General features: G+C 42.4%; 53 protein-coding genes and 2 pseudogenes (1 of these 55 running past the window's edge). 29 read left to right on the top strand and 26 right to left on the bottom strand.

The genetic code is table 11. The features are described 5' to 3' along the window. From benA to pcaD, 9 genes are all read left to right on the top strand, one after another. Window positions 1-426, top strand: the 3' end of a protein-coding gene (gene benA, locus FTV34_RS06765) for a benzoate 1,2-dioxygenase large subunit (RefSeq protein ID WP_005222229.1). The gene continues 963 nt to the left of window position 1, outside the view; the window shows 426 of its 1389 coding nt (coding positions 964-1389); its start codon lies beyond the left edge, outside the window; the stop codon is at window positions 424-426. Beyond that, on the top strand, window positions 423-914 hold the full coding sequence (gene benB / locus FTV34_RS06760; RefSeq protein WP_071320743.1) for a benzoate 1,2-dioxygenase small subunit: 492 nt from the start codon (window positions 423-425) through the stop codon (window positions 912-914). The genes benA and benB overlap by 4 nt, the downstream gene beginning before the upstream one ends. 93 nt (window positions 915-1007) lie before the next feature. Then, window positions 1008-2024 (top strand): benzoate 1,2-dioxygenase electron transfer component BenC, encoded by a 1017-nt coding sequence (gene benC / locus FTV34_RS06755; RefSeq protein WP_180069505.1) that lies wholly within the window; start codon window positions 1008-1010, stop codon window positions 2022-2024. Between the two features lie 17 nt (window positions 2025-2041). After that, window positions 2042-2827, top strand: a complete 786-nt coding sequence (gene benD, locus FTV34_RS06750; protein WP_180069502.1) for a benzoate diol dehydrogenase BenD — start codon at window positions 2042-2044, stop codon at window positions 2825-2827. Between the two features lie 58 nt (window positions 2828-2885). Continuing rightward, window positions 2886-4106 carry a benzoate/H(+) symporter BenE gene (benE, locus tag FTV34_RS06745; protein ID WP_180069499.1) on the top strand — a complete coding sequence of 407 codons (1221 nt, stop codon included), beginning with the start codon at window positions 2886-2888 and terminating at the stop codon, window positions 4104-4106. A 37-nt stretch (window positions 4107-4143) separates the two neighbouring features. Further along, window positions 4144-4815 carry a 3-oxoacid CoA-transferase subunit A gene (locus FTV34_RS06740; protein ID WP_086044785.1) on the top strand — a complete coding sequence of 224 codons (672 nt, stop codon included), beginning with the start codon at window positions 4144-4146 and terminating at the stop codon, window positions 4813-4815. A 21-nt stretch (window positions 4816-4836) separates the two neighbouring features. Continuing rightward, complete coding sequence (locus FTV34_RS06735; protein ID WP_180069496.1) at window positions 4837-5493, top strand: 3-oxoacid CoA-transferase subunit B; 657 nt, start codon at window positions 4837-4839, stop codon at window positions 5491-5493. A 133-nt stretch (window positions 5494-5626) separates the two neighbouring features. Beyond that, window positions 5627-6832 carry a 3-oxoadipyl-CoA thiolase gene (gene pcaF / locus FTV34_RS06730; protein WP_180069493.1) on the top strand — a complete coding sequence of 402 codons (1206 nt, stop codon included), beginning with the start codon at window positions 5627-5629 and terminating at the stop codon, window positions 6830-6832. Window positions 6833-6929: 97 nt separating this feature from the next. After that, window positions 6930-7709 (top strand): 3-oxoadipate enol-lactonase, encoded by a 780-nt coding sequence (gene pcaD / locus FTV34_RS06725; RefSeq protein WP_180069490.1) that lies wholly within the window; start codon window positions 6930-6932, stop codon window positions 7707-7709. Between the two features lie 69 nt (window positions 7710-7778). Here pcaD and FTV34_RS06720 read toward each other — a convergent pair whose 3' ends face one another. Both FTV34_RS06720 and FTV34_RS06715 read right to left on the bottom strand, forming a co-directional pair. After that, window positions 7779-8666 carry a DMT family transporter gene (locus tag FTV34_RS06720; protein WP_180069487.1) on the bottom strand — a complete coding sequence of 296 codons (888 nt, stop codon included), beginning with the start codon at window positions 8664-8666 and terminating at the stop codon, window positions 7779-7781. 233 nt (window positions 8667-8899) lie between these two features. Continuing rightward, window positions 8900-9358 carry a GNAT family N-acetyltransferase gene (locus FTV34_RS06715; protein WP_180069581.1) on the bottom strand — a complete coding sequence of 153 codons (459 nt, stop codon included), beginning with the start codon at window positions 9356-9358 and terminating at the stop codon, window positions 8900-8902. A gap of 457 nt (window positions 9359-9815) precedes the next feature. On the opposite strand from FTV34_RS06715, the gene FTV34_RS06710 reads away from it, so the two are divergent. After that, entirely contained in the window at window positions 9816-10904 is a 1089-nt protein-coding gene (locus tag FTV34_RS06710; RefSeq protein ID WP_180069484.1) for a putative zinc-binding metallopeptidase, read from the top strand. A gap of 73 nt (window positions 10905-10977) precedes the next feature. Here FTV34_RS06710 and FTV34_RS06705 read toward each other — a convergent pair whose 3' ends face one another. The 3 genes from FTV34_RS06705 to FTV34_RS06695 all read right to left on the bottom strand — a co-directional run bounded on the left by FTV34_RS06705 (window position 10978) and on the right by FTV34_RS06695 (window position 15635). Beyond that, the gene (locus tag FTV34_RS06705; RefSeq protein WP_180033696.1) at window positions 10978-12474 is read right to left on the bottom strand and encodes a succinate CoA transferase; all 1497 of its coding nucleotides are present in this window, start codon (window positions 12472-12474) and stop codon (window positions 10978-10980) included. Between the two features lie 125 nt (window positions 12475-12599). Next, the gene (locus tag FTV34_RS06700) at window positions 12600-13775 is read right to left on the bottom strand and encodes a thiolase family protein (RefSeq protein WP_180069578.1); all 1176 of its coding nucleotides are present in this window, start codon (window positions 13773-13775) and stop codon (window positions 12600-12602) included. A 78-nt stretch (window positions 13776-13853) separates the two neighbouring features. Continuing rightward, window positions 13854-15635 carry an acyl-CoA dehydrogenase C-terminal domain-containing protein gene (locus tag FTV34_RS06695; protein ID WP_180069481.1) on the bottom strand — a complete coding sequence of 594 codons (1782 nt, stop codon included), beginning with the start codon at window positions 15633-15635 and terminating at the stop codon, window positions 13854-13856. A 563-nt stretch (window positions 15636-16198) separates the two neighbouring features. Between FTV34_RS06695 and FTV34_RS06690 the strand changes: the two genes are divergently transcribed. Further along, entirely contained in the window at window positions 16199-16807 is a 609-nt protein-coding gene (locus tag FTV34_RS06690) for a TetR/AcrR family transcriptional regulator (protein ID WP_005235816.1), read from the top strand. Window positions 16808-16860: 53 nt separating this feature from the next. On the opposite strand, the gene FTV34_RS06685 is transcribed toward FTV34_RS06690, so the two are convergent. The 4 genes from FTV34_RS06685 to cysK form a co-directional block, all read right to left on the bottom strand. Beyond that, window positions 16861-17058 (bottom strand): heavy-metal-associated domain-containing protein, encoded by a 198-nt coding sequence (locus tag FTV34_RS06685; protein WP_034171014.1) that lies wholly within the window; start codon window positions 17056-17058, stop codon window positions 16861-16863. Window positions 17059-17112: 54 nt separating this feature from the next. Continuing rightward, a complete protein-coding gene (gene cueR / locus FTV34_RS06680) occupies window positions 17113-17547 on the bottom strand; it encodes a Cu(I)-responsive transcriptional regulator (protein WP_104426096.1) in 435 nt (144 codons plus the stop codon). After that, window positions 17547-20237, bottom strand: coding sequence for a heavy metal translocating P-type ATPase (locus FTV34_RS06675; protein ID WP_180069478.1), 2691 nt, complete (start codon window positions 20235-20237; stop codon window positions 17547-17549). Before FTV34_RS06675 ends, cueR begins: the two co-directional genes overlap by 1 nt. A gap of 191 nt (window positions 20238-20428) precedes the next feature. Beyond that, window positions 20429-21427, bottom strand: a complete 999-nt coding sequence (gene cysK, locus FTV34_RS06670) for a cysteine synthase A (protein WP_180069475.1) — start codon at window positions 21425-21427, stop codon at window positions 20429-20431. 291 nt (window positions 21428-21718) lie between these two features. Here cysK and FTV34_RS06665 point away from each other — a divergent pair, with 291 nt between their 5' ends. The 5 genes from FTV34_RS06665 to FTV34_RS06645 all read left to right on the top strand — a co-directional run bounded on the left by FTV34_RS06665 (window position 21719) and on the right by FTV34_RS06645 (window position 26773). Next, the gene (locus tag FTV34_RS06665; RefSeq protein ID WP_179992606.1) at window positions 21719-22039 is read left to right on the top strand and encodes a metalloregulator ArsR/SmtB family transcription factor; all 321 of its coding nucleotides are present in this window, start codon (window positions 21719-21721) and stop codon (window positions 22037-22039) included. A gap of 206 nt (window positions 22040-22245) precedes the next feature. Then, the gene (locus FTV34_RS06660) at window positions 22246-23994 is read left to right on the top strand and encodes a SulP family inorganic anion transporter (RefSeq protein ID WP_175967711.1); all 1749 of its coding nucleotides are present in this window, start codon (window positions 22246-22248) and stop codon (window positions 23992-23994) included. Window positions 23995-24307: 313 nt separating this feature from the next. Next, a complete protein-coding gene (sstT, locus tag FTV34_RS06655) occupies window positions 24308-25504 on the top strand; it encodes a serine/threonine transporter SstT (protein ID WP_004785593.1) in 1197 nt (398 codons plus the stop codon). Between the two features lie 42 nt (window positions 25505-25546). Continuing rightward, window positions 25547-26221, top strand: a complete 675-nt coding sequence (locus FTV34_RS06650) for a YoaK family protein (RefSeq protein ID WP_180002046.1) — start codon at window positions 25547-25549, stop codon at window positions 26219-26221. A gap of 15 nt (window positions 26222-26236) precedes the next feature. Continuing rightward, complete coding sequence (locus FTV34_RS06645) at window positions 26237-26773, top strand: DUF2058 domain-containing protein (RefSeq protein WP_104426088.1); 537 nt, start codon at window positions 26237-26239, stop codon at window positions 26771-26773. A gap of 196 nt (window positions 26774-26969) precedes the next feature. Here the strand turns inward: FTV34_RS06645 and FTV34_RS18080 are convergent. Continuing rightward, window positions 26970-27298: pseudogene (locus FTV34_RS18080) on the bottom strand (hypothetical protein). A gap of 396 nt (window positions 27299-27694) precedes the next feature. Here FTV34_RS18080 and FTV34_RS06640 point away from each other — a divergent pair. From FTV34_RS06640 to FTV34_RS06620, 5 genes are all read left to right on the top strand, one after another. Beyond that, window positions 27695-28954, top strand: a complete 1260-nt coding sequence (locus FTV34_RS06640) for a mechanosensitive ion channel family protein (RefSeq protein WP_125278616.1) — start codon at window positions 27695-27697, stop codon at window positions 28952-28954. Between the two features lie 247 nt (window positions 28955-29201). After that, window positions 29202-31058 (top strand): ABC transporter ATP-binding protein, encoded by a 1857-nt coding sequence (locus FTV34_RS06635; RefSeq protein ID WP_159122912.1) that lies wholly within the window; start codon window positions 29202-29204, stop codon window positions 31056-31058. Between the two features lie 374 nt (window positions 31059-31432). Continuing rightward, window positions 31433-32461 carry an AraC family transcriptional regulator gene (locus FTV34_RS06630; protein WP_104426084.1) on the top strand — a complete coding sequence of 343 codons (1029 nt, stop codon included), beginning with the start codon at window positions 31433-31435 and terminating at the stop codon, window positions 32459-32461. An 82-nt stretch (window positions 32462-32543) separates the two neighbouring features. Further along, window positions 32544-32918 (top strand): glycine cleavage system protein GcvH, encoded by a 375-nt coding sequence (gene gcvH, locus FTV34_RS06625; RefSeq protein WP_104426083.1) that lies wholly within the window; start codon window positions 32544-32546, stop codon window positions 32916-32918. Window positions 32919-33170: 252 nt separating this feature from the next. Next, window positions 33171-34346 carry an MFS transporter gene (locus FTV34_RS06620; protein ID WP_179992609.1) on the top strand — a complete coding sequence of 392 codons (1176 nt, stop codon included), beginning with the start codon at window positions 33171-33173 and terminating at the stop codon, window positions 34344-34346. Between the two features lie 75 nt (window positions 34347-34421). Here the strand turns inward: FTV34_RS06620 and FTV34_RS06615 are convergent, their stop codons facing one another. The 5 genes from FTV34_RS06615 to FTV34_RS06595 form a co-directional block, all read right to left on the bottom strand. After that, window positions 34422-35618 carry a PilT/PilU family type 4a pilus ATPase gene (locus FTV34_RS06615; RefSeq protein WP_125278619.1) on the bottom strand — a complete coding sequence of 399 codons (1197 nt, stop codon included), beginning with the start codon at window positions 35616-35618 and terminating at the stop codon, window positions 34422-34424. 403 nt (window positions 35619-36021) lie between these two features. Beyond that, a complete protein-coding gene (locus FTV34_RS06610) occupies window positions 36022-37200 on the bottom strand; it encodes a PilT/PilU family type 4a pilus ATPase (protein ID WP_180069471.1) in 1179 nt (392 codons plus the stop codon). Window positions 37201-37455: 255 nt separating this feature from the next. Further along, complete coding sequence (locus FTV34_RS06605) at window positions 37456-38505, bottom strand: 3-deoxy-7-phosphoheptulonate synthase (RefSeq protein ID WP_180069468.1); 1050 nt, start codon at window positions 38503-38505, stop codon at window positions 37456-37458. Window positions 38506-39067: 562 nt separating this feature from the next. Then, complete coding sequence (locus FTV34_RS06600; protein WP_159122907.1) at window positions 39068-39592, bottom strand: hypothetical protein; 525 nt, start codon at window positions 39590-39592, stop codon at window positions 39068-39070. A gap of 231 nt (window positions 39593-39823) precedes the next feature. After that, window positions 39824-40936 carry an S-(hydroxymethyl)glutathione dehydrogenase/class III alcohol dehydrogenase gene (locus tag FTV34_RS06595; RefSeq protein ID WP_180069464.1) on the bottom strand — a complete coding sequence of 371 codons (1113 nt, stop codon included), beginning with the start codon at window positions 40934-40936 and terminating at the stop codon, window positions 39824-39826. 120 nt (window positions 40937-41056) lie between these two features. On the opposite strand from FTV34_RS06595, the gene FTV34_RS06590 reads away from it, so the two are divergent. The 3 genes from FTV34_RS06590 (at window position 41057) to FTV34_RS06580 (ending at window position 43975) form a co-directional block, all read left to right on the top strand. After that, window positions 41057-42610: a phospholipase D family protein gene (locus FTV34_RS06590; RefSeq protein ID WP_180069462.1), complete on the top strand. Its 1554-nt coding sequence runs from the start codon at window positions 41057-41059 to the stop codon at window positions 42608-42610. 263 nt (window positions 42611-42873) lie between these two features. Beyond that, window positions 42874-43311 (top strand): hypothetical protein, encoded by a 438-nt coding sequence (locus FTV34_RS06585; protein WP_125278624.1) that lies wholly within the window; start codon window positions 42874-42876, stop codon window positions 43309-43311. A gap of 172 nt (window positions 43312-43483) precedes the next feature. Beyond that, the gene (locus tag FTV34_RS06580; protein WP_159122904.1) at window positions 43484-43975 is read left to right on the top strand and encodes a pyridoxamine 5'-phosphate oxidase family protein; all 492 of its coding nucleotides are present in this window, start codon (window positions 43484-43486) and stop codon (window positions 43973-43975) included. A 60-nt stretch (window positions 43976-44035) separates the two neighbouring features. Here the strand turns inward: FTV34_RS06580 and FTV34_RS06575 are convergent, their stop codons facing one another. From FTV34_RS06575 to FTV34_RS06545, 7 genes are all read right to left on the bottom strand, one after another. Then, window positions 44036-44620, bottom strand: coding sequence for a uracil-DNA glycosylase family protein (locus FTV34_RS06575; RefSeq protein WP_034704166.1), 585 nt, complete (start codon window positions 44618-44620; stop codon window positions 44036-44038). 32 nt (window positions 44621-44652) lie between these two features. After that, a complete protein-coding gene (locus tag FTV34_RS06570; protein ID WP_159122902.1) occupies window positions 44653-45363 on the bottom strand; it encodes an SGNH/GDSL hydrolase family protein in 711 nt (236 codons plus the stop codon). A gap of 158 nt (window positions 45364-45521) precedes the next feature. Beyond that, entirely contained in the window at window positions 45522-46580 is a 1059-nt protein-coding gene (locus FTV34_RS06565) for a fatty acid desaturase (protein WP_180069460.1), read from the bottom strand. A gap of 412 nt (window positions 46581-46992) precedes the next feature. Then, window positions 46993-47736, bottom strand: a complete 744-nt coding sequence (locus tag FTV34_RS06560) for an SDR family oxidoreductase (protein ID WP_004785546.1) — start codon at window positions 47734-47736, stop codon at window positions 46993-46995. A 50-nt stretch (window positions 47737-47786) separates the two neighbouring features. Continuing rightward, a complete protein-coding gene (locus FTV34_RS06555; RefSeq protein WP_034702771.1) occupies window positions 47787-48485 on the bottom strand; it encodes a histidine phosphatase family protein in 699 nt (232 codons plus the stop codon). Then, on the bottom strand, window positions 48482-49603 hold the full coding sequence (locus FTV34_RS06550; protein WP_180069457.1) for a phosphotransferase family protein: 1122 nt from the start codon (window positions 49601-49603) through the stop codon (window positions 48482-48484). Before FTV34_RS06550 ends, FTV34_RS06555 begins: the two co-directional genes overlap by 4 nt. Before the next feature lie 54 nt (window positions 49604-49657). Continuing rightward, the gene (locus FTV34_RS06545; protein ID WP_159122898.1) at window positions 49658-50899 is read right to left on the bottom strand and encodes an acyl-CoA dehydrogenase family protein; all 1242 of its coding nucleotides are present in this window, start codon (window positions 50897-50899) and stop codon (window positions 49658-49660) included. 94 nt (window positions 50900-50993) lie between these two features. On the opposite strand from FTV34_RS06545, the gene FTV34_RS06540 reads away from it, so the two are divergent. Both FTV34_RS06540 and FTV34_RS06535 read left to right on the top strand, forming a co-directional pair. Then, complete coding sequence (locus FTV34_RS06540; RefSeq protein WP_180069454.1) at window positions 50994-51911, top strand: LysR family transcriptional regulator; 918 nt, start codon at window positions 50994-50996, stop codon at window positions 51909-51911. Window positions 51912-52070: 159 nt separating this feature from the next. After that, window positions 52071-52688, top strand: coding sequence for a thermonuclease family protein (locus tag FTV34_RS06535; RefSeq protein WP_159122897.1), 618 nt, complete (start codon window positions 52071-52073; stop codon window positions 52686-52688). A gap of 78 nt (window positions 52689-52766) precedes the next feature. On the opposite strand, the gene FTV34_RS06530 is transcribed toward FTV34_RS06535, so the two are convergent. From FTV34_RS06530 to FTV34_RS06520, 3 genes are read right to left on the bottom strand one after another with little or no spacing between them, the layout of a single operon-like run. Then, window positions 52767-52874: a DUF2474 domain-containing protein gene (locus tag FTV34_RS06530; RefSeq protein ID WP_104426067.1), complete on the bottom strand. Its 108-nt coding sequence runs from the start codon at window positions 52872-52874 to the stop codon at window positions 52767-52769. A gap of 9 nt (window positions 52875-52883) precedes the next feature. Beyond that, complete coding sequence (gene cydB, locus FTV34_RS06525) at window positions 52884-53888, bottom strand: cytochrome d ubiquinol oxidase subunit II (RefSeq protein WP_034702762.1); 1005 nt, start codon at window positions 53886-53888, stop codon at window positions 52884-52886. Beyond that, window positions 53885-55330 carry a cytochrome ubiquinol oxidase subunit I gene (locus tag FTV34_RS06520; protein ID WP_180069451.1) on the bottom strand — a complete coding sequence of 482 codons (1446 nt, stop codon included), beginning with the start codon at window positions 55328-55330 and terminating at the stop codon, window positions 53885-53887. Before FTV34_RS06520 ends, cydB begins: the two co-directional genes overlap by 4 nt. Window positions 55331-55591: 261 nt before the next feature. On the opposite strand from FTV34_RS06520, the gene FTV34_RS06515 reads away from it, so the two are divergent. From FTV34_RS06515 to FTV34_RS06505, 3 genes are all read left to right on the top strand, one after another. Next, entirely contained in the window at window positions 55592-56035 is a 444-nt protein-coding gene (locus tag FTV34_RS06515; RefSeq protein ID WP_180069448.1) for a MarR family winged helix-turn-helix transcriptional regulator, read from the top strand. Continuing rightward, a complete protein-coding gene (locus FTV34_RS06510) occupies window positions 56032-57231 on the top strand; it encodes an MFS transporter (RefSeq protein WP_180069445.1) in 1200 nt (399 codons plus the stop codon). The genes FTV34_RS06515 and FTV34_RS06510 overlap by 4 nt, the downstream gene beginning before the upstream one ends. A 149-nt stretch (window positions 57232-57380) precedes the next feature. Further along, the gene (locus FTV34_RS06505; RefSeq protein WP_257226126.1) at window positions 57381-57578 is read left to right on the top strand and encodes a helix-turn-helix transcriptional regulator; all 198 of its coding nucleotides are present in this window, start codon (window positions 57381-57383) and stop codon (window positions 57576-57578) included. Here the strand turns inward: FTV34_RS06505 and FTV34_RS06500 are convergent. After that, window positions 57522-57671, bottom strand: a pseudogene (locus FTV34_RS06500) (IS4 family transposase); the annotation flags it as partial. The gene FTV34_RS06505 and the pseudogene FTV34_RS06500 sit on opposite strands and share 57 nt — an antisense overlap.

Below are 57671 nucleotides of genomic sequence, written 5' to 3'. Positions count from 1 at the left end.
CAGTTCGGTTCACAAATCCGTGTCTTACGTCCAATTTCTGTCGATAAGACTGAAGTGACGATCTACTGTATCGCGCCTGTAGGTGAAGAGCCGGAAGCACGTACACGTCGTATCCGTCAGTATGAAGACTTCTTTAACGCATCAGGTATGGCAACCCCAGACGATCTTGAAGAATTCCGTGCCTGTCAGGCTGGTTACGCAGGTATCGCGCTTGAGTGGAACGATATGTGTCGCGGTTCCAAACACTGGATCCAAGGCCCGGACGATGCTGCCAACGAAATTGGTTTAAAACCAAAACTGTCTGGTATTAAAACTGAAGATGAAGGTCTATACCTGGCTCAGCACCAGTACTGGTTAGAACTGATCAAAAAAGGCATCGCGACTGAAAAAGAAATTGCAGCATCTACTGAAGGAGAAAACGCATGAGCGACATCACTTTAGAAAATATTGCGCAGTTCCTGTATCAGGAAGCCCGCTTTTTAGATGATGAACAATGGGATGACTGGTTAACTTGTTATGCCCCTACTGCTTCTTTCTGGATGCCAGCCTGGGATGACGACGACAAACTGACTACAGATCCACAGTCTGAAATCTCCCTGATTTATTATCCAGACCGTCAAGGTTTAGAAGACCGCGTGTTCCGGATCAAGACTGAACGCTCATCTGCCACCATGCCGGATACACGTACCAGCCACAACATCAGCAATATTGAAGTTGTTGAACGTGATGGCGACAAGGTCACTGTACGTTTTAACTGGAACACCTTGAGTTTCCGTTATAAAAACAGCTACAGCTACTTCGGTATGTCACGTTATGAAATCGATTTTTCAGGCGATAAACCACAAATTTTAAGCAAATACGTGGTACTGAAAAATGATTACATCAATCAGGTTATCGACATCTATCACCTTTAAGACTGTTTTTATTACAGCCAGGTAAAACCTTTCAGCCAGATGGAAAATTGGCTGAAAGGTCCAGTTACAAAGATTTATATAGGATATTCAGCCATGTCAAACCACAATGTTGCACTTCAATTTGAAGATGGCGTTACACGTTTTATTTCTGTTGCCCAAGGCGAGACCCTGTCTGATGCAGCTTACCGTCAAAAGATCAATATTCCTTTGGACTGCCGTGATGGTGCTTGTGGAACGTGTCGTGCGTTTTGTGAATCAGGTTCATTTGACATGCCTGAAGAAACTTATATTGAAGATGCATTAACCCCAGAAGAAGCAGCTGAAGGCTATATTCTTGCTTGCCAATGTAAACCGACCTCAGACGCCGTATTTCAGATCCAAGCTTCTTCGGAAGTGTGTAAAACTGAAATTCACGCATTCCAGGGTACTTTGGCGCGTGTCGAAAACCTGTCTGACTCGACCATTACCTTTGATATTCAGTTAGATGAAGGTCAACCAGACATTCACTTCCTTGCTGGTCAATATGTGAACGTGGGTATTCCAGGTACAACTGAAACCCGTTCTTATTCATTCAGCTCTAAACCAGGCAACCGTTTAACCGGCTTTGTGGTACGTAACGTACCGAACGGTAAAATGAGTGAGTTCTTGAGTGTCAATGCCAAAGCTGGTGACAAAATGACTTTCACCGGTCCATTTGGTAGCTTCTACCTGCGCCCTGTGACCCGTCCAGTATTGATGCTGGCTGGTGGTACAGGTATTGCACCCTTCATGTCGATGCTGCAAGTGCTGGAAGAAAAAAATTCAGAACATCCAGTGCGTTTAGTATTTGGTGTGACCAATGATTTCGACTTGGTAGCGATTGAAAAACTGAACGAACTGCAAGAAAAATTCCCGTGGTTCGAATACCGTACAGTGGTTGCTAACCCTGAATCTGCCCATAAGCGTAAAGGTTATGTAACCGGTCATATCGAAAACGAATGGCTAAATGGTGGTGATGTAGATGTCTACCTGTGTGGCCCTGTACCAATGGTAGAAGCAGTTCGCGGCTGGCTAGATGCTGAAGGCGTAAAACCTGCAAGCTTCCTGTTTGAAAAATTCTCTGCCAACTAATAGAGGGAATTTGTTCAATGTCTAATCGTCAAAGATTTGAAAATAAAGTCGTAATCGTGACCGGTGCCGCTCAAGGCATTGGTCGCGGTGTCGCGCTGCAAGTGGCGAACGAAGGCGCTCAAGTCGTCATGGCTGACCTTTCCCCTTATGTGGAAGAAGTTCTGGCTGAAATTGAAGCGACTGGCGGTGATGCGATTACCGTCAAAGCCAATCTGGAAACGTTTGCTGGTGCTCAATCAGTCGTTGAAAAAGCCCTTGAGACTTATGGCCGTGTCGATGCGCTAATCAACAACGTCGGTGGCGCGATCTGGATGAAACCTTTCGAGGAGTTTTCTGAAGAGGAAATTATCAAGGAAGTGAACCGTTCATTGTTCCCGACACTGTGGTGCTGCCGCGCAGTTCTTCCGGAAATGATTAAAAATCAGAAAGGTACCATTGTAAACGTATCTTCCATTGCAACACGCGGCATTAACCGTGTGCCATATTCGGCATCGAAAGGTGGTGTGAACGGCCTGACCGCTTCCCTTGCCTTTGAACATGCCAAAGATGGAATTCGTGTTAATGCCATTGCTACTGGTGGTACAGAAGCACCGCCACGTAAAGTACCGCGCAATGCCAATCCACTGACTGAATCTGAAAAAGAATGGATGCAGCAAGTGGTTGATCAGACCATTGACCGTACGTTTATGGGTCGCTACGGCACAATTCAGGAGCAAGTAAATGCCATTCTATTCCTGGCTTCCGATGAATCATCTTATATGACAGGTACCGTAGTACCGGTCGGTGGTGGAGATCAAGGCTAGTCCTGATCATCACGATTTTTGACAGGCTCATGGTTCGACGCAAGGAGGCACATTACCAATGAACACCCTGTTTCAGACATTAAAAAATGACTGGTCAATTTCAGCGACTGTTGCAGGATTTCTAGCAGTGCTGATTTCCTATTCAGGACCACTGATCATTTTTTTCCAGGCAGCGCAGCAAGCCCAGGTTTCCCCAGACATGATGATTTCATGGATTTGGGGAATTTCTATTGGTGCGGCGCTCGCAGGTATCTTTTTATCGATTAAATACAAAATACCTGTTGTCACCGCCTGGTCTGCGCCCGGAACGGCACTATTGGTCACGCTGTTTCCCGATATTTCGCTCAATGAAGCGGTTGCGGCCTATATCACCTCTGCTGTGGTGATTTTTCTCATTGGGATTACCGGTTATTTCGACAAATTGCTGTCCTGGATTCCCCAGGAAGTCGCTGCCGGAATGATGGCCGGAATTTTACTGCAGTTTGGTTTAGGACTGTTCACCGCGACCGATACCATGCCCTATATCGTCTTTGGCATGCTGGTGGTGTTTTTGCTGGCCAAGCGTTTCAGTCCACGTTATGCCATGGTCTGGGTGCTGGTTGCCGGTGTGATTTTAAGCATGCTGCTGGGCAAGATTAATCCGGTCACGGCAGATTTCAGTCTGGCAATTCCGCAATTTATTGCACCGGAATGGACTTGGAGTTCCACCCTGAATCTGGCCCTCCCGCTTATTCTGGTCAGTCTGTCGGGCCAGTTCTTACCAGGAATGGCCATTATCAAGATCAGTGGATATGACATGCCTGCCAAGCCAATTATCAGTGCAACCAGTATTGCCTCGCTCTCAGTAGCCTGTGTGGGGGGGATTACTATTGTATTGGCCTCTATTACGGCCGCATTGTGTTTAGGCAAAGACGCGCACGAGCTGAAAGAAAAGCGTTATATCGCGGGTGTGGCGAACGGGCTTTTTTATATTTTAGGCGGCCTGTTTGCCGGCAGCATTGTCATGCTGTTTAGCCTGATGCCGAAGGAATTAATTGCAGCTTTGGCAGGACTGGCCTTACTCGGAGCAATTGCCACTAACATCTCTATGGCGATGGGCAAAGAGTCGCAACGTGATGCCGCACTGATCACCTTTTTAGCAACTGCTTCCGGCATGCATTTCTTGGGGCTGAGTTCAGTCTTTTGGGGGATTTGTATTGGCCTGGTAGCACATTTTCTGCTGTCACAGAAAGACCGTAATGCTGTTCCGGTTGCAACATCAGATTCAAAACGAATTTAAAGACATCCATTAGTTTAGGGTATGTAAGGACCAGATTATGATAGATAAAAGTTCATTATCATTGAAAGAAGCACTCTCCCAGATCAAGGATGGTTCTACCATTATGATCGGCGGATTTGGGACAGCGGGTCAGCCTGCTGAACTGATTGATGGTCTGATCGAATTGGGAATCAAGGATCTTATTATTGTCAATAATAATGCTGGTAATGGCGACTATGGTCTGGCGAAACTGCTTAAAGCGGGCGCTGTGCGTAAAATTATCTGCTCTTTCCCGCGTCAGTCTGATTCCTGGGTATTTGACGAACTCTATCGTGCAGGCAAGATCGAACTGGAACTGGTGCCGCAAGGTAATCTGGCTTGCCGTATTCAGGCAGCAGGTATGGGCTTAGGTCCAATCTATACCCCAACCGGTTTTGGTACCTTGCTGGCTGAAGGCAAACCAACCTTGAACTATGAAGGCAAAGATTTTGTCCTGGAAAATCCGATTAAAGCTGACTTTGCTTTAATTAAGGCCCATCAGGGCGACCGTTGGGGCAATCTGGTCTACCGTAAATCTGCCCGTAACTTTGGCCCGATTATGGCGATGGCAGCTGATGTAACCATTGCACAGGTTTCTGAGGTGGTTGAACTGGGTGCACTGGATCCAGAGCACATCATTACCCCAGGAATTTTTGTTCAACACGTTGTTCAAGTTAAACCTGCACAGTAATCACGGATAAGGAGAAGATTCATGAGCTATAACAAACTGACCCGTGACCAGATCGCTGAACGTGTGGCACAAGACATTCCTGATGGTGCTTATGTGAACCTCGGTATTGGTTTACCAACCAAGATTTCAAGCTACCTGCCAAGCGACAAAGACGTATTCCTGCACTCTGAAAATGGCCTGTTAGCATTCGGTCCTCCTCCTGCTGAAGAAGACCGCGATCCTGAACTGATCAATGCCGGTAAAGAATTCGTGACCTTGCTCGAAGGTGGTTCTTTCTTCCATCATGGTGATTCTTTCGCGATAATGCGTGGCGGTCACTTAGACATCGCGGTACTGGGCGCGTTCCAGGTGGCTGAAAATGGTGATCTGGCCAACTGGCATACCGGTGCATCAGATGCGATTCCAGCGGTGGGCGGTGCCATGGATCTGGCTGTGGGTGCGAAAAAAGTCTTTATTACCACCGATCACGTAACCAAAAAAGGCGAGCCAAAAATCGTGGCCGAACTGTCTTATCCTGCGACTGGCCTGAAATGTGTCGACCGTATTTATACCGATCTTTGTGTGATTGATGTGACACCTGAAGGGATGAAAGTGATTGAGAAAGTTGAAGGTCTGTCATTTGAAGAATTGCAGGCATTAACTGGTGCCAAACTGATTGATGCGACTCAATCAAATTAAGGGGAAATCCCTCCTTTATTAAAGGAGGGATTTAGGGAGGATTTGAGGATTAAAACTACTTCATTAAATCCCTCCCAACCTCCCTTTAAAAAGGGAGGAGTTTTCTTCTTTTAAATATGTGAGCAAATACACAATGAAAAACGCATATATTATCGATGCCATCCGTACCCCATTCGGCCGTTATGCCGGTGGCCTCGCGCCTGTCCGTGCAGATGATTTAGGTGCGCTGCCAATTAAAGCTTTAATGGAACGTAACCCATCGGTAAACTGGGAACAGGTCGATGACGTGATTTATGGCTGTGCCAATCAGGCCGGTGAAGACAATCGTAACGTCGGTCGTATGTCTTCACTACTTGCAGGTCTGCCTTATCAGGTGCCGGCAACGACCGTGAACCGTCTGTGTGGTTCATCGATGGATGCAGTCGCGATGGCAGCACGTGCGATTAAAGCCGGTGAAGCCCATCTGATTATTGCCGGTGGTGTAGAAAGCATGTCGCGTGCCCCATTCGTGATGGGCAAGTCAGAAACAGCGTATGGCCGTAGCCAGAAGATTGAAGATACCACCATGGGCTGGCGTTTCATTAACCCGAAACTCAAAGAAATGTACGGCGTCGAAACCATGCCGCAAACGGCTGAAAATCTGGCGGAACAGTTCAATATTAACCGTGAAGACCAAGATAAGTTTGCCCTGACCAGCCAGCAACGTACCGCAGCATCGCAGGCCAAAGGTTTCTATAAAAACGAAATCATTCCTGTGCTGATTCCGCAGCGTAAAGGCGAACCGGTCGTTGTAGATACCGATGAACATCCACGTGCCTCTACCACAGCAGAAGCCTTGGCAAAACTCAAACCTGTGGTTAAAGCAGACGGTACGGTAACGGCAGGTAATGCTTCCGGGATTAACGATGGTGCGGCTGCTCTTTTAATCGCATCTGATGAAGCGATTGCTCAACACGGCTTAAAACCACGTGCCAAAATTATTGGTTCAACGGTTGTCGGTGTTGAACCCCGCATTATGGGCTTTGGCCCGACGCCTGCCATCAAAAAGCTGCTGGCCCAGACCGGTTTGACACTAGATCAGATGGATGTGATTGAGCTGAATGAAGCCTTTGCGGCACAGGCACTGGCTGTTACCCGTGATCTGGGGCTTCCGGATGATGCCGCACATGTCAACCCGAATGGTGGTGCCATTGCGATAGGCCACCCACTCGGTGCTTCCGGTGCCCGGCTGGTGACTACTGCCTTGAACCAGCTGGAACAGACCGGTGGTAAATATGCTCTCTGCTCCATGTGTATTGGTGTGGGTCAAGGGATCGCGCTGATTATTGAACGTGTTTAAAAAATCCCTCCTAACCTCCCTTTCTTGCACAAGGCTTAAGCAGTGCTTATGCCTTGTTCAGGGAGGAACTTTTAGAAGGAAATAAAAGGAATAACAAATGCCAACATTTACATCAAATGATGCCCAGATTAATTACCAGACTTTTGGGGATGCCAACAAACCTGCCTTGGTATTTTCCAACTCACTGGGTACCAAATACAGCATGTGGCAGCCACAGATTGAACATTTCCAGCAGGATCATTACGTAATCTGCTATGACACCCGTGGTCATGGTGGTTCGGAAGCACCACAAGGCCCGTATAGCTTGGAGCAGCTGGGTCAGGATGTCGTGAATCTACTGGATCATTTGGATATTGCAAAAGCAGCATTCTGTGGTATTTCTATGGGTGGCTTAACCGGTCAATGGTTGGCGATTCATAAACCAGAACGTTTTAGCCACGTGATTGTCTGCAATACTGCAGCCAAAATTGGACAGGAACAGGCATGGCAAGACCGTGCTGCGCTTGTCCGTGAGCAAGGTCTTGCTCCGATTGCTGCAACTGCGGCATCACGCTGGTTTACCGATCCCTTTATCCAGAGCAACCCGGCAGTCGTTGCAGAACTTTCAAACGACCTCGGAGCTGGCAGCCCAGAAGGCTATGCAAACTGCTGTGAAGCTCTGGCTAAGGCGGATGTCCGCGAACAACTTAGTAGCATTCAAATCCCTGTGCTGATTATTGCGGGTCAGCAGGATCCGGTGACGACTGTTGCAGATGGCCAGTTTATGCAGCAACGTATTGCGAACAGCCAGCTATATGGAATAGATGCCTCGCATATTTCCAATGTCGAACAGCCAGAAGCCTTTAATCAGGCAGTAAAAGAATTTATTTCAGTCTGATTAATTTTAGAAAATCAAAAAGCCACGGAATATCGTGGCCTTTTGATTATTATGAATACAGGTATTTAATCAGGCCCAGATCACTAGCATCGCTGCAATCACCACCAGTCCCAAGCCCCAGTGCTCGGCACGCGCCAGTTTTTCTTTAAAGAAATAAGCGGAGATTAGCAGACTGAACAGGATTTCGATTTGTCCCAAGGTTTTCACGATTGGCACGCTCATCATACTCATGGCGGTAAACCAGCCGAGGGATGCTATAAAGCTGCAGAAGCTGACTCTAAAGGTTAGCCCCAAACGTTGCCACATGGCAACTAAGGTTTTTCGGCTAAACAGACTGAGGTAAATCAGCATACTGATGCACTGGAAACCAACCACTGAAATCAGTACCCATGAAGCACGATGCACGGTTGGCAACATCGGTAGTTCCAGACTGGCTTCACGTACCAAGAGTGAAGTAATAGCAAAGCTCAAACCGCTGCCGATTCCGATGGCTAAAGTCTTGGTGGATAGGCCGGTGAGCTGATTGCCCTTACTCAGCAGGAATACCGCATAGCCACCGATCAGCACCCCGATCCATGCCAGTACAGAAAGATGATCTGAAAGAAAAATCACTCCGATAATGGCTGCCAGAATCGCTTCACTTTTTGCCAGTCCAACGCCAATCGCATAATTTTTCTGTTTAAACAGCTGCACCATCAAAGCAGTCGCCAGAATCTGGCTGATACCCGCAATCAGGATAAAGATCCAGTACTTCGGGCTAAAATGCACCACACTTTCTACCGGTTTGAAATGGTATAAAGCTGCAATGTAAAGCCCGGCCAGCGGCAAGCCAAACAGGAAACGTGCCAGTGTCACGCCCCAAATATCGACTGTGGTACTAAGCTGTTTTTGAAAGGCATTTCGCCAGGCCTGCATAAATGCAGCCATTAAAGTGAAGAAAATCCAGCTGATTGCCATACCCTGATCATTAGTACCGTAAAAGTGAATTAATTCTATGCCTTAGTACAATCTATGACTAATTAAAAAAGAGATAATGGCTAATAGCTAAAAGTTTAATTTTCTAATTTAAAAATAATTAAAATTTATCAATTTGACAGGGATAAAATTGATTTCTCAGATTCCAACTATGCTAATAAATAAGAAAATAACTCCTGATCTTTGATTAACTTATAATAAACGGCTCTTCTATTTTAAGAGACTGAAGATGTTTCATCAGAATAAACTTTTTCCATTGGAATAAAGCGAATGCCATGTTCGTGAGTAAGTTCACCTGTTTCTACAAAACCAAATTTTTTATAAATATTGAAGCCATATAAACTGGATTTGACTGTAATCTTTTGATGCCCTTGATTACGAATTTTTTCTTCTAAAAAATTCCACATTTGTCGTCCATGTCCATGCCCCTGATAAGCTGGATCCAGAAAAAAGTGCATGAAGTGTGCAGGTTCCATATAGGCCACCACGCCCACAATTTTTTGATTAATTTCTCCAACAAAATAATGAATATCAGCTCGATCAAAAATGGTCTGAAGAATTTTAGGTTGAAAACGCTTGCGTCCCTCTTCACTAGAAATCAAGACATCAACAAATGGGGCAATGACGTTCGCAATTGCTAGTGTGTCCTGAACAGTGGCTTTTCTTATCTTCATCATATTTTAATACCCCAAAAGCAGAACTAAAAAATTAAAAATAATTTATTTTTCAGCATTATGTATGTTTTAAAATTGAGCAAAATATATACCAATTAGGTCTTTTGAAAAACGCGATTCAATCGATTTTTTTCAATAACTTTTGATCTCTAATTTTTTTATAGTTTGCATTATTCAGTTTTTTTAAATTGATACTCTCGTTTTTATTTAAGAAAAAAATACATAAATCAGTTCATCAGTTTTTACAGTTCACTCAGCTTTTCTTCTATAAACAGTCACTAAACTATAATTTAATGAATAATCGATCACACGCATTTTACAATTAATCAACATAGTGTTTTTTAAGAAATTTTTATGATGAATTTTTAAACAGGATAAAATTCCGCAATGCAATCTGAATATAAATTATAGAGTTTCAGTAATTCATTGTAATTCATTCATTTTGCAGGGAGTATCGATGAAGTATTTTGAATGTCCAGTTTGCGAACAGCAGATATTTTTCGCCAAATTCGTATGTGATCACTGCCTTTCTCCTATCGGCTATATCGCATCCGAAAAAGAAATGACGACATTTAAAAAGCTGAATGCTCAGGAGTGGGTTCCCGTTGCCGAGAAGTATCAATATTCCCGTTATAAACCTTGTTATAACTATACCCATCATCAGGTATGTAACTGGATGATCCCCTTAGATGACGAGGAAGATTTTTGCGAATCCTGCCAGCTGACTCATGTAATTCCAAATCTGGAAAATGCCGAAAACATGATTTACTGGTATCGGCTTGAGGAAGCCAAACGCCGGTTTCTATATCTGACCCAACGTATGAACATTATGCCTCGTCCAAAACATTCGGATGATGATCCATTAGGTTTGCGTTTTGATTTTCTTCTTCCTGAAAAAGACAAGCCAGTACTTACCGGCCATGCCAATGGGGTGATTACCTTAAATGCCTTCGAGGCCGATGTGGTTTATCGGGAAACAACCCGGGTCAATATGGGTGAAAATTACAGGACATTATTAGGGCATTTTCGTCATGAAAGTGGGCATTTTTATTTTAATGTCATCCAGCATCTACATCCGGAATTACTCAATGAACTTCGCCATTATTTTGGAGATGAGCGGCAAAATTATAGTGAAGCACTAGAGAGGCACTATAATCAAGGTGCGCCTATCAACTGGCATGAAAAATATATTAGTCCCTATGCCACTGCACACCCGTGGGAAGATTGGGCTGAAACCTGGTCACATTATCTGCATATCATGGAAACACTGGAAACTGCATTTTATGCCGGTCTACGCGTGGAAGGTAATGGCCGAAATCTAGCCAGTATGGACTTTAAAGAATGCCCGATTGGTGGACAGGATTTTGAACATATCCTGGAAAACTGGGTCACCCTGACTTTTAATTTGAATGCCTTAAACCGCAGTATGGGTCTGGAAGATGCTTACCCCTTTAAGCTGACTGAAGCTGTGAAAGATAAACTGCGTTTCATTCATCGGCATATCTTGGATAAAGTCTTTAATAACCCACGTCTGATTCAGAACTAAAATATTTATCTAGTACAATAAATAAAGCCCGTGATTCACAGGCTTTATTTTGGGCTTATTTTAAGAAAGAGAACTAAGCAATTTTCATTGAACCGGTTTCTTCAAACTGGGCATGCCAGGACAAAGCTTCATTTAACAAATGCGGTGTTTGCCCACCATGCGCACAGGCGCGCTCAAAGTAATCATTCAGACTTTTACGATAATCGGGATGAGCACAAATATCGATAATCTTGCGGGCACGTTCACGTGGTGCCAATCCGCGCAGATCGGCCAAACCTTGCTCCGTTACCAGAATATCCACGTCATGGTCAGTATGATCTGTATGGCTCACCAGTGGAACCACAGACGAAATCGCACCACCTTTGGCATAGGATTTAGTCACAAAAATCGCAATATGTGCATGACGGGTAAAATCACCTGAGCCGCCAATACCATTCATCATCTTGGTGCCAGCGACATGGGTTGAATTCACATTCCCGTAAATATCAAACTCCAGTGCGGTATTGATTGCAATTATACCCAGACGGCGAATCAGCTCAGGGTTGTTGGAAAGTTCTTGCGGGCGTAAGACAATTTTATCTTTGTACTGATCAAAATTCTTCATCACCCGTGCCGCACATTCATCGCTCAGGGTCATGGAACAACCAGAAGCAAAGGTCATTTTTCCTGAATCGATAAGCTGGAAAGTACAGTCTTGCAGGACTTCAGAATACATTTCAAGATTATTGAAATTAGAATGTTCAAAACCTGCAAATACGGCATTTGCCACGGAACCTACTCCGGACTGCAGCGGCCCCAGATTTTCAGGTAATCGTCCTGCGGCGACTTCATTTTCAAAGAATTGAATTAAGTGGCTGGCAATCGCCAGTGTTTCTTCATCCGGCTCATCCATTGCGAAAGAAGTATCCGGAATCTCATTAATGACAATCGCAGCAATTTTTTCAGGTGCAACATGGATTCCGATTGTACCTATCTTGTCACTGGCTTGCGTCAAAGGAATCGGACCACGGTTTGGACGGGTTTTAGGCAAATAAATATCATGTACGCCTTCTAGCACCGGATTAACTGTTGTATCAATTTCAACAATGACCCGATCTGCCATTTCGATGAAATTCGCCGAGTTTCCACAAGAACCGGTCGGAATAATCTGGCCATCTTCAGTAATGGCCGTTGCGGCAATTATAGCTACATTAATCGCCGGCAGGTTTTTATGACGGATATTGTCTGCCAGTTCAGAAAGATGCTGATCGATATACATCACTTCACCATTATTGATGGCCTGACGTAAAGAAGGATCAGCCTGATAAGGATAACGGCGGGTTATAACGTTAGCTTCATTCAGTTTCCCATCAATCCGGTTCCCCAGACTTGCACCTGTCGCCAAGGTAATATGGATCGGATGCTGCCGGGCATATTCAGCCAATGCCAAAGGCACAGTTTTCGCTTCACCGGCGCCGCCAAAACCGCTCAAACCAATTACATCACCATCTTGAATCAATTGTAGTGCTTTTTCTACAGGAACTACTTTATCTTGTAATGCGAGCAAACGAATACGCTCTAAACCGTTCATAAAAATTCTCAAAAATTAAAAATAAAGAGACACCTGCTCCTGGCGTACCAGAAGCATTGTGGTCTAATTCAAAAAATATTTAAGTTTGCTACTTTGAGCATATGATCATGCAATTATGAAAAGACTTAAATTAGTTCTACTGCAATCGCTGTTGCTTCCCCACCGCCAATACACAGTGCTGCAATGCCTTTCTTGCCACCAGTACGCTTTAAGGCATGAATCAAGCTCACAATAATTCGGGAACCGGAAGAACCTAGGGGATGACCAAGCGCACAGGCACCGCCATTGACGTTCACTTTTGCTGGATCAAGTTTAAAAGCATCTATTGCTAACATGGTCACCATGGCAAAAGCTTCATTGATTTCCCAAAGGTCAACCTCCTGAGCATCCCAACCCGTTTTTTTCAGGACTTTTTCAATCGCGCCCACTGGTGCAATCGTGAATTCTGATGGATGCTGCGAATGGCTGGCATAGGCCACAATATTAGCCAGCGGCTTTAAGTTGCGCTGCGCGGCAATTTCACTCGAGGTAATCACCAGTGCCGAAGCACCATCAGAAATGGAGCTGGCATTTGCCGCAGTAATTGTTCCATCCTTTTTGAAAGCTGGACGTAAGGTTGGAATTTTGTCAGCCTTGGCATTTAAAGGCTGTTCATCCTGTTCTACCACGACATCGCCCTTACGGCTACTGACAGTGACCGGTACGATTTCATCTTTAAAGAAACCTTGCTGCACCGCTGTCACGGCTTTATTTAATGAGCCAATCGCATAGGCATCCTGCTGCTCACGGGTATAGCCCTTTTTATCTGCCATTTCCTGAGCAAGGATTCCCATCGACAGACCTGTTTCCGCATCTTCCAGACCTTCCTGGAACATGTGATCAGTCACTTTGCCATGCCCCATACGGAAACCGGCCCGTGCCTTGTCCATTAAATAGGGTGCGTTTGACATCGATTCCATACCACCTGCAACCACAATCTCTGCTGAACCGGCCTTGATTGCGTCTGCTGCTTGCATCACCGCCTTCATGCCTGAACCACAAATTTTATTAATCGTGGTCGCCCCGGTGGAATCCGGTAGACCCGCCTGACGCATGGCCTGACGTGCCGGACCCTGTTTTAAACCGGCAGGAAGAACGCAGCCCATAATCACTTCATCAATATCATTGGCTGCCAGACCTGCACGCGCTACCGCTTCCTTGATCGCTACAGCACCCAAATCTGGTGCCGTACAGCTTGAAAGTGAGCCTTGAAAACCGCCCATTGCGGTACGTACAGCTTCTACAATTACAATCATTCTAATCTCATCCTTTAACATCATTGTTATCAACACTGCAAAGTAATAGCTCTACAGTGTTCGTCCTTCGCAATATTTGCGGGTTTAGGCCTGTGCAGTGAAATATTCTTCTGGCAATTGCATCACCAGCTCCGCACCTGCCTGAATACGTTGAATTCTCGCACTCAAATCCGGGAGTACTTTAGCAATATAATAATTTGCCAGTACCAGCTTGTTTTTGAAATAGCTTTCTTCTTTGGTAACCGCCGCTTTACTGATACGCGCATACATATAGACGAAGCTCAACAAACCTACCGCATGCAGATAATCAACAGCAATGGAGTTGGCGAAATCAGGATTCTGCTGAGACTGCTCAACAATAAAATTGGTAATATCTTCCAGTTGCTGACAGGTATCTAAGGTTGCCTTTTTAATCGTTAAGGCATCATCTAGACTTTGGGCAAATTCACGGATTTCTGCAATATACTCTGCAATATATGCACCTTTACATTTCGTAGTTTTACGGCCAATCAGGTCAATTGCCTGCACCCCATTGGTCCCCTCATAGATCTGTGAAATGCGCAGGTCACGGATACATTGTTCCATGCCCCATTCACGGATATAGCCATGACCACCGAAGCACATTTGTGCTTCAAGTGCAGCATCCAGTGCTTTATCGGTGAGGTAAGCTTTGGCAATAGGCGTTAATAAAGCCACACGATCAGTTGCTTTACGTACCGCCTCAGGGTCGGTGGAGTATTTGGTAATATCCAGCTGCTGGCCGACATAGACTGCGAAAGCACGAGAAGCTTCATTATTGGCACGCACATTCAGCAACATACGGCGTACATCACCATGTACCAGAATCGAATCGGCTGGTTTTTCTGGTGATTTAGCACCGGTTGATGCACGGCCCTGTAAACGGTCGGTCGCATATTGTGCGGCATTCTGATAAGCAAATTCTGCCGCGCCAATGCCTTGAATCCCCATCGACAAACGTTCGTAGTTCATCATCACGAACATGCCCGCCAGACCTTCATTTTCATTACCCACCATATAGCCTTTGGCACCATCAAAGTTCATGACACAGGTTGCCGAGCCTTTAATACCCATCTTATGTTCGATCGAACCGGCAGCGACCGCATTGCGCTCACCGAGTGAACCATCGGCATTAACCAGGAATTTAGGGACAATAAACAGGGAAATACCGCGTGAACCTGCTGGCGCGTTTGGGGTTTTGGCCAGTACCAGGTGAATGATATTTTCACTCAGATCATGCTCACCGCTGGTAATGAAGATTTTGGTCCCGGTAATGTTGTATGAACCGTCTTGATTTGGTTCAGCCTTGGTTTTGATAATGCCCAGATCTGTCCCTGAATGCGGCTCAGTTAAACACATCGTGCCTGACCATTCACCCGTATAGAATTTTGGCAGATAGGTTTCTTTCTGTTCCTGCGAAGCACGGTCATTGATCGCCATGCCAGCCCCCACGGTTAACAGCGGGTAAAGCATGAAAGAGGGATTGGTACTCCAGATCATTTCGTCTGCAAGTACAGTCAGCATTTTTGGCATGCCCTGACCGCCCCATTCTTCAGGCGCGCCCAGCCCCACCCAGCCACCTTCGGCAAACTGTTTGAAAGCTTCTTTAAAGCCTGCAGGTGTTTTGACTTCACCATTACTAAACTGAGCACCACCTTCTTCATCTGCAGGGCGGTTCAGATCAAGAATCACATTCTTGGAAAACTTGGCCATCTCCTCCAGAATTGCATTTGCAGTTGCCATATCTAAATGTGCAAGATTTTCATTATCTTGCCAAAATTGTTCGGCCTGAAACACATCATTTAAAATAAATTCCATGTCTTTTAGCGGCGCATTATAAATAGGCATTTTCATATTCCTTCACTGGTGATACTCAATTCTGTTACTGAGTATTTTTTCATTATGGATTCGAGAAAATATTTTGAGGATTTTTGCTCGAATCCATGCATGTCATTCAAAAATCATCATATCGAATTAATCTGGCGATGAATTCATTGACATAAATTAGCGATATAAAATTTAAAATCAAAAACTTTATACCTCTGGTATTTACTGAATCATTAAAACTTAAATCCATTGATGAATGAAAAATTTAAGCTGTTAAAATGACTCTGGCTTCACTTCGCTAAACCTTGTCTGGTCTGGGTTTAAAACGAAAATATGATTCAGCTTTATGCCCTAAAACCATAAATCAAATATATTGAAAATGGAATTTTATTTAGCAAAGTTGATCTCAAGGGTTCAATTTTCTTGACAATATTTTTAGCGCAGCTGTATATGACTTTTTTCTACAAGAAATGTTGAATAAATATACAAATTTAGATAAATATCACGACCTTAGTTTTATAGCTATACCTGCGAAAATAGCATATTCTTAGTAGGTTCCTTTTCGAAAATGATGAGTCAAGAAGATGACGACTGTAAGACAGCAGAACTTCCTTCTTCGTAAAGAGAAGATCCTGAGCATGGCGGAAAGTCTACTGCTTGATAATAATCAGGACATCACCTTGAGTGAACTTGCTGAAGAACTGGACATCGCCAAAGGAACCATCTACAAGCATTTTAAAAGCAAGAACCAGTTATATTTAGAACTCATCATTCTGAATGAAAAAAGAATTCTGGCAATTTCCGATAAATATAATAACGATATTAAAAATTATGTTTCGCAATATATGCTTTATCACATGCTCAATTCAAACCGGACTATTTTGCTGCATGTTATTGAAGAGCGTTTAACCAATAATGAAAAAAACCTGAAAGAGTTATTTCAGGAACTCTATCGTATTCGTGAAGAACGGATTATCCGCATTAAAGATATGACCCATGATTATCTGGTGTCTTTAGACAGTGCCATGTCAATCCGGGATTATTTATCTTATATCTGGACGGTCACTTACGGCGCTTCACTATTATTAAATTCGACCAGTTATCAAAAAGCGATTGGTTCGCGTGAACGCTTGATTAAACTGTATATTAATCAGGCATTAATGACGCCAGATAAAATATCGGCAGTTTCATAAAAAATGCCTAATCATGATTAGGCATTTTAGAATTATCTTTTAAATAGTGAATATCAAGCTATAGTTTCGGGCGGAAAGCCATCTTCAGTTAATGCCGCGATAATCTCAGATTCGCTTGCACTCGATTCAACTTCCACCATTTTGCTGACTACATCAACATTGACTTTAGCATTTTCATCCAGCTCCTGAATAGTTGCCGTCACACTACGTGCACAACCACCACAAGTCATATTTTCAATACGGAATTTCATCTTGATCTCCCTTTGATCAGTTTAAATTTGGGTTAAGCGAATTTTAATTCAAGGCTATTGATCTGCTTTGATAGCCGTATGTGCAGTTTGCCCATGTGACACACCCTGCTCAATCTGTTTCAGAATCTGACAGTCAGATTGCTCATCTCCAGCACACTGTGCAACCGATTGCTGCAAAATTTTCATCATATTTTGCATGTCCGCAATTTTCTGTTGCAGTAACTCGATATGCTTTTGCGCCAACTGTTTGACATCACTGCTGTGTCTGGCATCGTTCAGCCACAGGCCGAGCAATTCTTTCATCTGTTCAGAAGAAAAACCCAGTTCACGCGCATGCTGAATAAAACTTAAAGTCTTGATGTCATCGTCACTATAGATACGATAACCCGAATCGCTACGTTTAGGATTGGGTAATAAACCGATATCTTCATAATAACGGATCATTTTGGCCGAGATCCCGGAGCGTTTCGCGGCCTGTCCAATATTCATTACACTGCCTCCTTCAACTGGATCGGCTGATAAGTCTTTAAACGAAGCGCATTGCTGACCACAAAAACTGAGGATAATGCCATCGCGCCTGCTGCAAACATCGGTGATAACAAAATACCGAAGAATGGATACAACAGACCGGCAGCAATCGGAATCAAGGCAATATTATAGACAAAGGCCCAGAACAGGTTCTGTTTGATATTGCGCATGGTCGCCTGACTCAGGCCAATACCGGTTGCCACATGCTGTAAATTTCCAGACATCAGCACCACGTCTGCTGCTTCGATTGCGACATCCGTACCAGTTCCTATTGCCATTCCAACATCGGCCTGAGCCAAAGCAGGTGCATCATTAATCCCGTCACCGACAAAAGTGACGATGCCATGTTGCTGTTGGAGTTGGCGTACCGCATCGACTTTTTCATTAGGCAGAACTTCAGCAATGACATGATCAATCTTCAACTGTCTGGCAATAGCCTGTGCAGTATGCTGGTTATCACCGGTGATCATGGCAATCTTTAAGCCTTGATCATGTAAGGCCTGAATCGCACTATAGGTTGTGGCTTTAATCGGATCAGCCACAGCAATAATGGCAGCCAACTGCTGATCTATCGCGACATATAAAGGCGTGCGTCCCTGCTCGCCTAACTGTTGTGCTTTCTCTTTAAAAATATCGGCACTTAAGCCCAATTGTTGCATCAGGCGTTCTGCGCCAATATGAATTTGCTGACCTGAAACTTGAGCTTTCACGCCTGCACCGGTGATTGAATCAAAATCGCTGACTTCAGGTAGTTGCAACTGTTGTGCTTTCGCAGCTTCCACAATTGCATGGGCAATGGGATGTTCAGACTTGGCTTCCACTGCTGCGACCATTTGCAATACTATTTGCTGCTCAAAACCAGATGTCACTGCAAAATCGGTCAGGGCTGGTTTGCCTTCAGTTAAAGTTCCGGTTTTATCTACCGCCACAACTCTGGTTTGCTGCAAGAGTTGCAATGCTTCTCCTTTACGGAACAATACACCCAGTTCTGCCGCCCGGCCAGTGCCGACCATAATAGATGTTGGCGTAGCCAAGCCCATTGCACATGGACAGGCAATAATCAGTACTGCAACAGCATTGATCAGTGCATAGGTCAGATTTGGTTCAGGCCCCAACAGGAACCAGATAATAAAGGTCAAAGTCGCGAGAAGCATCACAGCCGGCACAAACCATAAGGTCACTTTATCGACTGCCGCCTGAATCGGAAGCTTTGCACCTTGTGCCTGTTCCACCATATGAATGATCTGGGCCAGGACTGAATCTTGACCAACCGCAGTCGCCTTGATCTGCAAGGTGCCATTCTGATTTACCGTTCCGCCAATCACCCGATCCCCAGCCTGTTTAGCCACCGCTAAAGGTTCACCGCTGATCATGGCTTCATCGATATAACTTTGACCAGAAACGACTTCACCATCAACTGCGACTTTCTCACCCGGACGAATCTCGATCAGCATGCCCTGCTGTACATCCGCAATCGCCAGATCAACCCAAGTTCCATTTTGCTGTACTCGGGCAGTTTTTGGCTGTAAGCCAACCAGATATTGAATCGCTTCAGAGGTTTTACCTTTGGCTCGAGCTTCCAGATAACGCCCCAGTAAGATCAAGGCAACAATCACCGCTGCTGCTTCGAAATACACATGCACAGTGCTTTGCGGCAATAATTGCGGAAAGAAGGTGGAAATACAGGAAAATCCATAAGCGGCTATTGTTCCCACGGCAACCAGAGAATTCATATCGGGGGCCAGTCGGAATAATGCCGGAATCCCATGCTGATAAAACCGCCGTCCTGGAATCAGCAAAACCAGAGTCGTCAGTACAAACTGGATATACCAGCTGTTTTCAGTACCTAGCGTATGTGCAATCCAGTGATGAAAAGCCGGAATCAGGTGTGAACCCATTTCCAGAATAAACACCGGAACAGCTAAAATTAGCGCCAACCATAAGTCACGTTTTAGCTGTTCAGTTTCAGCGGTTTTCTTTTCCTGAAATGCCGTCTGGGCATCGGTAGCCTGTGCATCTAATTTTGCATGAGCGTTATATCCAGCTTTTTCGACAGCAGCAATTAAAGCTGGAAGCTGACTACGCGGTGCCTTGACCGAAGCTGTTTCAGTGGCGAGATTGACTTGTGCTTCACTTACCTGATCGACTTTTTTCAAGGCCTTTTCTACACGTGCTACGCAGGAGGCACAGGTCATGCCTTCAATAGCCAGTTCAATTCGGTCGGTTTGAATATCAAAGCCAGCTTTTTGTACAGCCTTAACCAGTTGAGAAACAGCGAGAGGACGAATTGCAGTGACGTGAGCTTTTTCGGTTGCCAGATTAACCTGCGCATCCAGTACCTGATCGACTTTTTTCAAGGCTTTTTCAACACGAGCTACACAAGAGGCACAGGTCATGCCTTCAATATTTAAATCAAACTGCTGGATCACGGCTTCAAAACCGATTTTATTGATAGCATTGACGAGTTGCGTTGCAGGAATAGGTTGTTCACTTTTTAAAAAAGCCTGTTCAGTGGAGAGATTGACGTTCGCTTCCACCACACCTTCAATTTTCTTTAAGGCTTTTTCCACACGTGCGACACAAGAGGCACAGGTCATTCCTGAAATCTGTACCTGCTGTTCGTACAACTGTGTGGTTGCTGGTTTATTCATTCTGCGCTCTCCATTCACCCATTCACCCATTCACTGCCTATGCTATAGCTTAAACATTACCATAATGGGAAGGTCAAGCTTCTGGTTTAAATTCTTGATCTTTCATTATATGAAGGCATAAAGTCCAATAAAAAAGCCCAAAGATGACTTCAGGCTTTTTCGAGATTTAGTGAAACTAATTTGTTAAATATTTACTCAGCAGAAATATCTTCAAAAAGAATTGAAGATAAATAGCGCTCACCACCATCTGGCAGAATCACCACGATATTTTTGCCTGCATTTTCAGGACGTGCAGCCAGTTGCGCAGCTGCAGCCATTGCAGCACCACTTGAAATACCCACCAAGATGCCTTCTTGAGTCGCAGTTTTACGTGCCCATTCCACTGCATCGCTACTGGTAATGGCAATCACTTCATCTACCAGATCCAGATCCAGGTTCTTTGGAATAAAGTTCGCGCCAATACCCTGAATTTTGTGTGGTCCTGGAGTGAGCGTCTCGCCACGTTTTGCCTGACCAATAATGGCAGATTCAGCCGGCTCTACAGCAACTGAATAAATCGGCTTGTTTTTCACTTTTTCAAAAAAGCGTGAAATACCGGTAATCGTACCGCCTGTGCCTACACCCGCTACCAGAATATCGACATTACCTCCAGTCGCTTCCCAGATTTCAGGACCGGTCGTCTCTTCATGGATTTTCGGATTGGCTGGATTTTCAAACTGTTGTGGCAGGTAATACAGTTCAGGATTTTCATTCACCAGACGTTGTGCTTCTTCCACCGCGCCTTTCATGCCTTTGGCTGGATCTGTCAGTACCAGATTGGCACCTAATGCTTTCACCACTTTACGGCGTTCAATACTCATGCTGGATGGCATGGTTAAGGTAATATCATAGCCTTTAGCCGCTGCTACAAATGCCAGCGCAATACCGGTATTACCACTGGTTGGCTCAACAATGTGCATGCCCGGCTTCAATTTACCTGACTTTTCTGCATTAGCAATCAAGGCTGCGCCAATACGGCATTTCACCGAAAATGCCGGGTTACGGCTTTCAATTTTCGCAAGTACAGTCGCTCCGCCTGAAATGACACGATTGATACGAACCAGAGGGGTATTACCAATTGCCTCTGCATTATTGCTATAAACCGCGATACCTAAATTGGCAGGTGTTGGAAAAGCTGAATCTGTAGTCATTAGAATATCCTTGATGTTATTCGCCAAGATGTATTTACATGATACAAGCATTTTCCGGCTTTGTAGATGCCTGAAACAAGATGGAATCACGATAGCAGTTTGAAATGAAACATCTTCTTCCTAAAAAACCGGAACACGATAAAATTATCTTATATTTTAATTAGTAAATTATAACTATTCTTGATAACACAATTCATTAAAAACCATAGTAATTCACGCTTTCTATCCATCAATTCATGCTGTTCGAGTCGTATAATTCGCGGGCTGTAATTGTATAAATGGACATAGTAAATGAAAACCGATCTTGAAATTGCCGCGATGCGGGATTCAGCTCAACAGGTTGTCGGTATTTTAAAGTTAATGGCCAATACGGACCGACTGCTCATTTTATGTCATCTCTCCCAAAATGAACTGAATGTCTCTCAAATTGAAGAGATTACCGAGATCAGACAGCCAACCCTGTCTCAGCAGCTCATGATTTTGCGTAAAAGCGATGCGGTAAATACCCGTCGAGACGGCAAGCAGATCTATTATTCGATCAAAGACCAGAACCTGGTAGAAATGTTAAAAAAGCTTTATCAAATCTACTGTGTAAATCAAGCAGTCGCTTAAAGCTGCAATTTACCTCATTCGTCCTGTTTTATTTTAAAGCGATCTGCCTGATTTAAATTTTCTCTACTGAGAGTTTTAAGTCTTTTGCCTTGATCCTTTGTCCTCTCATTCATTTTTTAAAATGTGAATGATCACCTATTTATATCCTAAGACTTCTTAGCAGAATTTGTGCATAATATATCTATATTTGTGATTTAGACCTGTATATGCCAAATTTTAAGTCTAGACTGCTCAATAGACTCCCTGCCTGGTCATGGTTAAGTCAGTACAGCCCAGTGAAATTAAAATCAGATGTACTGGCTGCCCTGATTGTTGTCGCGATGCTGGTACCCCAAGGGATGGCCTACGCCATGCTGGCAGGTTTGCCACCGATTATGGGACTCTATGCCAGTATTCTGCCAATGATCATTTATGCCTTATTGGGCGGCAGTACGACTTTATCGATTGGGCCGGTAGCCATCATTTCCATGATGACCTTTGCCACACTGAATCCATTATTTGAAGTGGGTTCTCCGGTCTATATTGAAGCGGCAACTTTATTGGCATTGATGGTCGGCATTATTTCCCTGCTTTTAGGTGTATTCCGTTTCGGCTTTTTAATTCAGCTGATCAGCCATCCGGTCATTCAGAGTTTTATTATTGCTTCGGCTCTATTGATTGCTTTTGGTCAGTTCAAGTTTCTGGTGGATTTACCTTTAAAAGCCAATAATATTCCCGAGCTGGTGAAAAGCCTGATTGAATATTTACCACTTTTGCATCTCCCGAGTCTGATCTTTGGCCTGCTTTCTATCGGTTTACTGGTTTATCTGCCGAAACTATTAAAATCTCAAGCAGTACAAAGCCGGATCGGTTCGACTGATTTTCTGGTTCGAGCAGTTCCACTGATTCTGGTTTTTCTCGGTATTGCAGCCGTTCTGTTTTTAGACTTAAAAGTTCAAGGCATTAAAACGGTCGGTGAAATTCCTTCTGGCTTTCCGCCCTTGTCTTTCCCACACTGGAACTGGGAGCTGGTGATGACCTTATTACCGGGTGCCAGCATGATTGCCATGATCAGTTTTGTGGAATCTCTCTCTATTGCTCAGGCAACGGCGCTACAGCAGCGTAGCAATTTGAACAGTAATCAGGAACTGATTGCGCTCGGTGTAGCCAATATCAGTGCCGGAATCAGTTCCGCCTTTCCTGTAACCGGTAGTCTGTCACGTACTGTGGTTAATGCTGACGCTGGCGCCAAAACACCTTTGGCTGGCGTATTGTCTTCTTTATTGATTGTCGTGGTTAGTCTGTTTTTTACCAGCTTCTTTGAGGATCTGCCGCTGACCATTCTGGCTGCAACCATTATTGTGTCTATCTGGAAACTGGTCAATTTCCAGCCTTTCGTCGATGCCTGGCGTTATTCCAAAGCTGATGGCATTGCCATGTGGATTACTTTTTTTGGTGTGGTATTACTGGATATTACTACCGGTCTAATCGTCGGGATTATTTCGACCTTTATTCTTATGCTATGGCGCATCAGCCGCCCTCATATTGCAGTCGTGGGTCTGGTCGAAGGCACCCAGCATTTCCGAAATATCCAGCGTCATCAGGTGATGACTTCTGATCGGGTTCTATCTCTGCGTATTGATGAAAACCTAAGTTTTTTAAATGCGCATACTCTTAAAGGTTATCTGATTAATCAGTTAAGTTTAAATGACAAGTTAGAGCATGTGATTTTGAACTGCTCTAGTATTAGTGCGATTGACTTGAGTGCTTTGGAAACGCTGGAAGAGCTCAATGCTGAATTATCCAAACTAAATATTCGCCTGCACTTTGCAGAAGTGAAAGGCCCGGTATTCGACCGCTTGCAAGCCTCCAAACTCATGACACATTTGAGTGGACGGATTTATCTAACCCATTTTCAGGCAATTCAGGATCTGGCTCCGGAAATCTTCGAGAAGCCTCAACATTATATGATTTAAGATTTTTTAATTCCTTGCATGATAGACATGCTGTCATGCAAAGAATTGAACTGAAACATAACTGGAAATGATTGATTTAAATTCTATATTCATTTAAAAAATAAAGATTAAAAACCAATCAGTAAATCTGGCTATTTCTAAGAATTTTGTATGGAAATAATACGATCAAGATAAAAAACCATCTTAATTATTTATTAATTTTCAGTCACTTAAATATTATCTAAAAATATATTTTAAGCGATCCTTAATTTAAGTATAAAATAACGCAAATTTTTTTCGCATTTAGCCCTCGTAATTTTCACAAGGCAACCTTATGTTTTCTGCCCTATCGCGTCTGAGTTTAGTCTCCCGAATCATCATCGCCATTATTTTAGGTGTTGGTGTGGCTCTATTATTTCCTGAAGCTGCACCTTCCTTAAGCCTGTTGGGCGATCTGTTTATTAAGGCACTAAAATCCGTCGCGCCAGTTCTGGTTTTCATTCTGGTTCTTGCATCAATCGCAAATTTCCAGGTTGGCCAGACCAATTCAACGATAAGACCTATTATGCTGATGTATGCTGTCGGCATGTTCTTGGCAGCATTAAGTGCTGTCATCGCCAGTATTTTATTTCCAAGCACATTGTTCCTGGATATTGCAGCGCAAGGTGATTTACAGCCACCAGGCAGCCTAGGTGAAATTCTCAAAAATCTGGTGCTGAGCTTTGTGGCGAACCCGGTGGTTGCCATTGCTGAAGCGAATTTTATTGGGATTCTGGCATGGTCAATTGCGTTAGGGATTGCCTTCCGTCATGCATCGCACACAACTAAAACCTGTTTAAATGACGCTGCCAATGCCATCAATTATGTAATTCGTCTGGTAATCAGCTTTGCACCAGTGGGTATTTTTGGTCTGGTTGCCGTGACTTTTGCCGAAGCCGGTCTTGATACTTTGACTAGCTATGCGCATTTATTAGCTGTTCTGCTGGGTACCATGGTATTTGTAGCCTTAGTGATTAACCCATTAATGGTGGGTTTCATTACCCGTCGCAATCCATATCCACTGGTGTTTACCTGCTTACGTGAAAGTGGTATTACCGCATTCTTTACCCGCAGTTCTGCTGCCAATATTCCGGTAAACCTGGACTTGGCAAAACGCTTAGGTGTGAAAGAGACTACTTCAAGCGTAGCAATTCCTTTAGGTGCAGCAATTAACATGGCTGGTGCATCAGTGACGATTACCGTGTTGTCTTTAGCTGCAGTAAATACTTTAGGTGTTAATGTTGACTTCACCACTATGCTAATTCTTTCTATCGTAGCAACTGTGTCTGCGTGTGGTGCTTCAGGTGTGGCGGGTGGTTCACTATTGCTGATTCCCGTGGCTTGTGGCCTGTTCGGGATTTCTTCAGATATCGCGATGCAAGTGGTGGCGATTGGTATGGTGATCAGTGTATTGCAGGACTCTACCGAGACTGCACTCAACTCATCTACCGATGTTTTATTTACTACAGCAGTAGACCGCGCTACAGATTGATTTTATATTGAAGAATCAAGATGTTTTGCTAATGATATTGCCATGCCATTACAGCGTTTACCATCGTGGGTTCAATTGGGTGCATTCTTCCTTGCGGTAAATGCCGGAATGATTAATGTATTAGGACTGGTGACCGTGTTGCATCAGTCCGTTTCACATATGACCGGTAACGTCAGTATGCTGGCGATGGCGCTGCTGGACTGGCAACCACGCCAGATTTTATATCTGATTCTGGTTACGCTCTGTTATGTGATTGGCTCGATGTATAGCGGGCTGATTTTAGGAAATAGTCACTTTCGCTTGGGACGCCTGTATGGTTATCCTTTAAGCCTGGTGGCTTTTTTTATATTCATTTGCTGGCTGTTATTGCCCTATTTCCCGCGTTATGCCTTGTTATGGGCCTGTGTCGCGATGGGTGTACAAAATGCCATGGTCAGCCACTATAAAGGTGCGATTATCCGGACCACCCATTTGTCTGGTGTACTGACCGATTTAGGTCTGGCTATGGGCTATCGCCTGCGTGGTCTGGTAGTAGAATCCCGTAAAGTGATCCTGCATATGCTGATTCTGGTCGGCTTTTTGGTGGGCGGCATACTTGCCAGCTGGATTTATCCTTATTTAAAATTAAATGCATTCCTGGTCCCTACAGTGTTAAGCCTGCTGCTTAGCCTGACCTATTGGGTGATCTATTTACGTTATCGACATCAACACGACTAATTTCTGGAAATTCTCATGGTTAAAAATGCATTACAGGCACAATTGTTAAAGGCAGGCTTGGTCGATAATAAAAAAGCCAAAAAACTGTCTAAACAGGCTGTACATGAAAAACGCACAGGTGACAGTAAAGAAGCCGAAATCAAGGCCAAGATTGAGCAGGACAAACAGGAAAAGCTGGCTAAAGACCAAGCCATTGAACAGGCGAAAAAAGCCCAGTTGCAGGAAAAAGAACTCAAAGCTGCCATCATGCAGATGATTAACCAGCATAAAATCCGCGATACGGATGGTGAGATCAGTTATCAGTTTATTGATGATAGCAAGATCAAGAAAGTTTATATCAACCAGCAGATTTATAATGCACTGGTCGCTGGCAGTCTGGTGATTGCACGTGAAAATGAGAGTTATGCCTTCCTGCCTAAAGCTCTGGCAGATCGTATAAATTCAAAAATGGAAGGCTTTATCATCGTGAATAATTCAGAGAAAAATGAAGAAACTACTGATGAAGAAGATCCATATGCAGCTTATGTGATTCCTGATGATTTAATGTGGTAAACACATTTTCCTTAAAAGAAAAGCATAAATAAAAAAACCGGCATACTTTCCGGTTTTTTTAATCTGTTTCATTAAGTCTATGTCAGCTTGTCTTTTGCATATTCTTGTATTAATAGATAGCAAATTTCACTCAATTCAAATCCTATTTGGAAACTTCAGATTTCATATAACGAGCCTTAAATGAAAGCGCTAATAACTAAAATTTAGTCTGTAAATATGCAATAAATCCCTCAATTTTCTTAATCACGTATAAGCAGATATGCAAAGGACTCACGTTATTTTGCTGAACTTTTTCTACCCTATACTTTGCTCTTTCTAAGAGTGCTATTACATAATGTATAGAGCTTTTAAGAATTTTTTTTGGATCTTTCTTTGAATACAAGTAACAATCAATTTTTTCAAAAGATTCATCATTAACCACTATCTCTAATATAGTGTTATTAATTTCATGGCTTATTGATTGCTCAATATGTTCCAGTTCATAGGAATGTAAGCTTGTGCTATAACTATTTGAAGATTTTTCATTTTTAATGATTAAGATTATATGATTTTAATCCTAGCACTATCCCCTAAAAAAAGTAAGTATATAAAATGTAAAATAAACATTAAGTTATGTTGAACTAACATAATAAACGCTATACCAAATTCTTTAATTCACTCTGACCTTTTTTAATTTTTTAAAGTTAGAAAAAATACAAGCTAGGCTGTTATATCAATTTTTCACATTTCCTAGCCATTAACCAATCAATTTCCATTGATCTATTTAATCTGAATTAACCTGAAGGAAAAAATAAATGCCTGAATAGTGATTAAGTTCGCCTCCTCTAAGAAAGATATGTTTTAAAAGGTTATCCAAGATTAAAAAATTGCGTTTAAACCTATAAACTCTAACAAATTTTTTGAGTTAAAGAGAAAGATCAGTTGGAACAGTTTAATTTTATTCAGAATATTCGAGATTGGGCCGATCAGTACCCATGGCTGGAAATGTTATCTTCACTGAGTATTGTGATTTTACTGGCCATCCTTGCCAATGTGTTTGCCAAACAGATTGTTGTACGCGGCATTCGTCAACTGATTTCCAAAATGCCCTTTGCCAATAATCAGATTTTTGCTGAACATAGTGTGATTCGCCGGATTTCCAATATTGTTCCGGCAATCGTGATCATGAACGGGATTACCACTGTCCCGCATTTATCCGACAAGGTACAAACTTTTGTACAAATGGGTGCTCAGGCATTTATTTTCCTGACCATTGCTCTGGCGCTCGGTGAATTACTGAATATCTTTAACCTGATTTATCAGCGCAATCCCAAGTCACGCAACAAGCCGATTAAAGGTTATTTACAGCTGGTCAAGCTGATCATCTTCATTGTTTGTGGCTTGATGATTTTAGGCACTTTCCTGAAAAAAGATGTATTCACCTTGCTCGCTGGCTTTGGTGCGATGGCCGCTGTCCTGATGCTGGTCTTTCAAAATACGATTCTGTCACTGGTGGCTTCGGTTCAGATTTCATCTTATGACATGGTACGTATTGGTGACTGGATTGAAATGCCGACCCTAAATGCCGATGGTGATGTCATTGATATGTCATTACATACAGTGACTGTGCAGAACTTTGACAAGACTGTGACCACGATTCCGACCAATAAACTGGTGACTGATACCTTTAAAAACTGGCGCGGCATGCAGGAAGCGGGTGCCCGCCGGATCAAACGTTCAATTCATATTGATCAAACCAGCGTACATTTCATGACGGCTGAAGAACAGAACAAGCTGAAAAATTTTATCCTGCTGGATCAATATCTGAATACCAAATCAGAAGAACTAGAGAAGTTTAACCAGCAGCTCCAGCATCATTCACAATACAACCAGCGCCGTCTGACCAATTTAGGAACGTTCCGCGCTTATCTGGAATTTTATCTGCAACAGCATCCTGGTATTGCTAAAGATTTCTCATTGATGGTGCGTCAGTTACAACCGACCAGCGAAGGTTTGCCACTGGAAATTTATGCTTTCACCAATACGACGGTTTGGGCAGAGTATGAGAATATCCAGTCAGATATCATGGACCATATTCTGGCGATTATTCCGGAATTTGGATTGAAAGTTTATCAGGCGCCTTCTGGAAGTGATTTTAAAGAATCTTTTAACGCGAGTTCTTCATCTCCGATTATCACTTAAACTAACCTCTTAACTTAAGCCCGACATAATCTCTATTTCGGGCTTTTTTATTCTCAGTATTTTAAACGATTTCAAGCTCTTATTTTTAGTTTTCATATCAGCTGGCATAAATCTGGCATGAGTTTCTGCTCTGCAACCTAAAGTTTGATTTAGTTAAACATTTGTGGCAATTTCACTCAAATTCAGACTTCAAAAAGCAGAATCCTTTATAATCCTCGCAAAGAAAATACATGATAAGAGTACGTGAATGTTTCGATGGCTTGAACGGCTGGTAGACCCCTATCCCACCAAAAACCTGAATCAACCTTTACCCACCAGGTTTTTCCCCTTTGTCTGGCAAGCAGCTTATGGGGTACGCCGTTATTTGCTGATTCTAGTATTGTGTACCGCAGGTGCAGCCAGTTTTGAGGCCTTACTGTATTCAAAAATTGGTGATCTGGTGAACTGGTTGAGTCAAAGTCAGCCAGAGACTTTTTTAGATCAACATGCCAGCAACCTGACCTTATTGAGTATTATCTTGCTGGCCAATATCCTGTTTGCCAGTGCCCAGTCCCTGATCAAGCATCAGATTTTATACAGTAATTTCCCGATGCGTCTGCGTTGGCGCTTCCATAATTTATTGCTCAAACAGAGTTTGGACTTCTTCCATAATGATTTTGCCGGACGTTTATCGGCCAAAGTCATGCAAACGGCGCTGGCGATCCGGGAATTCTGGGTCATTTTGGGCGATATGTTGGCTTATGTGCTGATTTATTTCGTCACGATTAATATTGTTTTGGGTGCTATTTCACCCTTACTCATCCTGCCGCTTATGGTCTGGCTATTCTTGTTTATTTGTGCCGCCTGCTATTTCATTCCAAGATTAAGCAAGATTTCATCCTTACAAGCGGATGCGCGTGCAGTCATGACCGGACGTGTGACTGATGCCTATACCAATATTCAGACCGTAAAACTCTTTGCGCATGCGGGTCGTGAAAGCCAGTATGCCAAATCCTCCATGCAGGAATTTATGGTTACGGTATATAAACAGATGCGTCTGGGCGCTCAATACGAAATCAGCATTCTGATGCTGAGTGTTGTGCTATATGCAGGTGTGCTGGGAACTGCGATCTGGCTCTGGATGCAAGGTCAGGCGCAGCTAGGGATTATTGCAGCCACCACAGCGATGGTATTAAAGCTGAATAGTATTGCCGAGTTTATGATGTGGCAGACCTCTGCCCTGTTTGAAAATGTCGGTACTATTCAGGACGGGATGAAAACTCTAGGTCGTCGAATCAATATTCAAGACAAAGAAGATGCGAAAGAACTGGAACTGAAACACGGTGAGATTAAATTCGATAATGTCACTTTTGCCTATAATGAAAAACCGGTCATTGACCAGTTTAATCTGACCATTCGTCCGGGTGAAAAAATCGGCATCGTAGGTCGTTCCGGTGCCGGTAAATCAACTCTGATTCAATTGTTACTGCATTTCTATCATCTGAATCAGGGCCGTATTCTGATTGATGGCCAGGATATTGCCGATGTCACTCAGGACAGTCTGCGTAAAAATATTGCGCTGGTCACTCAGGATACGTCTTTGCTGCATCGTACCGTTGCTGAAAATATAAAATACGGTCGTCCAGATGCAACTGATGAAGAGATGTTTGAAGCTGTACGCAAGGCCAAAGCAGAAGAATTTATTCCGAATCTGACTGATTTGCGTGGCCGTAGAGGCTATGACGCTTATGTAGGTGAACGTGGCGTGAAGCTTTCTGGTGGACAGCGCCAACGTATTGCCATTTCCCGGGTATTCTTGAAAGATGCGCCGATTCTGATTCTGGATGAAGCCACCAGTGCTCTGGATTCTGAGGTTGAAGCGGCTATTCAGAATAGTCTGGATGATTTGATGCAAGGTAAAACGGTTATTGCCATTGCGCATCGTCTTTCTACCATTGCGCAGATGGATCGTCTGATTGTGATGGATCAAGGTAAAATTGCTGAGCAAGGTACGCATGATGAACTGGTGGCCTTAAACGGAATCTATGCGCAGCTATGGCAGCGTCAAACCGGCGGGTTCTTGGTACAGCAACATGCCAAAACTGATAACTTACACGAAGCATAATCGCTCTATTCAGTAGTAGCTAAGCTCTACAACAGAAACCGAAGCATTCTATTTGAGTCACTTGAATAGCCATGCTTCGGTTTGCTTTTATGGGAATATCAACTATTCCACAGGCATTTTTAAATTCCAGATTATTCAAAAAACAGCCCTATTCTGAATTAATAGAAATCTGTAGGCTTAAAATTAAATCCCTAAAATATCTCTGGTTTACATTGATTTCCAACTTTAAGTTGAGCTACTCTGCTTTAAGTTGATTAAAATCTGCTTGTGGAAATTGCCACAGCTTTGTCCAACAATTTTTATCAAGAAAATGGCTTTTTCATGCCAATATGAAGTGAAAATAAAAAAATTTGAATGAGTGCAACGGATCGCGCATGAAAACAATAGCTCCACGCCAAGACCAAGGTATTCCAGGTGTATACGGTCTCTTGCTTCTCGATGTCATTTCCCGCTGGGGGTATAATAATGAGTCGCTTTTTAAGCCTTTTGGCCTGACCAGTGAACAGTTGGCAGATCCTGATTACCGTATTCCGACCCCTGTGGCCAATGAACTGGTCAAGCATGCCCTGAAGCTCACTGGTGAACCGACACTGGGTTATCACTTAGGTACCCAGATGCGGATTTCGATTCATGGCTTTATCGGTTATGCCATCATGACGGCGAATAATATTACCGAAGCTCTGGTGCTAGCGAACCGATTCATTCAGTTACGTTTACCCTTCCTGCAGCTATTTTTCTCGACCTTTGGCGCTAAGGCAACCGTACAGTTGCAAACTGATATTCAGCTGGAACCGCTTCGCACCGAAATTTCAATTGCCCTGATGATTGGCCTGATCAGTATGGCCAAAGCCATTACCGGGGTTAACGATGCAACCGGTGAAATCGACTTTGATTTCAAAAAACCGGAAGGTTTTGAGCGCTTCATGGCGAAATTTCCTACGCATCAGTTCCGTTTTGAACAGCCGCATTTAATTTTAAGCTTTGATAAAAGCTACCTGATGAACAAGTTGGTACACGCTGATCCGATTGCTAGCCAGATTGCGATTAACCAGTGTGAAGCTGAATTATCGGCACTTGGTGAACGGCACCGGATTGCCATGCGGGTACGGGATATTCTGACTCATTCCGAACAGCATTATCTGAGTATTGAAAGCGTAGCTGAACGGCTGCATATGTCGGATCGAACCTTAAAGCGTCAGTTGGCCGCTGAAGGTACTTCTTTCTCTACGCTAGTGGATGAAGTGCGCTACCGGCATGCCACTTCCTTATTATCCCGTACAGACTTTACTCTGGAGCAGATCGCTGATGAACTTGGCTATAGTGATGTGGCCAATTTTAGTCGGGCGTTTAAGCGCTGGAGTGGTCGTAGCCCGAGCAACTGGCGTAAAGATCCTTATTTATAAGCACGGATAAACCTTTTGTTTTGGCCAAAAAGAATGTATAAAACATATCAAAAATGATCTTAAGATTTTTAGGGAGTTATCAATGAATCATCCTTCAGAATTAAAGTACGCAAGTACGCATGAATGGGTACGCATTGAGGGTGATCTTGTTGTGACCGGTATTTCCGACCATGCACAGGATGCATTAGGTGATCTGGTTTATGTAGAAGCACCAGATCTTGACTCACATATTACTGCGGGCGAACAGGCTGGCGTGGTTGAATCAGTGAAAACTGCTTCTGATATTCATGCACCTGTCTCTGGTACAGTGGTTGAAATCAATGCTGCGCTTGAAGATGATCCTGACTTCATTAATGATGACCCGTATGGCAAAGGCTGGATCTATAAAATCAAACCGGACAATATGGCAGATGTAGAAAAGCTATTGTCTAATACAGAATATGAAGCTGGCCTATAAGCTACTTTGATTTAGTATGGAAAAATAAGAATCAGCCTGCGGGCTGATTTTTTTACGCATTGAAAACTTCGTATTTAAAGCTCACCATCAAATACAATGTATTTATATCGGAATTTTATTGTATTTTTCACACATTTTTCTTAAAGTCTTTGCTGTACCTGCTATCACTCGCATCAGATAGCTCAGGCTGCTTTATAAAAATAATATTCATGCTCATCGCAGCATTTCCCTATAGATCAATTTAGGAAAATTATGAAATCCAATCTATTGCCTTTATGGACCAAGCCTTTTGTGCTGTGTCTGGCCAATAACCTGTTTTTATTTATTTTCTATTTTGCACAAACCACGATTTTACCGATTTATATCCTGAAAGAATTAGGCGGAAACTTAGCCCAAGCTGGTCTGGCCATGACCTTGTTCATGATTTCAGCGATTGCTGTACGACCATTTAGTGGCCTAATTATTGAAAAATTGGGTATCCGTAAAACCCTGATTGTTTCTGGAATCTTTTTCAGTCTATTTTCCCTAGCCTACCTGCTTGCCGATCAGTTGACGACCTTATTTATCATCCGTTTTTTGCATGGGATCTGGTTTAGTATTTTGACTACCGTCTGTGTCCCTGTAGTAAATCAGTTTATTCCAGAACAGCGTAAAGGCGAAGGCATGGGCTATTACGTCATGTCAGTCAATCTGGGTATTGTTCTAGGACCATTGATTGGCTTAAGTCTGATTGAATACTGGTCTTATTTTCAGATCACAACGCTGCTTATTGCATTAGTTTTTATCGGATTTGCTTTCTGCTTAATGATTCCGGTCAAAGAGCCTGAGCACATCATTCAAACTATTCCTGAGAAAAAAGGACTGGTGTTGTCTGATGTTGTAGAAAAGAAAGCATTGCCTGTTGCTGTTCTGGCAGCTCTGATTTCTTTCTCTTATGCCAGCATCATGTCTTTTATTGCACCTTTTGCTGCCAGTAAAAACCTGATGGCTTATGCCAGTTTATTCTTTGTCGTATTCGCCATTTCCATGATGAGTTTACGTCCGATTACCGGAAAAATTTACGATCGCAAAGGTCCACAATATGTGATTTATCCTGCGCTACTCATCTTTAGCTTAGGACTCTTTTTACTCAGTCAGATTCAGACGTTGGGGGGATTCCTGCTGGCTGCGGTATTGATTGGTATCGGTTTTGGCAGCGCACAACCTTGCATTCAAACACTGGCCATTCAACGTGCACCGAAACACCGGATTGGTTATGCTACTTCGACCTTTTATACCTTCTATGATGTAGGAATTGCGGTCGGTTCGCTACTGATTGGGGCGCTTATTGCGACTTATAGTTATCAGTTCGCCTTTATTCTCTGTAGTTTACTCACCTTATGCAGTATTGTTTACTTTAAACTGGTCGTTCAAGTTAAGACTGCCTAATACAAGTTAATATCTAAATATAATAAAAAAACAGGCAGATGAACTGCCTGTTTTAATTCTGACACGAAGATGTATTTATTCAGATGCTGAAGTATTTTCTTGTTCTTTTTCTTCAGCTTTCGGTTCTTGCATCATCGTGAATTGTGTTGCTTCTCCAGCAGCAGGATTATCCTGGCGGTTGCTTTTCAGCTTGATCTGTAAACGTAATTCATTAGTCGAATCAGCATTACGCAATGCTTCCTCATAAGAAATCGCACCCTCGTTATACAGGTCAAATAAGGCCTGATCGAAAGTCTGCATGCCCAGTTCACGAGATTTGCCCATAATGGCTTTCAGCTCATGAAACTCACCTTTTAGAATCAGATCAGAAATCAAAGGTGTATTTAACATGATTTCAATTGCAGCCCGACGCCCTTTTCCATCCTGAGTACGAATCAGACGCTGGGAAATAATCGCCTTCATATTCGAAGATAAATCCATTAATAACTGATTACGGCGTTCTTCCGGGAAGAAGTTAATAATCCGGTCCAAAGTCTGGTTAGCATTATTGGAATGCAGTGTACCCAGACATAAATGTCCGGTTTCAGCAAAGGCAATTGCGTGTTCCATGGTTTCGGTATCCCGAATCTCACCGATCAGAATTACATCGGGGGCCTGACGCAAGGTATTTTTCAGCGCATTGTGCCAGGAATGGCAATCGACTCCAACTTCACGGTGAGTAATCATGGATTTCTTGTGTTTATGTACATATTCCACCGGATCTTCCACGGTAATGATATGCCCCGCCGAATTTTCATTGCGGTAGTCAATCATCGCTGCCAGAGAGGTCGATTTACCTGAACCCGTTCCTCCTACAACCAGTACCAGACCGCGTTTTTCCATAATCACGTGTTTCAATGATTCTGGTAATTTCAGTTTCTGGAAATTTGGAATTTCTGCCGTAATGGTCCGGATTACCATCCCGACCTGAAGCTGTTGTACAAAAACATTTACCCGGAAGCGCGATACACCCGGTACAGTAATCGCGAAGTTACATTCTAGTTCAGCTTCAAACTCTTGACGCTGTTTATCATTCATCAAGCTATAAGCAAACAGTTTGGTTTTTTCAGCAGTAAGAATTTGTTGTCCAAAGGGCTTCATTAAGCCCTGATGTTTAATACTCGGTGGAAAATCTGCGGTAATAAATAAGTCTGAGCCCCCATATTCCACTACTTTGGTCAGCATGTGATGCATGAATTTTTTTGCTTCGTCCAACAGTTCTGCCGTGAACATTCTCTTCCCCTGGAAATACACAATTACATGAATTTAAATGCTTGATTCATGCCAATATCATTTGATTTTTATTGTGCAGCGTTTTTTTTAAAGCCTCAAACAGATTTGATTTATAAAGAAAATATTTTTGGAATATTATGTGATGTAGTTCAATTAAATATCAATTAAGTAGACATATATTGCCTTTTAAAACCTATTTCATTTTAAAAGAATATTACAATGAAAAAGATCATATTCAGGATAAATGCAAGACGGTGAAACTGAATTCACCAGGCAAGTAAGGATAAAATTAAAAAATTAGATAGGTGGCCTAAAACTGCCTTGCTTAAAAGCCACCATTAAAGAAGATTTATGACTCAGTTCTATTGAACTGAATAGTAGTCTGTTTATTAAAAAGCCAAGATTAATCAGGAGAAAGTGCACGCGATCTGGACTGTTCCAGAAGTGAAATCTGGGCATTTTCTGCCTGTAAAACAGGATTGATACGACTGCTCTTCAGCTTGATTTGCAAACGTAATTCATTGCTGGAGTCTGCATTACGCAAGGCTTCTTCATAAGAAATAATGCCTTGGCTATATAAATCAAATAACGCCTGATCAAAGGTTTGCATGCCCAGTTCCCGCGAACGAGCCATAATCGTTTTAAGTTCATGGAATTCACCTTTACGAATCAGGTCAGAAACTAAAGGGGTATTTTGCAGAATTTCTACCGCAGCCCGACGACCTTTACCATCTTCAGTGCGAATTAGCCGCTGAGAAATCACGGCTTTGATATTAGCTGATAAATCTAGCAGTAACTGATTACGGCGTTCTTCTGGAAAGAAGTTAATAATCCGGTCCAGTGCCTGATCGGCATTATTGGAATGGAGTGTTGCAAGACATAAATGGCCAGATTCAGCAAAGGCAATTGCATGTTCCATACTGTCTGTATCCCGGATTTCACCAATCACGATAACGTCAGGTGCCTGCCGCATGGTATTAATCAGTGCATTGTGCCAGGAAATACAATCCACACCAATTTCCCGCTGGGTGATCATCGACTTTTTATGCTGATAGACATATTCCACCGGGTCTTCTATCGTAATAATATGCCCTTCAGTATGCGTATTACGGTAATCAATCATAGCTGCTAATGTAGTCGATTTTCCGACACCCGTTGCACCAACTACCAGCACCAGACCACGTTTCTGCATAATGACCTGTTGCAATGAATCCGGTAAGCCTAACTGTACAAAGCTTGGAATATCTGTCGTAATGACCCGAATCACCATGCCTACATTATGCTGTTGCTGGAAGACATTAACCCGGAAACGCGACACATTCGGGATGCTTATACTAAAATTGCATTCCATCACCGATTCAAATTCCTGAATCTGTCGCTCATTCATCAAGGCATAAGTAAATAAACGGGTCTTATCGGCTGTAAGTTTCTGCTGGCCAAACGGTTTCATTAACCCCTGCTGTTTGATACTAGGCGGGAAATCAGCTGTGATAAAAAGATCGGAACCACCATATTCCACGACTTTGGTCAGCATATGGTGCATAAATTTACGTGCTTCATCGAGCAATTCAGTTGTATACATAGCAGGCTTCCTGGGATCATGACTCATCCGCTGTTTAAAAACAGTGTCAGGCTGATCTCTAATAAATTATTGTTATTGTTTGTTTTTTTAAATTATTTTTCTTATTAAATTTTTTAAATAGGTTTTAATACTCATTATTTTAATTTTTAAAATATCGAATATGTTGTTTTCAGCATTTAGAAAAATACTTCTTAACACCCATATTCGATCATAATATCTTTCCCCAACGAATTGAGGAAAGACAAGACCGTCAGCTTAAGCGCTACGCTTTAAACTTTCGCATCGCAGTGAATCAGCCATATTTAACAATAATTGCTCGGTTTTTGTCCAGCCCAGACATCCATCAGTCACTGACTGGCCATACACCATATTTTCAGAGACTTTCTGGTTGCCATCCACTAGATGACTTTCGAGCATTACACCACGCACATTGCTATGTAAACGTTCAGCGACGATCTGCTCCAGCACTTTAGGTTGTAGCATTGGGTTTTTTGAACTATTGCCATGACTGCAATCAATAACCAGGGCCGGCAAATCGATTGAGTGTTTTGCTTTAATCTTTTCAATTTCAGACAACTGGTAGTTCGGACCACTATTTGAACCGCGCAGGATCAAATGTGCTTTTGGATTCCCTTTTGAGCTCAGGATACATGGCAAACCCGATTGACCCATGCCCATGAACTGATGTGGGTTGGAAGCTGACTGAATAGCATCAAGAGCAATCTGAATCGAACCATCTGTCCCATTTTTGAAACCGATGCTGTATGGCATATGGCTAGAAATTTCACGGTGAATTTGTGATTCACTGGTACGCGCGCCAATCGCGCCCCAAGCCAAGAGATCATCGAAATACGCCGTTGCCATTGGACTTAAGATCTCTGAGGCAACCGGCAGACCCATGCCAATCAGTTTCAGGTACAGTGCACGAGATTTTTCCAGCCCCAATTGCATATTGGATGAGCCATCGAGTTCTGGGTCATACAGGAAGCCTTTCCAGCCTACGGTGGTACGTGGTTTTTCAATATAAGCCCGCATAACCAAGAAAATTTGATCAGAAACCTGTTCCTGAAGCTGTTTTAATTTTTCTGCATATTCCAGTGCGGAAGCTTCATCATGAATGGAACATGGTCCGGTAATCACCATTAAACGGTGATCTTTACCCTCTAAAATATTTTGAATAATTTGACGCTGTTCAGCGACTTGTACAGCCAATTGCGGAGACAGTGGCAATTGCTGCTTAAGCTGCTGTGGCAAAGCTAAAATGGTTTCTGTTTGATGTTGTTGTGATGTATTTGCAATATTCATGACTTTAAATCCTGGGACTGGCAATCAGTCCAAACTTTTATTTGAGCGTTATGGGTCTAATCGAAGATGTCGAAAGCGTCATTAGCTGGCTAAAGTAAGACCAATAAAAGTTGCTAAAGTATGAATAGTTAAAGTTTGTCATGGCTGTCTCCAAAAAATTGTTAAATCACATGCATAAAAAAACCTGATCAGGGTTGCCGATCAGGTATTAACTGGTGGGCAACCTTTTCATTGCCCAAACGCGTTCAGGCAATTATCTAAACTGCCAGAAATAAAAATAAGCGTTTGAAATGATAGGTTGCTTTAACATGTTTATGTCTTTCATAAAAATGTGAATCTGAAATTAAAATACGCGCTCTATCCGGTTTTGACAAGTAGTAAATATAAAAAAATATTTATCAGTATTTGTACTTTTACTTATCGCCCTAGAATTCTAGCCTTTCAGTGATTAATTTACAGATATTAATAATGGACAAAGTCGTGAAAGTCAGCGGACTTTGCCCCTTTCCTTAAAACCAAGATCATATTTAAACTTGTTTGATCTTGATTTTAGCATTTGCAATTAACGGGTTACACGGTTCCAGGCATCACGTACTGCAAATTTTGCCTGTTCCCAGTTCAAGCGTGACTGGCCTTTTGCCTGTTCCCATTTTACTTTCAGATCGCTTTCCACGTCTTCAAAACGGGTATTGGCATCATATGCCCCACGGTTTTCATAACCGACACGATAGGCCGCATCATAGTCACGATCGTAATCTAAATCGCTATACGTGGTACGGGCATCTGAATAATAAGGGGTTTCAACAGCATTATCTCGCCAGAATGCTGCTTCTTCAGTCGGGTTCACAGCTTCGCCTACGCCTTTACCTGCGAGACCACCGACCACTGCCCCCACAACACCGCCTACTGCTGCACCGACCGGACCACCTGCTGCACCGACCGCTGCACCTGCAGCTGCACCACCGGCAGCACCTACGCCTGTGCCAATAGGATGTGCACCTGGCTCGCCGCTAATTGGATCGGCATTTAAATCATCACGGACATCTTTAGGAGAATTTTTAATACGATCAAATCTATCATTCGACATAGAGCTTATCCTTATTCTTTAAAATGATTCTTAAACATGGTTTTAATCGCGTCTATCGATACGCTTCTATTCACTATAAGCATCTGGCATGTAATGACCTTAGAAGCCTTGTGTTTTTTAGGTTAAGCTCTGTGGTGCTTTGATAGGCAAATGTATCTAATATATCTTAATTATTAAAATAAAAAGACCGGTGAACACCGGCCTTTTTGAAGTTTAAATCGCTAAATCATTTTAATCAAAATGAATCACGCTACGGATCGACTTGCCTTCGTGCATCAGATCAAAGGCTTCATTGATCTGTTCTAATGGCATCGTATGTGTCACAAATGGTTCTAATTGAATTTCGCCTTTCATGGCTTGTTCAACTATGCCCGGTAATTGAGAACGGCCTTTAACACCCCCAAATGCCGTACCCATCCATTTACGGCCAGTCACTAACTGGAATGGACGAGTTGAGATTTCTTTACCTGCACCTGCTACACCAATAATTACAGACTGACCCCAGCCGCGGTGTGCACATTCCAGTGCTGAACGCATTACGTCGACATTACCAATACATTCAAAAGAGTGGTCTACGCCCCAGCCGGTCATTTCCACAATCACTTGCTGAATTGGCTTGTCATAGTCTTTCGGATTCACAAAATCAGTAGCACCAAACTGTTTAGCCAGTTCAAATTTATCCGGATTGGTATCCACGGCAATAATACGACCGGCTTTGGCCTGACGAGCGCCTTGTACAACTGCAAGACCAATACCGCCTAAACCAAATACAGCGACGCTATCGCCTTCCTGTACTTTAGCAGTGTTATGTACTGCACCAATACCGGTAGTCACGCCACAGCCCAATAAACACACTTGCTCATGGTTAGCTTCAGGGTTAATTTTCGCCAGAGAAACTTCTGCAACGACTGTATATTCAGAGAACGTTGAACAGCCCATATAATGATAAATCGGTTGGCCATTATAAGAAAAACGGGTAGTTCCATCTGGCATTACACCTTTACCCTGAGTCGCACGAACCGCTACACACAGGTTGGTCTTACCCGATTTACAGAACAGACATTCACCACATTCTGCCGTGTAAAGTGGAATCACATGATCACCCGGTTTCAGACTCGTCACGCCTTCACCTACCTCAACGACCACACCCGCGCCTTCATGGCCTAAAATTGCTGGAAATACGCCTTCCGGATCATCACCAGACAAGGTAAATGCATCGGTATGACATACGCCAGTATGGCTAATTTTTACCAGTACTTCACCTGCTTTTGGTGGAGCAACATCTACTTCCACAATTTCTAATGGCTGACCTGGGCCAAATGCAACCGCTGCACGTGATTTCATGTAAAACGATCCTTTTATTACTGATTTACAGATGGTTAACAGTAACCTCTTTCTATTCGGAGATTCAACCATTAACATCACAAGTTGAGGAATAAAACCCCTATAACTAATGGAACATCAATGACTAAGCCCTCGTCAATTACATGTTTAAGTATTTTTGTTTTTAGCCTGACTATTTCTGGCTGTGAATTAGCTCCCAATACAGCAAAAGAAGAAGCTATTACTCCAGTACAATCGACCCACTGGATCAGAGAGGAACAACTGCCACAGATTCAGGAAGGGAAAACGGCTTATCTGCCTTTATATGACGGTTTTATGAGTATGGCGGCAAGGTTATATCTGATTAATCAAGCCAAATACCATCTCGACCTGCAATATTACATCTGGAAAGATGACTATATTGGCAACATGATCCTCTCCCAATTATTAAAAGCCGCAGACCGTGGCGTGAAGGTTCGGGTTCAGATTGATGACCAGAACGGGACTCAACTGGATGATAAGTTGCTGGCCTTAGCCCAGCATCCTAATTTCGAAGTCCGACTATTTAATCCTTATAAATTCCGTCAATTGCGTGCCCTGGATTATGGATTCCGTATGAAATATATTAATCCGCGTATGCATAACAAACTGATTATTGCGGATGGTACGGCAGCGGTCACAGGTGGTCGGAATATCAGTAGTGAATATTTTGATGCTAGTGAGGATTTTCAGTTTAGCGATGTTGATATTTTCTTTGCCGGAAAGCCAGCACACGATGCGAATCAAACCTTTATCAAATTCTGGAACGATGATCTAAGCTATGATATCCGACAAGTTCTAAATGATTCGGGTAATCCACAACTTTTAAAACGACTAAGAACTGAATTTAAAGAAGATGAAGTCGATAAAAATGAATTGAAACGCCGAGTCGGTATTGCAGAGCAGCAGATTGATGAACAACTGAGAAAGCGCCCGATCAAATGGGGAAATGCCTATTTTGTTGCCGATGCCCCTTCCAAGGTTCGTCGTAGCACCCAGAATGGCGATTATATTTATACCCATATGCTGGAACTCATGGGTGAACCCAAAGACCACCTGGAATTGGTTTCTTCTTATTTCATTCCTACTCAGGAAGGTGCGGATTATTTAAGTAAACGTTCCCAACAGGGTGTCAAAATCAGAATTTTAACCAATTCTTTCCAAGCAAATGATGTTGCTTTGGTTCATGCCTATTATCAGCAATACCGTAAACAGCTGCTCAAGAATGGAATCGAGCTCTGGGAATTCAAACCTTATATTGAACGGCCAAAACGGACCTGGTATGAAATTATGACCGGTAATATTATTCCGGCCAAAAATAAGAACAGTTCCAGTTTACATGCCAAATTCTTTGATCTGGATGGCATGGTATTTATTGGTTCCTTTAACTTTGATCCACGCTCTGCCTATTTAAACACTGAAGTCGGTCTGGTGATTGAATCCGATCAACTTCAAGATGAAATTACTAAGTCCTTAAACCAGTATTTACCCAGAATGGCTTATCAACTGAAGTTAGATAAAGAGGGTGAGATCATTTGGCTGGAACACCAAAAAAATGGTTCAGTCATTCAGCATAATCATGACCCTGAAACGACACAGTTCCAGCGTTATATGATGAATCTGGCAACAAAATTCCCGGGAGAATGGTTAATGTAATGACAGATACATTGCAATCAAATTACATTTAATGTGATTTTTCCTTAATTGATAGTTGGCTTTGGATATTTTAAATCTTTATTGGTGATAAGCTGAACAATATAAAATTGACTAAATCTCTAAATCGGGTTTTTATACTTATATTTTTCAGCTTATTTCTTATATATTAATCAGATCAATACCTACAAAGGTTTTACCTATTCCGTTGATTGCTCTAAAATTACACTTTTCCAGTATTTTGCGAATTTTCGCTTTCCACTCCCATGCAATTTTTTGATTTAAGTCGTCAGTTTAAACTCAGTGATATTCTCACCCCTGTTAAGACCTTGCAGGATCTGTCTCAACAAGAATGGTTTTTAGCCAAAATACGGGTTGAACATGACTGCCTGTCTGATTCGGACTTGGTCGAAGGTCAGGTCGTACTTAAATCTAATCAGAATATCCAGGTCGAACTGGAATGGCTGATTCAGGATACCGGTTATGAATTACAGGTGCTATTCAAAGGTGTTGAAACCGAAGCTTCTGAAGAAACACTGGTGATGGTTAAAGGCGCGCAACTGGTCGATGAACAACAGCAACTGATTTCTGCACAAGCTTTAAGTTTATGGATTGACGGGACATTACTCCCGATGTTGCCGAATATCCGCAAAGAAATTAAAGCGCGCTTAAACCTGTGGGATTATGTGGAATATGATGGTTAATTCATTTTTCCATTTCTAAAATTTGAAAGAGCCATATCGGCTCTTTTTCGTTTACAGGGAATTTACCTAATATATTTAATTGGTTAAATTGCCCTTGCCTGAATATTTTTATGGCAATGCCTATTTTAGACATACAGATTAAGCTTGATTAAAATAATAAAGAGAAAACATCATGATTTCCCCTTCTGAATGGCAAAATATCCGTCAAGTTGTTGCAGATGCGCAGCGTGCAGCAATGCATTGTTCGATCGCAACCGTCAATCCCCGAGGCTTTCCTAGTATTACTCCGATCGGAACTGTCTTTCTGGATCAGCAGTCTAGTACAGGTTTCTTTTTTGATACTTACTCCACCACCTTCTCTGAAAATTTACAGCATCAGCCACTTGCCTGCATTCAGGCTGTGAATAGCAGCAAACTGTTCTGGTTAAGTTCCATGTTCAAGGGAAAATTTAAGCATTATCCCGGTGTACGTTTATATGCAGAGATTGGCTCTTTACGTCCTGCAACAGCGGAAGAGATTGAGAAAGTTGAATCTCGTATCTCTACATTAAAATGGAGTAAAGGTAGCAAACTGATCTGGTCCAGCTTTCATCATGTTCGGGATATTAAAGTTAAGGATTATCGCTGGGTCGAATATCCCAATATGCAGGTAGAAAATACTTAAATACTTTCTAAAAGTAAGCTTATTTCATAAATATACTTAATATTTATATTTATTCATAACTCAAATTAGACCGACATGCTCGAACATCATCCGGTAACTATCTGCTTTCTTATCCAGAGCCAAAGGATAAGCCCGGGATGAAGATGGCATCCGGTATAGATACAGGTCACGGCCAAGAAAATGTGCCTGTGTTGGCTCACCTATACCGGGTTTCAACGTACCTTCAGGCATAGAGAGCATCAAAGTATCTGTGGCCTTGTCGCCTGTAGTCATGATGTGGTTGCAGTCCGGCATTTTCCCTAATAGATCCTGCAAATTGGTTGGCACTACAATTTCTAGAAATTTATCGGAAGCATTTCCCTTCAGGCGTCGGATCTGATAAGCACTGTCAAAAATCGCAATCCCCGTTTCAGTTAGAAACTCACGGATTAGATGTTCCTGAAATTTTTTATTAGGTAAGTCCAAAAAGTAATCTTTATTTTTAAAGAAAATTAATCCAAATATCCGCCACATATCATTTTGGTAATTCGGATAATAAAAATTCATTTTCCAGCGCGTTGCGGGTGGCGGAAAACTGCCCAACATCAATAATTTGGCATTGGGCGGTAAAAATGGCGGTAATGGATGGGTTTCAATATCCGACATAAACTGTTCCAGATTCAGGTATTTCAGTTATTTTAGAATGCCTGACGGATCTTGCTAGCGACTTCTTGTCCCCAAAGTGTATAAACTTCCTTACTTGGATGAAAACCATCTTTGGCCATTTGTAAATTCATGGCACGATATTTTTCAATATCGTATTCAATCCATTGCATGTTGATCTGCTTGTTCACAAATTTTTCCAGTTGTTGGTTCATGTGTTTGGCATATTGACCAAATAACCAGGCCAAAGGATTCGGTAAAGCTGGGAACATGTTCATTGGAGGGACACCGGCTGCAATGACCAGTTTTGGATTAAACTTTTGCTGGATTTTGCCATAAAACTGTTCCTGCTTCTTGATCCAGACATCGGCAGGCATGAGCTTAGTCACATCATTCACGCCGACTGAAGTCACGACCACATCATAGGATTTAGCTTCAATCTGGTCTAAAGTACGAATGACCTTTGAGGTGGTATCGCCCGTTTTTGCCTGTAACTTCCATTCAATTTCAAAGTCATTTTTTAGCTCATTCAGAATCGCGCCAAGTAAGGCATCATTCTGATGATCTACCCCGACCCCTGCTGCTGCTGAATCACCCACAATCAGTAATGAAAGTTTTTTGCCTGTTCCTGTTTGGCCTTCACGTGCACCCTCTGGTTCTGGAAGTTTTATCGTATTTTTTTTGACACGGTTACCCTGAATTACGAGCGCGGGAATTAAGGCGATAGTGGCAGCTTTGAGCAACATAATGGACTAATTTATATAAAGATATGATTAATTTTACTGCAATTTATGGATTACGAGTAATACCTCAGCAGTCATTTTTAATGAATATTCACGTAACTTTAACTAGCAAAATAAAAAAATCCCGGCGTTTAACGGGATTTTTTAATGTGGCTGATATATCAAACTTTATGATCATTCCAGCGGTTCATGCGCTTGAACGTCCCAATATCATTAAAGCGTACACCCACTTCTTTCATGACTTTATGCGCCGTTTTAGAGGTCAACTGACGTATATAAAAGGGTTCTTTGACCACAAAATGATGGATCGCATGAGTTGAACCGAAATTACAGCAAAATAACTGGAATGGCACCATCCACCATGGATTCAGTACCTGAGTCTGCTTGATGACATCGCGTGGATCAATATCACCATAATAATGCATATTGGAGCTAATGAATTGCAGGCTAAAAGAACGGATAAAATTCGGAATGATCCAAATTACTGCCAAGAAATTCACGAGCGGCATAGCTTCGATGATACTTTCCGACCAAAGCATTTCATAACCAAAGATTGGTGCAACGGCATTGCCTACATGAAAGACTACAAATAAATAGCACAGACCATAATAAATCAAGCTTAATGGCAAGAAGCCTAATAGCTGAGAAATCATGGCAACTTTACGTTCTTTTTCAGGCTGTTTTTCCATAAAAAGATGAATCATTTTAAACATCTGAAAAGGACGCAAATACACTGACATCAACTGGTCACTGATCACTAGAATGCGGCGAATCCCCCATGGCATACCATTACTGATGCCACGTTCTTCAAGATCATATTCAGTGCCTGAATATTTATGATGATGCAAATGCATGCGTCGGCGAGCCCATGGACTAATCGTATTTGGACGAGCCAGCCACACTAAAGCCAACATTAAATGATGTGCCCAAGGTGTTTTTTTGAAATACATATAATGAATCAGGTCATGTTCTAATTCATGTGTCAGTGAAGCAAAAATTGCAATTAGGGGAATGGTGAACCACGCAGAAAGATAACCATATCCATATGCCAATGCGCATGCGATCATCCCCGTCCAGGCAAAACCTAAAATACTCGCACCAATGAAATTCTGATGTTTGAGTATAGGATAACGGGTACGTATTTCTTCCCCGGCCTGTGTAACGATATTTCTGACCTTAGAGATTCGCTGTTGGTCAGTCATATCCGAAGATGTAGACATATGGACAACCTTTAATTTCTGAACAGTTGTACATTAAAGGAATTTATAAAAAAGAGAAGTTATCTTTCCACTTTCGTAGCGAGTATGTCCAAGTTTTGGGCAGTTTTAGTAATTTTTTTAAGATCAAGAATAAAGCAGAAAAATAAGGAGATATTTTCGATAAAATTTATCGTCTAAAAATTATCTTCTTAAAAATTTAATTATTTCTATTCTGATAGAATTTTAATTTTTATATATAAATAAAATTTATTCATCATCAAAGTGTTAATGACTTTTAGTGAATTAACTAATTATTTTAATAATTTATAATACCTTTAGATCCGATACCAGAATTATCCTACCTACTTTTATCCAAAATTTTGAATACTAAAAAGTAAAAAAGCCCCGAATGGAGCTTTTTTAAATTGAAGTTTTAACCTAATTTATTGACTAATTTTAGCGGCAATACTTTCATTGCCAGACCGAGTGGCAACCAAGGCCATTTCGGTACATAGGCTTTGACTGGCGCTTTCTCAATTTCTTCTGCCAATAAACGTGAACCCGTTTTCTCATCCACTTCAAATGGTAATTTTTTCGCGCCTTCATTAATTTCAGTACGAATATAGCCTGGGAAAATGGTCGTGACTTTAATTGGTGTATCAATTAGCTCAGCACGAATGCCTTCAGCCAGATGTGCAACCCCAGCCTTACTTGCGCCATAAGCAGTCAAGTGTTTTGGCATACCACGCATTGCGCTCATCGATGAAATCATCACCAGATGACCGGAGTTTTGTGCGCGGAAAATTTCCACTGCAGCTTCACATTGTGCCAATGCAGAAATAAAGTTGGTTTCAACAGTAGCTTTATTGATCGCAAAATTACCTTTACCAATCCGGCGGCCTTCACCTACACCGGCATTGACAATAATCCGGTCAATGGTGCCAAAGTCCTCTTTAAAGGCACGGAAAACTTCAAAAACCTGATCATAATTGGTCACATCCAGTGTTTTGGCAATGACTTTAATATCATATTGGCTCTCGAGTTCCTGCTTCAAAGTTTCCAGACGTTCCAGACGACGTGCACAAATCGCCAGGTTATACCCTTTTTTTGCAAATTCACGTGCCATACCGGCACCAATCCCTGAACTTGCACCAGTAATTAAAATCGTTTTAGCCATATTTTTACCCTATCCCTTTATTTTATAAGGTGTTTTATCTTCAATAATTTTTAAATCCAGGTTAGCAGGTCTGGGCGCTGTGCTTTAATAAAATGATGTTCATTCAAACTGAGTAGCTGGGGTTCATTTCCGACCAGACGCAATGTAGTAATGCTGGTATTGGTAATTGCCCAGTTTAAAGCGAAAGTTTTCTCCGGACTCAGACCCAGGATTTTACCTACCGCCACAGAGATGACGCCACCTGAGGTATACACGATTGCATAGCGCGGTTTAGTTTGCGCAAGCTGATCACATAAGTTCTGCAAACCGGTTTCTACGCGGCTTTTAAAATTTGGCCAGGATTCATCATATTCATGGTGATAATCATCACAGGTCCAGCGAGCAATCGCTCCACTAAAGATCTTGCTCAGATAATCCCGTGGATTGGCATGTTCTGAGACATCCTGCTTAAGCAGTTCAGGCTGATTAAAACGCGGTTCATAACGGGCAAAGACCTGCTGATGATTAAACTCATTCCAGGCACTATCGGTCAAAATCTCGCTTTCAGGAAAACATTCATCTAAAGATAACTGTGCCGTCTGTTGATGACGTTGCATAGAACCAGCCACTACATACGGTGCTTCTTTCAGAATTTCATCAAAATAACGACCGAGCAATTTTGCCTGTAGTTCCCCATTTGGCGAAAGCTGATCATAACTGGCTGCCCCGAAAGATGCCTGTCCATGCCGGATCAAGTAAATGGTGGTCATTTTGGCATTAACTCTTTAAATTTCAGGATATATTTTTGTGCAATATCATTGGCTTCCAGCTTTTGTAGACCAATGAGTTTTAAGGCTCGAATATGCAAGGCATGAATAACTACCCAAAAATCCTTAAAGGCCGGATTGTTGGTTTGTTTGTGGTAATAACGGTAATAGATCTGCTGAGCAATCACCGAGAGACGGAAAATCCCAAACACTTCATAGAATGTCCAGTTTTCCGGTTGCAGACCGGTTTTCTCCAGATAGTAATCCACCACTTCTTTACGGGTAAACATACCTTTTAAATTGGTGGGCTGACGACGTGTAGCTTTAAAAATGGCATTGTCCGTATCTTCTACCCAATAAGCCAAGGCAGAACCCAAGTCCATCAGCGGATCACCCAGGGTGGCCATTTCCCAGTCCAGCACCCCAATAACTTCAGTTGGATTCTCTAGATCCAGAATAACATTATCAAAACGCCAGTCATTGTGAATGACACAGGTTTTAGAATCAGATGGAATATTATCTTTCAGCCAGTTACGCACGTATTTAAAAGATGGAACATTTAATGTTTTGGCTTTTTCGTAACGTGCATCCCAGCCTTCTACCTGACGACGGCAATAGCCTTCACCTTTGCCTAACTTTTCCAGTTCTGTACCAGTGTAAGGAACTTGGTGTAGTTCGATCAGCTTATCAATCACATTAATACATAAAGTCTGGATATCTGGTTCAGTCAGTTGTAATTCAGGCGGCAGCTTGGCACGCGGAATAATACCTTCAATGCGTTTCATCACATAAAAATCACAGCCAATGACTGATTCATCCTGACAAAGTGCCACCATTTCAGGTACGACTGGATAGTGTTCAGCCAAAGCTTTTTGTACATGATATTCACGTGCCATGTCATGCGCAGATTTGGCTTTAGTCCCTTGAGGCGGACGACGTAAAATTAAATCGGCATTGGCATATTGCAAACGATAAGTCCAGTTAGAAGCTCCACCTGAATATTGAGTAAGCTCTAAAGGACCTTCTACATTTACTCCTTGTTGATTTAACCACTCTGTGATGGCCTGTACATCCAGTTCCTCACCTTCACGAACTGATCCACCTACATCAATGACCGCCATAATTTTTCCTTAAAATCTTCTAATACGTTGCAATGTTCTATATATAAAGCCAGCTTATTTTTTACGACGTGTGCTATAACCGCGTTTTGCCAGTTCCAGTTTGGCAATCATGCCTTTATGCACTTCATCCGGGCCATCAGCCAGACGTAAGGCACGGGCTTGGGCAAAGAATCCGGTCAGCGGTGTGTCACGAGAAACACCCGCACCGCCGTGGATCTGAATTGCCATATCCACGACTTTTTCCAGCACACTTGGCGCGACTACTTTAATTGCAGAAATTTCAGTCAGTGCTGCCATATTCCCTAAAGTATCCATTTTATAGGCAGCATACAAGGTTAATAATCGAGCCTGATCAATGGCAACGCGAGCTTCTGCGACACGTTCCAGGTTACCACCCAGTTTTAAAATCTCTTTACCAAATGCGGTACGGCTCATACCTCGGTCAATCATCAACTCTAATGATTTTTCAGCAGCACCGATGCAACGCATACAATGGTGAATACGGCCTGGCCCTAAACGACCTTGGGCAATTTCAAAGCCTTGACCTGCACCGCCAATAAAATTCGAAACTGGAACACGAACATTATCAAAGCTGACTTCGCCGTGGCCATGTGGTGCATCATAGTCACCAAAGACTGGAAGCATCCGTTCGATTTTTACGCCTGCAGTATCGACTGGAACTAAAACCATGGAATGCTGATGATGACGGTCTTTGGATTCATCCGGTGTATGTGCCATAAAGATGATGATTTTGGCATTTGGATCACCCAAACCCGAAGACCACCATTTACGACCATTCAAAACAATTTCATCACCTTCAACTACCGCCGTCGCCTGCATATTGGTAGCATCACTAGAAGCCACTGCAGGTTCAGTCATACAGAACACTGAACGGATTTTCCCTTCCAGTAGTGGCATTAACCATTGCTGTTTTTGTTCTTCAGAACCATAGCGCCACAATACTTCCATATTGCCGCTATCTGGTGCATTACAGTTAAAGACGGTAGGTGCAATTAAGCTTCGTCCAGAAAGTTCAGCGATATGCGCATATTCCTGAACGGATAATCCCTGACCTAATTCTGGACAAGGCAAAAACATATTCCAGAGACCTGCCGCTTTGGCTTTATCTTTCAATGTTTCAAGTTCTGCCGGCCATTGCCATTTGGTCCAGTCACCGCCTTGATTCAGTTCATGCACCTGATGCCAGAAATCAGCCTCGACAGGTTCAATTTCATCAGTAATAAACTTTTTTGTTCTATTTAAATAATCCTGTGCACGTGCTGACAGCTCAAACATTGCTTTATCCCTCTGAATATTCTAATTCATACGCTTTACAACACCTTAACCCAAAACTTATTATGAATAAAATGATTTAATTCCATATAGTAGTATGCATAGTATTCATTCAAAAACCGTGATGGATCTACGAAATTTTCATCGTATTGATATTAATCTTTATCCACTTTTTATTGCCATTTACGAACAAAACAGTATTTCTAAAGCTGCGCAAATTCTATCGATAAGCCAGTCAGCGGCCAGTCATGCTTTACAACGTTTAAGACAGCATTTACAAGATGATTTATTTGTGCGAACTGGTAGCAAGATGCAACCTACGCCGTTTGCGGATCAGATCTATCCTGAAATTAAAAATGCACTTTTTACGATTCAGAATATTTCGATGCAGCATCAGCAATTCAGACCGGAATCGATTCATAGCTTAAAAATTGCTGTACATGACGAAATTGAACCCATGATATTTCCTAAACTGGTTCAACATTTCCAAAAAATTAACCTGGATCTTCAACTGAGTAGCATGAAACTCGACCGTAAAAATATTGCTGCAGATCTCGCCTCTCAACAGGTCGATTTTGTTATTGATCTGGAGCAAAGTATTAGTGAAAAAATTCAGTTTGAACGACTGGTACAGGATGAATTCGTGGTCTGTACACAACGAACAGAAATGAATGAACAGATTTATCTGGCCTCACCTCATATTGGCGTTTCCTCACGCCGTACGGGAGTTTTAGTTGAAGATATATATTTAAGTCGAAAACATTATTCCCGACAGATTTTTTTACGTTGTCAGCACTATTCCACAGCTCTGCAAATTCTGGAACAGCAAAAGACTGCCATGCTGACAATTCCTAAAAATGTTTTGACTCATCTACAGTTAGCAAACTGTCTGAATATTTTTGACGTTCCTGTACAACTGCCGAAAATTAATATGGGGATGTATTGGCATAAAGATTTGCAGGAGAATAAAAGACATCAATTTTTGAGAAATGAAATTTATAAAATTTTTACTTAGGCTATTTATGAGATGATTTAAGATGCTTAGGCTATTTTATTATCAGGTTTTAGGATTGAGATTGGCTTAATTTGATAGTGCTTAGGCTATTTTATCGGTACAAAACTAAACACTGATTGATGACTTTTTAAGCCTTATGCGGAGTGGCTTTGATCTAAAATGGCTCAACTTTTAGCTGTGTTTATGCGGCTGTTTTTGCTGATTTGGATCTTGCCCTTGTTACATCTCTCCACCACCTGGCAAATTGTGCTGGGCTTCGCACTTCTGTGTTTTTCCTATTATCTACTGCATAAAATTACGGTGTATTTAAAGGACCTATTTCGCCCCTTTAAGAAAGGTAAGAAATACTGGTGCCGGGTTAGTGCTGTCAGTGATGGCGATACCCTCACCTGCTACCGTTTTAATATCCGTCGCTCTGAGACCAAACTGCGCTTTGCTTATGTCGATGCACCTGAATCTTCACAGGCCTATGGTAAGGAATCACTACGCCTGGTTCAAAGTATGGTTAAAAATAAAATGATTCGGGTACAAATTACGGATATTGACCGTTATGGTCGCTGTGTCGGTGTGGTCTATCGTTATCGCAAGAATATCAATGAAGAGATTGTGAAACGTGGTGCGGCATGGGTTTATGAGGAATATATCCGGGATAAAAACCATTTACGCTATATGATGGAACTACAGAATAAAGCCAAAAAGCAGAAAAAAGGGTTATGGAAAAACAGCCGCCCTGTCCGTCCAAGTGTTTATCGTAAACAGATCAAAGCCTCATCTTGATATTTTAAAAATCAAAAATTTAGCCTATAAAAAGGGATTTGTACTAACAAATCCCTTTTCTTTGTTCATTTAATATACCTAATAGGCCAAATGCACCAGAAAGCGGAATGCCCCTGCAATGAGTGCTAGTGTCAAAAAACCTGCAAGCCATAAGCCGACAAACCATACTATCTGTTTGCGTGTCATAACTGCTCCTTAATGATAACCATCATCTCCAACACGTACCTTGTGTCGGAATACCCAATAGGACATACAGGTATAAATCACGATAATCGGAATCAGAATCAAGGCACCAATCAAGGCAAATAACTGACTATTTTCATGTGCCGCTGCCTGCCAGATCGTGACTGATGGCGGAATAATATATGGCCACAGACTAATCAGAAAACCGGTATATGCCAGGAATACCAGCACCAGCATATAGGAAAATGGACCTAGTTCACTGCGTCTTTTACAGGCGCGTAAGGCCAGCCAGGTAAACAATATGACCAAGATCGGTACGGGCATAAAGTAGGTAAATTGTGGCTGGCTGAACCAACGCTCCGCAATTTGCGGATGGGTCAACGGCGTATAAACACTAACAGCGCCTAAAATAATCAGTAAGGCTATAATCAGCTTCGGCATCAGTTTAAACATACGATCCTGTAAATCATCACCGGTTTTATAAATGAGCCATCCACAGCCTAATGCTGCATATAGCACCACGACACTGACTCCGGTAAAGATACTGAAGGGGCTAAGCCAGTCCAGACCACCGCCCACATAGACACCATTTCGTGTTTCAATTCCCTGAATATATGCACCCAGGATCATCCCTTGCAAGAAACTGGTAACGATCGATCCCCCAATAAAGGCTTTATCCCACCAGTGTTTGCTTTTATTCGCCTTAAAACGGAACTCAAAAGCGACACCACGAAAAATCAAGGCGATCACCATCAGGATAATGGGCATATATAGCGCTGAGAGTACCGTCGAATAAGCCAATGGAAAGGCAGCAAATAATCCGGCGCCCCCTAGAACCATCCAGGTTTCATTACCATCCCAGACTGGAGCGACCGTATTCATCATGACATCTCGTTCATCCTGATGCGGGAAGAATGGAAATAGAATACCAATTCCCAGATCGAAACCATCCAGAATGGTATAGACCAGTACACCCAGGCCAATAATCGCAATCCAAATTAATGATAAATCAATCATTTTTTATCCTCCTGATCCGGATGTTCAGGAACCTCTTCAATACGTTCGCGAATACTGCTCAATGGTCGACGGGAAGCCTGAACCACATCGCTATCCGATTCATGGTGTGGTCTGGAATGAATAAATTCTGGACCTCTATGCATTAGGCGCAACATGTAGAAAATTCCTACGCCAAAAACAACACAGTACACCACCACAAAGATAATCAAGGTTAGACCGACCTGTTCAGCTGACACTGGTGATAATGCATCTTTGGTCCGCATAATGCCGTAGACAACCCAAGGCTGACGACCGACTTCTGTAGTAAACCATCCTGCCAGCATAGCAAGAAATCCGGATGGCCCCATGATGAGTGCAAAACGATGCAGACCACGTGATTCATAAAACCGTCCTCGAGTACGTGACCATAATCCCCAGAGTGCAAGCAAGAGCATTAACATACCCAGCCCAACCATGATTCGGAAACTCCAGAACACCACCAGTGAATTGGGTCGATCTTCAGGCGCAAATTCTTTAAGCCCTGTAACTTTTCCATCCATAGAATGCGTCAGAATCAGGCTACCCAACTTAGGAATACCAATGGCATATTTAGTTTCTTCAGCTTGCATGTCTGGAATCCCAAACAGGTATAAAGGCATTCCTTCATCATGATTGGTTTCCCAATGGCCTTCCATCGCGGCCAGTTTGGCTGGCTGATGTTCAAGTGTATTCAGACCATGCATATCCCCCACAAAAATCTGTAAAGGTGCAAGTGCCAGAATCAGCCACATGGCCATGGAAAATGAAGTTTTAACTAAAGGATCGCGACGACCCTTGATCAGATGCCATGCCGCTGTTGAGGCTACAAGTAAGGCCGAAACCAGAAAGGCGGCCATTGCCATATGGGCCAGACGATAAGGAAAAGACGGGTTAAATACGATCGCTACCCAGTCCTGCGGGACGATCAGGCCATTTTCAATCGCAAAACCTTGTGGGGTCTGCATCCAGCTATTGGAAGATAAAATCCAGAACATGGAAATACAGGTGCCGATTGCGACCATTAAAGTGGAGAAAAAGTGCGCTCGTGGGCCAACCCGATCCCAGCCAAAGAGCATGATGCCCAGGAATCCGGCTTCTAAAAAGAAAGCAGTTAAAACTTCATAAGCCAGCAAGGGTCCAGTCACACTTCCCGCGACCCGGGAAAACTCACTCCAGTTGGTTCCGAACTGATAGCTCATTACCACACCGGATACAACGCCCATGCCAAATGCGACAGCGAAAATTTTGACCCAAAACTTGAACAGATCCTGAAAAATCGGATTTTTAGTTTTTAACCAGCGCCATTCCAGAATAGCCAGAAAACTTGCTAATCCGATTGAAATTGCAGGAAAGATAATATGGAAAGATACAGTAAAGGCGAACTGTATGCGTGCTAACTCTAATGCAGTTAAACCCAGAGTCATAAACTTCACCTATGCAGTGTTATTTGGCATATCTGCCCTTCAGTTATTAAGTGATGGATTTTTCTAGTGCTTAGGTAGCTTAGGCTGAATCATTCTTAAAAGTATGTAGTCTTTTGTTGATTGTTTTTTTAATCAGGTTAAGGACTTGTAACAACTTAGTCAAAAGGACGTTAACCATGCAAAAATTTTCAAAATTTCCCTCTTGTTTAATTGAATAAAGAGACGTAGATTAGGCACAATTTAGTTAGCCAGGTTAACTATATGTTTCAACCCTTTTCCAGATTTCGTTCACTGTTGCTGCGTTGCGCACGACTCATGAGTGATGAAATCAATACTATTTTATTATCCTCCCAACTTAATTATTCCTTATGGCAAGTGCTCTACACCATTCAATCCCAACAGCAATGCACGCTGGTTGATATTTCAAGCTATTTAAATGTTTCAAAACCAAGCATAACCAAACGTATCCAGCATTTAAGTGAACTCGACTTAATCTGCCAGATCGAAACCGAAGATAAACGTCAGAAATTATTTAAACTCAGCGAGCAAGGGATTAAAACCTTTAACCTGTGTTCTAAACAGATTGATGCTTTTGAAGATCAGTTACTGCAACAGATTGATGCAGATGATCTGCAAAGCAGTAAAAACACTTTGGTACAGCTGATTCAGCAATTACACCCTTCATCTCAGGAAACACCACAATGAGCCAAGAACAAGCCCGCTTATGGACCCCTAATTTCGTCCTGGTCAGTCTGGTTAATTTCCAGCTCGTTCTGGTGTTTTACCTTCTGGTGATTGTGATTGTCGGTTTCTCGGTCGCTGAACTGGGAGCATCGACTGCACAAGCCGGTCTGGTATCCGGTCTGTTTATTGTCGGAACGCTAATTGGACGCTTATTTATTGGGAAATTGCTGAATCGTCTAGGGCTGAAAAATACCTTGGTGATTGGCCTGACTGGTTTTTTGCTATTTTCCGGACTTTATATGATTCCGGCCAAACTAGAAGTGTTATTGGGTATTCGTCTGATCCACGGCTTTATGATGGGTATGGCCTCTACCGTACTCGGCACAGTAATTGCGCAAACCATTCCGGCAACACGACGTGGTGAAGGTATCGGTTATTTCAGTATGAGCAGTACGCTTGGTACAGCGATTGGTCCTTTTGTCGGCATCTGGCTGATGACAAATTTTAATTATCAGGTGATTTTTATCTTCACCACTATCGTTGCACTCAGCTGTCTGATCTGCGGTCTGTTTATCCAGCCGCCGCGCCTTAAAGCGAGTGGTACATTGACTTCCTCTGTTCCACAATCTGCCAGTAAGCTCGCTCAGTATGTAGAGCCGAATGCCTTGCCGATTGCTATCATTGTCCTGCTGGTGGCTACCTGTTATTCAGGCGTATTGTCCTTTATCCACTTCTATGCCAAAGACATCAATCTGGTCGAAGCAGCCTCTTTCTTCTTCCTGATGTATGCTTTTGCCATTCTGCTGTCGCGTCCATTTACTGGCCCATTAATGGATCGTAAAGGTGAAAACATCATTATCTATCCTGCAATCGTGATTATGGCAGTAGGTATTCTAATGCTGAGTCAGGCACAAAACTCTGTGATGTTACTGGCGAGTGCCGCGTTATTAGGTTTTGGTTTCGGTAATATTCAGTCAGTGTGTCAAACTATTGCCGTGAAAAGTACCACCTTGCAACGGATGGGTCTGGCGACCTCGACTTTCTTTATTGCACTGGATGCCGGTCTTGGTTTCGGACCTTATTTCCTCGGTATGCTGCTGGATCAGGTGGGTTATCGTCAGCTTTATTTGTTTTCCGCAGTGCTTACCTTTAGTTGTCTGATCTGGTATTACCTGCTGCATGGCCGCAAGGTTAAATCGACCTCAGTCAAAGCTTAAACCAGCTGATTCAAAAATTTTTAAACGGGCATTTAGCCCGTTTTTTATATCTCAATCTTTTAAATAACACTTATTTTTATCATTATGAAATATATAGTTTATATAATGTTAAATATATATTACATTTTGAATGATGTTGGAGTAAAGACATGTTAAAGAATGACATCATCGTGTTCCGTGCTAAAAAACGTTGGACACAACAACAGCTTGCTGATGCAGTGGCAGTCAGCCGCCAAACGATTGCCGCATTAGAAAAAGAGAAGTACAACCCATTGCTGTCCCACAATTTTTCACAAGAGGAAGCTCAAATGAACTTCCTCTTGTTTTATGGGTATTTTATCGGGTGAAAATAAAGCTTTTAAAGTTCTTCTTTCAAACAAATTCACTTGAATTATTCTGAGTAAACGTTGAACTGTCCAACCTGTTTTTCCTAAATGTTG

Origin of the sequence: Acinetobacter sp. YH16038, assembly GCF_013417275.1 — a bacterium.
GTDB lineage: Bacteria > Pseudomonadota > Gammaproteobacteria > Pseudomonadales > Moraxellaceae > Acinetobacter.
This window is presented reverse-complemented; position numbering and strand designations above follow the sequence as displayed.

Excerpts from the sequence above, each read along its gene's own strand:
- FTV34_RS06510 (WP_180069445.1), top strand. The coding sequence starts at position 56,032 with ATGAGCCAAGAACAAGCCCGCTTATGGACCCCTAATTTCGTCCTGGTC.
- FTV34_RS06685 (WP_034171014.1), bottom strand. The coding sequence starts at position 17,058 with ATGAAATTCCGTATTGAAAATATGACTTGTGGTGGTTGTGCACGTAGT.
- cydB (WP_034702762.1), bottom strand. The coding sequence starts at position 53,888 with ATGATTGATTTATCATTAATTTGGATTGCGATTATTGGCCTGGGTGTA.
- FTV34_RS06560 (WP_004785546.1), bottom strand. The coding sequence starts at position 47,736 with ATGGCTAAAACGATTTTAATTACTGGTGCAAGTTCAGGGATTGGTGCC.
- FTV34_RS06605 (WP_180069468.1), bottom strand. The coding sequence starts at position 38,505 with ATGAATATTGCAAATACATCACAACAACATCAAACAGAAACCATTTTA.
- FTV34_RS06520 (WP_180069451.1), bottom strand. The coding sequence starts at position 55,330 with ATGACTCTGGGTTTAACTGCATTAGAGTTAGCACGCATACAGTTCGCC.
- pcaD (WP_180069490.1), top strand. The coding sequence starts at position 6,930 with ATGCCAACATTTACATCAAATGATGCCCAGATTAATTACCAGACTTTT.
- FTV34_RS06590 (WP_180069462.1), top strand. The coding sequence starts at position 41,057 with ATGACTAAGCCCTCGTCAATTACATGTTTAAGTATTTTTGTTTTTAGC.
- pcaF (WP_180069493.1), top strand. The coding sequence starts at position 5,627 with ATGAAAAACGCATATATTATCGATGCCATCCGTACCCCATTCGGCCGT.
- FTV34_RS06630 (WP_104426084.1), top strand. The coding sequence starts at position 31,433 with ATGAAAACAATAGCTCCACGCCAAGACCAAGGTATTCCAGGTGTATAC.
- FTV34_RS06620 (WP_179992609.1), top strand. The coding sequence starts at position 33,171 with ATGAAATCCAATCTATTGCCTTTATGGACCAAGCCTTTTGTGCTGTGT.
- FTV34_RS06675 (WP_180069478.1), bottom strand. The coding sequence starts at position 20,237 with ATGAATAAACCAGCAACCACACAGTTGTACGAACAGCAGGTACAGATT.
- FTV34_RS06735 (WP_180069496.1), top strand. The coding sequence starts at position 4,837 with ATGAGCTATAACAAACTGACCCGTGACCAGATCGCTGAACGTGTGGCA.
- FTV34_RS06690 (WP_005235816.1), top strand. The coding sequence starts at position 16,199 with ATGACGACTGTAAGACAGCAGAACTTCCTTCTTCGTAAAGAGAAGATC.
- FTV34_RS06585 (WP_125278624.1), top strand. The coding sequence starts at position 42,874 with ATGCAATTTTTTGATTTAAGTCGTCAGTTTAAACTCAGTGATATTCTC.
- FTV34_RS06610 (WP_180069471.1), bottom strand. The coding sequence starts at position 37,200 with ATGTATACAACTGAATTGCTCGATGAAGCACGTAAATTTATGCACCAT.
- FTV34_RS06740 (WP_086044785.1), top strand. The coding sequence starts at position 4,144 with ATGATAGATAAAAGTTCATTATCATTGAAAGAAGCACTCTCCCAGATC.
- benE (WP_180069499.1), top strand. The coding sequence starts at position 2,886 with ATGAACACCCTGTTTCAGACATTAAAAAATGACTGGTCAATTTCAGCG.
- FTV34_RS06615 (WP_125278619.1), bottom strand. The coding sequence starts at position 35,618 with ATGTTCACGGCAGAACTGTTGGACGAAGCAAAAAAATTCATGCATCAC.
- FTV34_RS06550 (WP_180069457.1), bottom strand. The coding sequence starts at position 49,603 with ATGGCGGTCATTGATGTAGGTGGATCAGTTCGTGAAGGTGAGGAACTG.
- FTV34_RS06650 (WP_180002046.1), top strand. The coding sequence starts at position 25,547 with ATGCCATTACAGCGTTTACCATCGTGGGTTCAATTGGGTGCATTCTTC.
- FTV34_RS06555 (WP_034702771.1), bottom strand. The coding sequence starts at position 48,485 with ATGACCACCATTTACTTGATCCGGCATGGACAGGCATCTTTCGGGGCA.
- FTV34_RS06695 (WP_180069481.1), bottom strand. The coding sequence starts at position 15,635 with ATGCCTATTTATAATGCGCCGCTAAAAGACATGGAATTTATTTTAAAT.
- FTV34_RS06665 (WP_179992606.1), top strand. The coding sequence starts at position 21,719 with ATGAAAACCGATCTTGAAATTGCCGCGATGCGGGATTCAGCTCAACAG.
- FTV34_RS06705 (WP_180033696.1), bottom strand. The coding sequence starts at position 12,474 with ATGAACGGTTTAGAGCGTATTCGTTTGCTCGCATTACAAGATAAAGTA.
- FTV34_RS06530 (WP_104426067.1), bottom strand. The coding sequence starts at position 52,874 with ATGACACGCAAACAGATAGTATGGTTTGTCGGCTTATGGCTTGCAGGT.
- FTV34_RS06575 (WP_034704166.1), bottom strand. The coding sequence starts at position 44,620 with ATGTCGGATATTGAAACCCATCCATTACCGCCATTTTTACCGCCCAAT.
- cysK (WP_180069475.1), bottom strand. The coding sequence starts at position 21,427 with ATGACTACAGATTCAGCTTTTCCAACACCTGCCAATTTAGGTATCGCG.
- FTV34_RS06720 (WP_180069487.1), bottom strand. The coding sequence starts at position 8,666 with ATGGCAATCAGCTGGATTTTCTTCACTTTAATGGCTGCATTTATGCAG.
- cueR (WP_104426096.1), bottom strand. The coding sequence starts at position 17,547 with ATGAATATTGGACAGGCCGCGAAACGCTCCGGGATCTCGGCCAAAATG.
- sstT (WP_004785593.1), top strand. The coding sequence starts at position 24,308 with ATGTTTTCTGCCCTATCGCGTCTGAGTTTAGTCTCCCGAATCATCATC.
- FTV34_RS06715 (WP_180069581.1), bottom strand. The coding sequence starts at position 9,358 with ATGAAGATAAGAAAAGCCACTGTTCAGGACACACTAGCAATTGCGAAC.
- FTV34_RS06570 (WP_159122902.1), bottom strand. The coding sequence starts at position 45,363 with ATGTTGCTCAAAGCTGCCACTATCGCCTTAATTCCCGCGCTCGTAATT.
- FTV34_RS06540 (WP_180069454.1), top strand. The coding sequence starts at position 50,994 with ATGCATAGTATTCATTCAAAAACCGTGATGGATCTACGAAATTTTCAT.
- FTV34_RS06645 (WP_104426088.1), top strand. The coding sequence starts at position 26,237 with ATGGTTAAAAATGCATTACAGGCACAATTGTTAAAGGCAGGCTTGGTC.
- FTV34_RS06535 (WP_159122897.1), top strand. The coding sequence starts at position 52,071 with ATGGCTCAACTTTTAGCTGTGTTTATGCGGCTGTTTTTGCTGATTTGG.
- gcvH (WP_104426083.1), top strand. The coding sequence starts at position 32,544 with ATGAATCATCCTTCAGAATTAAAGTACGCAAGTACGCATGAATGGGTA.
- FTV34_RS06515 (WP_180069448.1), top strand. The coding sequence starts at position 55,592 with ATGTTTCAACCCTTTTCCAGATTTCGTTCACTGTTGCTGCGTTGCGCA.
- FTV34_RS06505 (WP_257226126.1), top strand. The coding sequence starts at position 57,381 with ATGTTAAAGAATGACATCATCGTGTTCCGTGCTAAAAAACGTTGGACA.
- FTV34_RS06710 (WP_180069484.1), top strand. The coding sequence starts at position 9,816 with ATGAAGTATTTTGAATGTCCAGTTTGCGAACAGCAGATATTTTTCGCC.
- FTV34_RS06595 (WP_180069464.1), bottom strand. The coding sequence starts at position 40,936 with ATGAAATCACGTGCAGCGGTTGCATTTGGCCCAGGTCAGCCATTAGAA.
- FTV34_RS06545 (WP_159122898.1), bottom strand. The coding sequence starts at position 50,899 with ATGTTTGAGCTGTCAGCACGTGCACAGGATTATTTAAATAGAACAAAA.
- benD (WP_180069502.1), top strand. The coding sequence starts at position 2,042 with ATGTCTAATCGTCAAAGATTTGAAAATAAAGTCGTAATCGTGACCGGT.
- FTV34_RS06600 (WP_159122907.1), bottom strand. The coding sequence starts at position 39,592 with ATGTCGAATGATAGATTTGATCGTATTAAAAATTCTCCTAAAGATGTC.
- benC (WP_180069505.1), top strand. The coding sequence starts at position 1,008 with ATGTCAAACCACAATGTTGCACTTCAATTTGAAGATGGCGTTACACGT.
- FTV34_RS06565 (WP_180069460.1), bottom strand. The coding sequence starts at position 46,580 with ATGTCTACATCTTCGGATATGACTGACCAACAGCGAATCTCTAAGGTC.
- FTV34_RS06660 (WP_175967711.1), top strand. The coding sequence starts at position 22,246 with ATGCCAAATTTTAAGTCTAGACTGCTCAATAGACTCCCTGCCTGGTCA.
- FTV34_RS06635 (WP_159122912.1), top strand. The coding sequence starts at position 29,202 with ATGTTTCGATGGCTTGAACGGCTGGTAGACCCCTATCCCACCAAAAAC.
- benB (WP_071320743.1), top strand. The coding sequence starts at position 423 with ATGAGCGACATCACTTTAGAAAATATTGCGCAGTTCCTGTATCAGGAA.
- FTV34_RS06580 (WP_159122904.1), top strand. The coding sequence starts at position 43,484 with ATGATTTCCCCTTCTGAATGGCAAAATATCCGTCAAGTTGTTGCAGAT.